Origin of the sequence: Mesorhizobium prunaredense (genome assembly GCF_900156895.1) — a bacterium.
GTDB lineage: Bacteria > Pseudomonadota > Alphaproteobacteria > Rhizobiales > Rhizobiaceae > Mesorhizobium > Mesorhizobium prunaredense.
Map to the genome: position 1 here is coordinate 1 of NZ_FTPD01000008.1, position 53,856 is coordinate 53,856.

Here is a 53,856-nt window from a genome sequence, read left to right on the forward strand (position 1 = left end):
GACTCAATTCATCCCGCTCTAGGGGCCGGCGCAATCACACCGCGTTGGTCAGTCGCACGAATTCCTCGACGCTCAAGGTTTCCGCCCGCCGCGTCGGATCGATGCCGGCGCGGCTGAGCAGGGCTTCGCCGCCGAGGCTCTTGACGCTCTGCCGCAGCATTTTGCGGCGCTGGCCGAAGGCCGCTTCGGTAACGCGGCCGAGCTTCTTGACCTCGGCGGGCAGGGGATTTGCCCGCGGCACCAGATGCACCACCGACGACACCACTTTGGGCGGCGGCGTGAAGGCTTGCGGCGGCACGTCGAAAACGATTTTTGCCTCCGTTCGCCAGCCTGCCAGCACGCCCAGCCGGCCATAGCCATCGCTGCCGGGGCGGGCGACGATGCGCTCGGCCACCTCGCGCTGGAACATAAGCGTCATCGATGCGTAAAAGGGCGGCCACTCGGCGGCGGTCAGCCAGCGTATCAAAAGTTCGGTGCCGATATTGTAGGGCAGGTTGGCAACGATCCTCACAGGTCCATTGCCCCCATGTGCGCCTTCGGCAAGCGCTGCAAAATCCGTCTTCAACGCGTCGCCGGCAATGATTTCCAAACGGCCCGGATAGTGATCTGATACCTCCGCGAGCGCTGCCAGGCAGCGCTCGTCGCGCTCGATGGCGATGATCCGAGCTGCGCCGTGCGACAGCAGCGCCCGAGTCAGGCCACCCGGACCCGGACCGACTTCGATTACCGTGGCGTCCGTCAGGTCGCCGGCGGCACGCGCAACCTTGCCGGTAAGGTTGAGGTCGAGCAGGAAATTCTGGCCGAGCGCCTTTTTCGCCTGCAACCCGTGGCGTTCGATCACCGCGCGTAACGGCGGCAGCCCGTCGGTGCTCATGCGACCGCTCTCATGCAAAGCCTCATGCGGCAGCAGCCTTCGCCCCGATGTCGGCAAGCCTGCGGGCGAGCCTGAGCGCCGCGATCAGGCTGTCGGCCCGGGCTATGCCCTTGCCGGCGATATCGAAAGCGGTGCCGTGATCGGGTGAAGTGCGGATGAAGGGTAGGCCGAGCGTAACGTTGACCGCCTCGTCGAACGCCAGCGCCTTAGCCGGGATCAGCGCCTGATCGTGATACATGCACAGCGCCACATCGTAGCCGGCTCGGGCGCGGGCGTGGAACAGCGTGTCGGCCGGCAGCGGCCCGAAAGCGTCGATGCCCTCCGCCCTCAGCCTTTCGATCGCCGGGCGGATGATGCGCTCGTCCTCGGCGCCCATCGCGCCGCCTTCGCCGGCATGCGGGTTGAGGCCGGCAACGGCAAGCCGCGGCTTGGCAATGCCGAAACGATATTCGAGGTCGGCGGCGGTGATGCGGGCGGTCGCGACGATCAAATCCGTCGTCAGCGCTTCCGGCACATCGCGCAGCGCAATGTGGATGGTGACCGGAACCGTGCGCAACTCGGGACCGGCAAGCATCATCACCGGCATTGCTTGTGTGCCGGTGTGGAGCGTCGCCAGATGCGCCAGATACTCAGTGTGACCGGGAAAACGGAAGCCGGCATCGTAGAGCGGCTTCTTGGCGATCGGGCACGTAACGACCGCCGCTGCGCGACCGCCAAGGCAGTCGTCAACAGCACGGTCGATGGCCTCGACGATGCCGGCGGCGTTGGCCGGGTCCGCCCGGCCGGGGTCGTCGACGAAGCGGGCGGCAAGCGGCATGACGGGCAGGGCGCGCTCAAAGACGCGCTGCGCTTCGGCTGGCACTGTCTCCGTGATTGGCACATCGGCGCCGAGCAGGCGCGCCCGTGCGGCAATCAGCGCCGGATCGGCTATAAGATAGAAAGGCGGCACACCGGCGCTGTCGCGCGCCTGCCAGGCGGCAATGGCGATTTCCGGCCCAACGCCGGATGGATCACCGGCGCTCAGCGCCAGTGCTGCCTCTGGCGGCTTCAGCGCTCGACGATGCGGGCTTTCTTCCGCAACTCCTCGACATATTTCGTGGAGAGCTCGTCGGCGTCCTTGCCACTCGTGCCTTCGCTCTGGAACACCATCTGGGCGGCCTTGTCGTCGGACACTTCGCGCGACGAGCAGATGCCGATGAACTCGACACCGCGGTCTGTTTCGCGCGTGGGGGTGGCGCCGCCGACCTTGGTGACCTTGATCTGGTCGGCCCAGTCCGGCGGCAATTGCGGCGCCAGTATCCGGCCGAGATCGCGCACCGTGACGTCGATCAGGCCCTTGGCAAATTCGCGCGAGGTGTTGCAGCCGTTGAAGCGGGCGCGCATGGCGTCGGCCTCGCGCTTGCGCTTGGACAGCGTCGCGCTGCGCTCGGCCGCCGGCACGACGAAAATGACCTGCTGCAGCATGTACTCCATGGCGGTCGGCTTGGCGCCGCCTTTGTCGAGCATGCGCCTGACAGCGTCCTGCTCGCTCAACGCGCCGCCGCTCTCTGAGCGATTGCGCGCGGTCAGCGCCTGGTTCCATGCCATCTGGGAGCGGATGAACTCCTTGAAATGCTCCTTGCCGACGCCGGACTGCGCCATGACGCCATCGAGTTGCTTGAGCTGCATCTTGTTGGTGGTGGCAAAGCGCTGGTAGGCGGCGTCGACCTGGGCGTCGCTGATGCGGATGCCGAGACGCTTGGCTTCGGCGACGCGCAGCGTCTGCTCGATCATTTCCTCGGCGGCATTGCCCTTCTTGCGCTGCAGGCGCAGGAAGGCAGCCCGATGCTGGATGTCGCCAGTGGTGATCGGTACGTTGTTGACGACGTATTTGATCTGGCTGGCGAAAGCCGGCGGCGTCATCATGGTCATCGAGGCTGAGGTCGCCGCCACCAGCAGCGCGAACCCTGCCGAAAAGAGGTATTTCCTCATCGAAAGCATCCCAATCCTATCTCGGTTCCGGCCCAATTTTATCGCATTCTGAGGGAACTGGAACTCGTGCCTGCCCTATGCGGCGAAACGATGTCGTTAGCTGCGATGTGCGTCCACTTTGACGCACGACGCACGCTCAAACAGTTTGAATTTTTCGGGCTGGTGCGTTGGCCGGCCGCCCGTTCCGCCCGCCCGTTATTGGCCAGTGGTCTGCTACTGGACAGTGTTGAGGGAGCTCTGCGTCGAGCCGAAATCGCCGAGCGTGCGAAACGACAGGTTGAAACCGATATTCTGCGTCACTTCCCTAGTGCTCAGGTCGCGGGATTCCGAGAACGTCATCAAGTAGGTGAAGCATGAATCACTGTAGGCAAAGCCGACCCCGTCCTTGACCAGGACGCTTTGCTCGAGATCGTAGGTGCCGGTACCGAAGACTCGCCAGTTCTCGGCAAGTTGCGCCGAGGCGCCGAGCGTGACCTCGTTACGATCGGTCGTAAAGCCATAGAGCGGCTGAGCCTGGATGAAGGCGTATTTGGCGCTGAACGAAATCGGCAGGCCGGAATAGGCTGCCTTCACCTCGGCGCGGCGAATCTCGAAGCTCTGCTCGTCGAAACGGCCGCTGACCGAGCCGGAAAGCCCGCTGGGGCTGTTGAAGCCGACAAGGCCGACATAATCGGAGGTCTCGGTCTCCAGGCCCGATTCGGCGCCGACGTTGACCAGGTCCGGCGCAGCGAAGGAGTTCTGGCCGTCAAGCTGGTAGGATTGGCCGAACAGCGCGTTGGTGCTCCAGCCATTGTCATAGGCGCCGGAATAGCGCAGCCCGACATTGGCGCGCGTGCCGCCTTCCAAGCGGTCGTAACCGGAGAATTTGTCGCGCTCGAACAATGTCGTGGCGTCAAAGACGAAGCTCTGCGCGTCCTCGTTGGGGACAGCGAGGCCGCCGACATATTGCTCGTTCGGACGCACGAACACCTGCGCCATCGGCTCGAAGATGTGGCTGGTACTGGTCGACGAGAACAGCACCGGCCAACGCATTTCCAGCCCGGCGGTCGCCATGAAGCGGGCGAGCGACGATCGCATATCGTCGTCGACGCCGAGGTTGGACGCCATCTGATTGATGGCATTGAGCGATCCCGAAGAGGCATTGAGATAGCCTGCGTCGCCGCGCAGCGCCAGCAGCGGCGTCAGCAGCAGCCCACCATCGGTGGTGAAGGTGCGCTTCCATTCCGCTTCGGCGGTGAGACGGCCCGACTGGCCCTCGATGCCGCGGACTCTGTTGACGGACGCATTGTTGTTCGGATCGGCAAGGACCGTATCCAGCTTGTCGCGGCTGATGGTCTGGGCGTTGACATTGAACGACAACTGCCCGCCGCCCACCGCCATGTCGGGGATGTAGGCGTAATCGAGCGAGGGCAGCACCCAGGGCTGCTTGCCGGCAAGTGCGGTCGGATCGTCAGGGAGTGTCTCTTCCTGGACCTCGAAGCGCATGGCGCGCACGTCGAAATAGTTGCGGCCGTTCAGGCCGGTCAGGTAGATCGAGGAGCGATGCACGCTGTCGTTGAAGTTCTCGATGGCGTAGGTGCGTGAGAAGTTCTTGTCGGTCTGCAACAGGACATCCCAGCCGAAGTCCCAGCGCGAATTGATAGCGAACTGGCCCTTGGTGCCCATCATGCCACGAAACTTGTTCGGGTCGCCGGCCGGACCGGAATCGACGTTGTGCCCGTCGCTGTTGATGAACTCGTCGGGATCTACTTGCCGGATGCCGGCGATCTTCAGGCTGTACTGGCCGTTGTTGAAGCGCTGGCGCCACTCGGCTTCGCCGAGGAAGCCCTGCTTGGTATAGCCGCTGCCGGTGACGGTGAGATCGTAAGTTGGTGAGAGCGCGAAATAATAGGGAACTTTGACGCCGATGCCGAGATCGCTCTCGTAGGTGATGCCGGGGATCAGGAAGCCGCTCTTGCGCTTGACGGTCGGGTCGGCAATCTCGAAGGCCGGCAGATAGGCGAGCGGAAAGCCGAAGAACTCGAAATTCGAATTCTCGAAGCGAACCGTCTTCTTTTCGCCGTTCCAGATGATCTTTCTGGCCTTGATGCGCCAGGTAGGCGCTTTGTCCGGCTGGTCCTCGCACGGCTCGCACGCCGTGTAGACGCCGTTGTGGAACGTCGTCAGCACGCCGCCCATGCGTTCCGCGCTTTCGGCGGCGAAATAGGCCTTGTCGACGGTTTCGACACGCAGCGCGTTGACGAAGCCGTCGGCGAAATCGTCGGTGATATCGACATGCTGCGAATAGATCTTGGTGCCGTCGCTGTTGATGACCTCGACATTGCCGCTGGCGACGAGCCGCTTGGTGTTGCGATTGTATTCCACCCGCTGGGCGACGAGGCGGTTGCCGCCATAATCGATCTGCACGCCGCCGACGGCCGTTACGGTCTGGTTGTCATTGTCATAGACCAGCGTATCCGCCGCCAGCAGCATTTGCGAACCGGCGGGAACGTCGGCTGCCATGCCGCTGATATCCTGGGCAAAAGCCGGGATACTCGGAACGACGCAAGCGAGCAGGCACGCCAAGGCGCTCGCCCCATAGAGGCGCGCCGAATCGGCCTGCCTATGGATGCGCAAAACCGCCCCCCTCACTAGCCGTCTTCCTTGTACAGCAAGAAAGTCACCCCGAAGAACATAGCCACGACAACCGGAACCCATGCAGCCACGACTGTGGGTACGAATCCCGCCACGCCGAATGCCTTGACCAGCACTGTCACGACATAAAGCAGAAACCCGGCCAGGACGCCACCCAGAATCATCGTCGCTGATTGTCCCATCCTCGCAAATCGCATCGACACCGTTGCGGCGATCAAAGTCATGGCGACGAGAAGGAATGGCAGCGCTACTAATGAATCAAACTGCATGGCAAAGGCATTTGCCTTGAGGCCGAAGGAGCGGGCAACCTCGATCTTGCCGGGCAGATCGTAGAACGGGATGGTTTCCGGGCGCGCCAGCCGCTCTTGCACGAACTCGGGCTTGAGATCGGTCGGTATGCGGTCGGTTGCTACCGATTGGATGTTGCCGTCCCGGAACACCTTGACGTTCTGCAGTTCCCAGTAGCCATCCCGCAAATAGGCGTGCGCTGCGTCCTTGCGTTCGACGATGTCGCCTTGCGGGTTGAGGACGAAGAAGGCGGCGTCGGCCATCTCCAGGCCCTGATTGAGGATGGCGCGCGCGCCGATGATGGTATCGCCGGAACTGGTTTTCTGCCGGATCCAGGGCTCGGCGTCAGCCGAGACAGTGTTCGACTTGCCGGAGCGGAGCTGGGTTTCCATTTTTTCGGACCAGGAAAACGCATACGCTGCCATCGGATTGATGACGCCGACCGACAACACCCCGAACAGCAGCGCCCCGATGCAGCACGGCAGCAGAAATTGCCATGCGGATACGCCGGCGGAACGCGCGATGACCAGTTCATACCTGCGATTGAGCGAGACCAGCGTCGCCATTGCCGAGAACAGGCCGACGAACGGCACCGTCTGCAGCATGATCATCGGCATTCGCAACCCTGAAATGGCAAACGCCGTGCCGTAGGTAAAACCCGGCAAGCCGGTCGTGCGGCCGGAAAGCTCGGTGAAGTCGATCAGGAACACAAGCGCCAGGAGGCCGACGAAGAACCAGATGGTGATCGTCACGTAGCGGAAGAAGAAGTATCTGCCCAGAGTCCAGCCCATTAGCGTGTCCAGCCCATCAGCCGGCCCCTTGGCCAGAAGCGCCGCGCCTGGCGAAGCGGAGCTTCAGGGCGCTCCAGCCGTCACCGAAGCGGCCGGCGAAATTCGTCATCCAGTCGGCCCAGGCGACCGGCAGCTCCATGGTCCGGTTGGAGACGATGAACCATGTCGCGACTGCGGACGCCACGATAGGAACGCCGTAGACCATATAGGCGTATTGCGGAATGTTGTCGGCCTTCCCAGCGGCAAAGAAACCGAGCCAGCGCACGAAAAGGGCAATCGCGATAGACGTGATCAGCGGATGAATGCGCGCCTCGCGATGGGAGCGCGCGTCTCCCGCGACCGCAAGTGCGATCAGCGCGAAAACGAGTGAATAGGACCATTCGGAGAAACGCTGGTGGACCTCGGCCAGGTACTTGTTCGGCCTTTTCTGGAACATCTTGTCGTTCGCACTGGGATTGAGCAGGTACTGTGTCGTCCGGTCCTTCGGCAAGAGCAATACCTCCGATGAGGCCGACATGAAGGCCGACAGGTCGAAGGCATAGGAGGTGAACCGGATGACCGAAAGATCGCCGGCCAGCGTTTTGCGATGGATGACGCCGTCGTTCATCATCAGCACCCTCTCGTCGCCGCTTTCGATGATGGCGCCGCTCTTGGCGTAGTAGATGAGGTTGACGCCTTCTTCGCGTGAATCGGCGACAAAAATACCGCCAAGGCGGTTGTCCGGAAGCCGCTCGCCGATCTGCAGGAACAGGCCGTCGTCGATCTTGCGGAAGGTGCCTTCCTGGATGATGAGCGACAGAAGATCGGCGCGCGACGACGCCACCAGCTCGCGGTTTTTCTGTCGTGCATAGGGGTCGACGCCGTTGTCGACGGCGAACGAAAATACACTGGCCGCCAGCGCCAAGAGCATGATCGGCCTGACGATGGTCCAGCGCGAAGCGCCTGCGGCGTTCAAGACGGCAAGCTCAGAATCGGAATTCATCGCGCTCAGTGTCTGCGCGACCGCGACCACCAGGGCGAAGGGCACGACGATCGGGACGATCGACGGAATGATCAGCGCAGCGACCTCGAAGAAGGTCAGCGCCGACTGCCCGCTGTCGGTCACGAGATCGATGCGGGCGAGCACCTGCGTCGTCCACACGATCGCCAGCGTCCAGATGAGCGCTGCGAGGAAGACCGCCAACGCACGACGCATGATGTAGCGTTCAACGACCTTCATGAAGGCTTTTCTCGATTTTGCCGAACGGCATCATGCCTCCAGACAAGGTAGTCGCCCGGCGACGCCTGCACAACCGGTCCGCTGGCGGTTCGATCTGGTTCCCGTCCCACATCGTTGTTTCCGGTGGCCGGAGTGTCGGCGGCATTGGATAAGAAAGGGCGAACATCAATGGTTAACAACTGGTTGCGGCAGTAAAGCGGGGCCGTGCCGCGACGAATCGCCATCGATTCCATCTGCCATATGGGATCGGATTCCGGCAAAGTCTTGCCAAATGCCGGAAAACGACCAAATGTCGCGCCGGTCACTGACATGGCCGCCGTGGCTGCGACAGGTACAGGCATGAAAGCGGAAGTGACAGAATTGCGCAGCCAAACCGGCCAGGAATCGGTTTTTCACGCCGCGATCGTGGCGGGCGTGCCGAGGCTTGTCCTGGAAAAACCGGCTTGCCGAACCGTGGTATCGGCGGCACCAGCGCCTGCATCTCAACTCGCATCGCGATCTCTCGACACCGCCTGGCGTCGACTATCCCGCAGGCACTCCCGAGACCGAATTGCCCGGCCTGTGGTTTACCGGCATGCGCCCAAGCATTCGCGGTTGCTTCGCCAAAGCCAGAATTCAGGCCAACACAATCACGCAGCAGATCGCCAGGCAGGGGCGATGATTGAAAATGGGGGTGGTGCTTCCGGTCGGAAACAGCCAAATATCTAGTTTCGTCAAGGCACTCTCCCGAAAACCCAACGCCCTTCCCGAAAGCAGGACATGATGACTTCGAGACCTTCGATCGCCTTTGCCAGGTTCGCAGTGCCCAAAAAAGGCAGCGTCTTCGTGCTGGCGGCCAACGATGGCGGTCTCGGCGACGCGGCAAAGGCTTGCGATCCGGCAAAGACCCTGGAGCGGGCGTTTCCGGTGGCCGACTTTTCCGGCAAGTTCGCCGGCCTGGTCGAAGTGCTGGCGCCCGAGGGCACGTCGCTCGACCGGCTGGTGGCGGTCGGCGCCGGCAAGGTCTCGGGGCTCGACGACTATGCCTGGCTCAAGCTTGGCGGCACCATCGCTGCATCCTTGCGCAAGGCGACGGAGGTGGCGGTCATGCTCGATTTGCCGGGTGCTGACGTCGGCGGCAGGCAAGCGGCAAAGCTTGCCGCGGGCATTCTTCTGCGCAGCTATGCTTTCGACAAGTACAAGACGAAAAAGGACAATGGCGACGGCCAGCGCGACGGCAACAAGGCCGAGCCCAAAAAGCCGGTTAAGGTGACCATCCACACCGCCGATCCGGCGGCGGCGAAAAAGGCCTTCGCCGACGAGGTGGCGGTGATCGACGGCGTGCTCCTGGCGCGCGATCTGGTCAACGAACCGGCCAATATACTGGGGCCGGTGGAATTCGCCGCCCGCGTCAACGAACTGGAGGCGCTCGGCGTCGCGGTCGAGATCCTGGTCGAGAAGGACATGAAGAAGCTCGGCATGGGCGCGCTACTCGGCGTCGCGCAAGGCTCGCCGCGTGGGGCGCGCCTGGCCGTCATGCGATGGAACGGCGGCAAGGCCAAGGACAGCCCGATTGCTTTCGTCGGCAAAGGCGTCACTTTCGACACCGGCGGCAACTCGATAAAGACGGCCTCCGGCATGGAGGACATGAAGGGCGACATGGGCGGCGCGGCCGCGGTGACCGGGCTGATGCACGCGCTGGCCGCGCGCAAGGCCAAGGCCAATGTCGTCGGCATCATCGGGCTGGTGGAAAATGCCGTCGACGGCCATGCGCAGCGCCCCGGCGACATCGTCACTTCGATGTCGGGCCAGACCATCGAGGTGCTCAACACCGACGCCGAAGGCCGCCTCGTCCTGGCCGATGCGCTGTGGTACTGCAGCGATCGCTTCCAGCCGAAATTCATGGTCAATCTGGCGACGCTGACCGGCGCCACCATGGTCGCGCTCGGCCAGCACTATGCCGGGCTGTTCTCCAACAATGACGAATTGGCGAACCGGCTGACGAGCGCCGGGCAGGCGACGCAGGAACGAGTGTGGCGGATGCCGCTCGGCACCGAATACGACAAGCTGATCGATTCGAAAAATGCCGACATGAAGAATATCGGCGGCCGCTATGGCGGCGCCATCATCGCGGCGCAGTTCCTGCAGCGCTTCGTTAGGGATACACCCTGGGCGCATCTCGACATCGCCGGCACCGCAATGGGCGCGCCGTCCAGCGAGATCAACCAGTCATGGGCCTCCGGCTTCGGCGTCAGGCTGCTCGACCGGCTGGTGCGCGACAACTACGAGGAGTGAGGCCTTTCAAGGCGCGATCATGGCCGACGTCCTGTTCTACCACCTGACCGAATCGACTCTGGAGGATGCGTTGCCCGGCCTGCTTGAGCGCAGTGTCGATCGCGGTTGGCGTGCCGTGGTACAGACCGGCTCCGAAGAACGGCGCGACGCGCTGGACCAGCATCTTTGGACCTTCAGGGACGATTCCTTCCTGGCGCATGCGACGGACCGCGAATCCTATCTGGCCGAGCAGCCGATCCTTTTGACAACCGGCCATGACAATCCGAACGAGGCGCAGATACGTTTCCTGGTTGACGGCGCGGTGCCGCCGAAGCTCACCGGCTATGAGCGCGCCGTGTTCCTGTTCGACGGCCACGATGCGGCCCAGGTCGAGGCGGCGCGCACGCACTGGAAGACTATGAAGGAAGCCGGCCACGCAGTCACCTATTGGCAGCAGACGTCAGACCGGCGCTGGGAACGCAAGGCGTAATAACGACTGCCGCTTGGCGATCCGCAACCTGGGATTGCTACAACTGAAGTCGTTCAGCCAAGTCAATGAAGTCGCTGGCCACCAAGTCCCAGGCTTGATCAGGGTGCAGATCCGTGGTCTGCGCAACCCCGTGCTCGGTCGGACGCTGGACAAAGGCTGTTCGCAATCCGCATGCCCGAGCCGCTGCAAGGTCGCCATTGTGGGCGGCCACAAGACAGATCTCATCCGGCTTCATTGCCAGGACGTCAGCGGTGCGAAGATAGGCTTCCGGCGCAGGCTTGTAGGCTTGCACGACTTCGGCGCCGAGGATCGCATCCCAGGGGATGCGACTACGCTTCGCCATGTTGAGCATGAGGACGATGTTGCCGTTCGAGAGCGGCGCGATGATATAGCGGGCCTTGAGCCGTGCAAGGCCGGTCACCACGTCCGGCCATGGCTCCAATCGGTGCCATGCCAGGTTCAGTTCGTCCAGCTCGGACGCTGGCACCGAAGCCGGGTCGATCCCGAATTCTGGCAAAACGGCTTCTAGATTCTCCCGATGCAGCACGTCGAGCCGTGTAAAGGGCCGCCGGCCGCTGCGCACCTCCTCCATTGCTGGGGAGTAACGGCGACGCCACGCATCCGCGAAAGCGGTAGGAATAGCGGATCCTGCTCCATGCCGCTTCAGGAACGGCTCAGCTTCGCGCGCCACGCCGCTGCGCCAATCGACGACAGTGCCGAACACGTCGAATAACAGCGCACGTACACCATCCAACAGCATCCCAATCGGCTCCTTGATCCGCACACTATTTTTCCTTCGTCGCCTGCCTCGTTTTCCCTGTTTCACGGCCTTGCCAATTTGCTCGGCGATGCGGTCGGACTTACGCGCGATGACGGCTGTGCAAAATAGACAAAGGGCACTGTTACCGAAATTCCAGTGGGTTGGGCGCTGGCAACAACCCGGTAGCGGCATGAGCGGAAGGGTGGCGGGCGCCACCATCGCGCCGACCCTCTTTCATTCGTTTGCCTTGAGCCAGATCTTTTGCGGGCCGTGACTCTTGAAGGGGTATTGTGGATCACTCGGATCGTAAACGAGTAATGGCCCGCTGGCGTCAAGGGGCGGGCACCAACGAAAACTGAACCCGTCGCTTCTCAACGAGAGTTCAAAATCGCAGCCTCCAAATGCGAGGCCGATCCGGCGTCCCATTACCTTTTGATCACGCTGAAAGTACGCCCAGATCATCTTCTGGGCTCGGTCGCTGGGCATCGCCGCGTCCGTGAACTCCAAATACATCGTCCAGGCCTTCGGTTTGACAAGGAGGCTCCCAATCGCATCCTCTCCAGGAGAATTATCGGCTCCGAAAGCGGAAACGGAGAGTAGGACGATTGCCAAGGCGGATCGGATTGCCCGCATCATGCAGACCCCGTTAAGCACCATCTGTGCCTTGTTGTAGCGCAGTCAAAGAGGCAAATCTGCAAAATGTCCGATTATGGCATGATCTCGGAAATGCCGGTTGTCCGGTTTTGCAGTTGATGGCGTCGAATGACGGATCGCGGTAGGGACGCCCATTGCTGAGCGTCCCTACCGCGATCCGCAATTCGTAATTCAGCGAAGCTGCGAAAGGCGACCGGCACCACTATTCCAGAATGACGACGGCCTCCACCTCGAAGAGCATGGGGTCAATTGCAAGCTTGGGAACGGGAATCAGGGTCTGCGCCGGCAGCGCTTCACCGAACATTTTTTTGACGTTCTTGGTCAACACCTCAAGCTTGGACATATCGTGATCGACCACAAAGACCGTGAGCTTGGCGACCTGATCCGGCCTCGCACCGAGCGCATCGAGGGCGGTGCGCAAATTTGTGTAGGCCTGCTCAACCTGGACAGCGAAGTCGGGCGACAAGGCTCCCGTGCTGTCTTGCCCGCCCTGTCCGGAGATGTAGGCCACCCGGGCTCCGCGCGGCGTGATCACCGCCGTGCTGTAGCCATTCGGCGACGGGTCGTAGAGGTTTTGTGGATTGACGATGGTCAGCTTGAGATCCTTCTCATTGGCTGTCGTGGCAGTGGGAACTCCGATGGTCATGATGATTAGCCCTTCGATAAGCAGATGCTTGATTGCGCGTGACATGATTTTCTCGCGTGACATGATTTTCTCTTGGCTCTGCGAGGACGTGCCCTCGCAGCCGGCATGTGAACTTTAACCCATTCGCGATTGAGTCAATGTATGGTACGCCGTACGAGGCAATCCTTCAAGATCGACATTCATCGCGTTGCCGGTCAAAATCGACGTTCTCGACAGCGAGGAAGACGGATGGCAGCCAAACGTAGCGGCACCCGGGGCAAACGGCCTCAGCGGATGTGTGAGGGGCTCCAGCCCGTGCATGAGCCACGCAGTGAACCGCCGCTCTCTCGGGACCGTATCGTGGCGACCGCGGTGGAACTGCTTGACGCTCAAGGAGTCGACGGATTGACGATGCGTCGACTGGCCGATCGCCTCGGCTCGGGCGTCATGAGCCTATATTGGCACGTCGACAACAAAGAGGATGTCTTTGATCTGGCGCTCGACTCGGTGCTCGAATATCGCGGACCGTCGCAAACAGCTCAAGACTGGCGCGGAGAAGTCGTTCATATGCTCGAAGACTGGCGCGCCAGCATGCTGCGCCACCCTTGGTCGGCATCGCTGTTGCCGCGCCGGGCGCTCGGCCCGAACATCCTCGGTCGCTTGGAACTGCTGAGCAAGACCTTGTCCAGAGCCGGTGTTGCGGACGCAGATGTGAACGTTGCGATATGGTCGCTCTGGAACTATGTGATGGGCGCCACCATAACCCGGGCGAGCTTCGACCTCTCGGACGACGACAGGGCCGCTGCGCAGCAGCGCCTTACGCGTCTCAGCGAACGCTACCCGACAATAGAACGCTCTCGTCTGCTGTTGGACAATGACTGGGACGGCGCTTTCCGGAAAGGCCTCGGCTTCCTGCTCGATGGCCTCTCTCCAGATGAGGCTGAACGGTAGGCTTTGGCTGAAAGCGACTGTAGCAACATCGCCGATTAAAATCACAGTTTTGCAGCTGATTTTGCAAGGTCGCAGAAGACGCGGCAACGCCCAAGGTTCCGCAATGGGTGTGAGCCGAAATGCAGACTGAGACACTGCCAGGCCACTTGACGAAAGGCCGGCGGCGCGCAAAACTGCTAAGATGTCAGACCAATTTGGGGCGTAGATGCCATGCGTATGCGCGGCGAACTGCCCGGGGCACCTGCCACGCGTGTGGCAATCGCCACGCTCCCGCCGTTGGACCGCGGCAAGCAGGTTATGGAAGCGCTGGCAGACTATGTCGAGCGCGCTGCGCTGAAGAGCGGTGACCGGCTTCCGACCGAACGCGAATTGATGGCCGCGCTTTCCGTGGGACGTTCGACGATTCGCGAGGCGATGGGGCGTTTCGAAGCGCTCGGCGTCACCGAGACCCGCAAAGGCAGCGGCACCTATCTGCTCAAGCCGATATCCGCCGGCACGATCCATTTGCCGCTGTCGCTCAATACGGCTGAGCTGCGCGACGGTCTCTTGCACACCCTCGAGGTGCGCCGCGGCATCGAGGCCGAGGCAAGCATGGTTGCGGCGCAGCGGCGGACAGTCGACGATCTGCGGACGATTGAGGAAAAACTCATCGAGATGGAGCGCGTCCATCTCGCCACCGGCACGTCGGGACCGGAAGACCTGGCCTTTCACCTGGCGGTCTACGATGCCACGCACAATCCGCTTTTCCGACAGCTCCTGGGGCAGATGCGCGAAGCGTTCGAGCGCTTCTGGGACCATCCTTTCGACCGGCAGGATTTCGCGCGGCGATCGTTCCCGTATCACCGTGAGCTGTTCGATGCGATCGTCGCCGGGGACGCGGAGCTGGCGCGCGGAAAAACGCTGAAGATCCTCGAGATCGTGGAAGAGGATATCGAGGAAATGTCGAAATGAATGGCCCGGATTTTTTCGACCAGGCCTCGCTGATCGCCGCCCATGACGAGGGCAACGCCTTCGATGCCGTCGTCCCGCCGATCGTGCAGACCTCGCTCTTCACCTTCTCGAATTATGACGAGATGCTCGAGACATACCGCGGCGAAAAAGTGCGGCCGACCTACACGCGCGGGCTGAACCCGACCGTGCGCATGTTCGAGGAAATGCTGGCAAAGCTGGAGGGCGCCGAGGACGCGATCGGTTTTGCAAGCGGCATGTCCGCCATCTCATCGGCAGTGCTGAGCTTCGTCGAACCGGGCGACCGCATTGTCGCGGTCAGGCATATCTACCCGGACGCGTTCAGACTGTTCGGGACGTTGCTCGCGCGCATGCGCATCGAGGTGACCTATGTCGACGGGCGCGACGAGGCGGCTGTCGCGAGCGCCCTGCCTGGCGCCAGGCTGTTCTATATGGAAAGCCCGACCAGCTGGGTCATGGAAACGCATGACATCGGTGCGCTCGCAGCGCTGGCAAAGTCCCGCGGCATCCCGACCATCATCGATAACAGCTGGGCCAGCCCGGTCTTTCAGCGGCCGCTGTCGCTCGGTGTCGACGTTGTGGTCCACTCCGCATCCAAGTACCTGGGCGGCCACAGCGATGTGGTGGCCGGCGTCGTCGCGGGCTCGAAGGAATTGATCGGCCGCATCCGCGGCGAAGCCTATCCATATCTCGGCGGCAAGCTGTCGCCATTCGATGCCTGGCTCTTGATTCGCGGCTTGCGCACGCTGCCGATCCGGATGCGCGCTCATCAGGCCTCCTGCCTCGAAATCGCACGGCGCCTGCGGGATCATCCAATCGTCGAGAGGGTCTGCCATCCAGGGTTGGCCAACCTGCTTCCCGCGGGGCTCACCGGCACGTCGGGCCTGTTCTCATTTGTCTTCCGCGACGGCATCGACATCCGCACCTTTGCCGACCGCCTCAAGCTGTTCAAGCTGGGCGTGTCGTGGGGCGGCCACGAGAGCCTCATCGTTCCCGGCGAGGTCGTCCTGCAGCAGAAGGCCCAACCCAATTCCGCGATGGCGTTCGGCGTCCATCCGCGGTCCGTGCGTCTCCATGTCGGCCTCGAGGGAACCGAGGCGCTGTGGAGTGACCTGGAAACGGCGATCGACGCCGCTTCCGAAGAAAAGACCTGAAGCAACCAGACAAGAAGGGAACGGAAAATGAAGAAGCTTCTTATCGCCGCATTCGCCACCGTACTGATGTCGGGTGCTGCACTCGCCGACACGACGCTGAAGCTCGTGGAGGTGATCACCAGCCCCGAGCGCACCGAAACCCTGAAGTCGATCGTCGCCAAATTCGAGGCGGCCAACCCGGGCACGAAGGTCGAGGTGATCTCGCTGCCCTGGGGCGAGGCGTTCCAGAAATTCGCGACCATGGTGTCCGCCGGCGAAATCCCCGACGTCATGGAGATGCCGGACACCTGGCTGTCGCTCTATGCCAACAACGGCCTTCTCGAAAGCCTCGAACCCTATCTTGCCAAATGGGAGCACACCTCGGGCATCACCGATCGCGCGCTCGAACTCGGCCGCGACGTGAACAACACCGCCTACATGCTGCCCTACGGCTTCTATCTCCGGGCGATGTTCTACAACAAGAAGCTGTTCAAGGAGGCTGGTGTCACCGAGCCGCCCAAGACGATGGACGAGTTCGTGGCAGCGTCGGAGAAAGTATCCAAGCTTCCGGGCAAATATGGCTACTGCCTGCGCGGCGGACCGGGTGGCCTCAACGGCTGGATCATGTTCGGCGCAACCATGGCCGGCTCGAACAAGTTCTTCAATGAGGACGGCACCTCGACCATGAACGGCGAGGGCTGGGTCAAGGGACTGACCTGGGTCGTCGATCTCTACAAGAAGGGATTGGCGCCGAAGGACAGCGTCAACTGGGGTTTTAACGAAATCGTCGCCGGATTCTACACCGGCACCTGCGCAATGCTTGATCAGGATCCAGACGCGCTGATCGCAATAGCCGAGCGGATGAAGCCGGAAGACTACGGCGTCACGACCATGCCGAAGGGGCCGAGCGGCAAGACGTTCCCGACCATCGGCTATGCCGGTTGGTCGATGATGGCGGCCAGCCAGAACAAGGACCTTTCCTGGAAGCTGATAGAAACGCTCGAAGGGCCCGAGGGCAATGTCGAGTGGAACAAACGCACCGGAGCGCTGCCGGTCCACAAGTCGGCCGAAAAGGATCCCTTCTACGCAAGCGAGCAGTTCAAGGGCTGGTTCGCTGAACTCGAGGACAAGGATGCAGTGCCAACGGTCATGCCGACCTATCTCGAGGAGTTTGCATTCTTCAAGGACTCGATGGTCATCAAGACCAGTCAACAGGCACTGCTTGGCGATATCACGCCAGAGGAAATGGCCAACCAGTGGGCCGACTATCTGACCAAGGCGCAGCAGAAATACCTGGCCAAGAAATAAACGGCGGACCTCGAGCATCGGAGCCGCCCATCGCGGGTGGCTCCGATAGCTCTCATCCATGGTCGATTGGAAGGATGGTCGATTGGACGGATGGCCAATTGGAGCGAAAGCGTTAGCTGATGGTTTTTGACGCCACCGCCGGGTTCCCGGAATCGCGCCGCCGGTCGCTGGTCGACCGGGTCACGCGTCAGGCCGAGCCATATCTTTACACCGCCCCGGCGCTGATTCTGATCGTCACCATCATGCTGGCGCCGCTGGTGCTAGGCCTGTCCTACGCCTTCCGCGACGTGCACTTGCTCAATCCCTTCTCTGGCGGCTATGTCGGGCTCGATCATTTTCGCACCCTTTATGACGACGACAATTTTTACCGGGCGTTACGCAACACGCTGTGGTGGACCGGCGCGTCCGTCTTGCTGCAATTCGTGTTCGGCCTGATCCTGGCGCTGTTGCTCGACCGGCCGTTCGCCGGCCGCGCCATAGCGCAGGCGTTGGTGTTCCTGCCCTGGGCGGTGCCGACTTTCCTCACCGGGCTCAACTGGGCGTGGCTGTTCAACCCCGTCATCGGACCGCTGCCGCATTGGCTTTATGCGCTCGGCCTCATGAATGAGCCGGCCAACATCCTTTCCAATCCGCAGCTTGCCATGTGGGGACCGATCATCGCCAACGTCTGGTGGGGCATTCCCTTCTTCGCCATCACGCTGCTGGCCGCGCTCCAGGCCATCCCGCGCGACCTCTACGAGGCGGCGGCGATCGACGGCGCCGGGGCATTCAGGCGGTTCACGTCGATCACGTTGCCATTCCTTGCGCCGACCATTGCGATCACCGTGCTGTTGCGCACCGTCTGGATCTCGAACTTCGCCGACCTGATCATCGTCATGACCAGCGGCGGGCCTGCCGACCGCACGCAGATCGTCGCGAGCTACATCTTCACGCAAGCCTTCAGGGCCCTGGATTTCGGCTATGCCTCGGCCATTGCGCTGGTGCTGCTCGTCCTGTTGCTCGCCTATTCGATGCTGATCGTCATGCTGCGGCAAGTCCTGATGGATCGGGCCTGATCGGGATGACCAGATGAACAGTTACTCGACCTTCGGCACCGCGCTGCACCGCCTGGCGATCCTTTGCTACGTCCTCTTTGCACTGTTCCCGCTGTTCTGGCTGTTGAAAGTATCGGTCACGCCGAACGACCTGCTCTATTCCGAGGGCGTGCGCATGTGGCCGTCGCGGATGAGCTTTGAACATTTCCGCTTCGTGCTGGCCCACAGTGCGTTCCCGGTCTTCTTCAGGAACAGCATGATCGTTGCCGGCGCGACCGCCGTGATCGTGACCTTGCTTGCGTCTCTCTCCGGCTATGCGCTGTCGCGCTTCACCTTCCGCGGCAAATACTGGCTGGTCGCGCTGATGCTGCTCACCCAGATGTTTCCATTGGTGATGCTGGTCGCGCCGATCTTCAAGATGCTCTCGCCGCTCGGGCTGACCAACAGCCTGACCGGGCTGGTGGTCGTCTACACCGCCTTCAACATCCCCTTCGCGACGTTCCTGATGCAGTCGTTTTTCGACGGCATTCCCAAGGAGTTGGAGGAGGCGGCCAAGATCGATGGCGCCACGCAGTTCATGGCGTTTCGCCAGATCGTCCTGCCGCTGACGCTGCCCGGCATTGCGGCGACGCTGGGCTTTGTATTCACCGCCGCATGGAGCGAACTGCTGTTCGCGCTGATGCTGATTTCAGGCAACAGCGCCGCCACGTTTCCGGTCGGTCTGCTCACCTTCGTGTCGAAGTTTTCGGTCGATTTCGGGCAGATGATGGCGGCCGGCGTGCTGGCGCTGATCCCGGCCTGCCTCTTCTTCCTGTTCATCCAGCGCTATCTGGTCCAGGGCCTGACGGCCGGCGCGGTCAAGGGCTGAGTGAGGTTCCATGGCATCGATCGACATCCGCAACGTCCGCAAGAATTTCGGCATCGTCTCCGTGCTGCACGGCGTCGACCTGTCGATAGAGAACGGCGAGTTCGTGGTGCTGGTGGGGCCGTCGGGCTGCGGCAAGAGCACGCTGCTGCGCATGATCGCCGGGCTCGAGGAGGTGACCGAAGGTGAGATCCGGATCGACGGCATGCGCGTCAACGAGCGGGCGCCCAAGGACCGCGACATCGCCATGGTGTTCCAGTCCTACGCGCTCTATCCGCACATGAATGTCGCCGAGAACATGAGCTACGGCCTGCGCATCCGCAAGGCTGCCCGCGAGAAGATCACGGCCGCCGTCAGCAATGCAGCCAGGAAGCTTGAGCTGCAGCCGCTGCTTGCGCGGCGGCCGAAGGCACTGTCGGGCGGTCAGCGCCAGCGCGTGGCGATGGGCCGCGCGATCGTGCGACAGCCCAAGGCATTCCTGTTCGACGAGCCGCTGTCCAATCTCGATGCGCGCTTGCGCGAGCAGATGCGGGCAGAGATCAAGAAGCTGCACCGCGATCTCGGCGCGACCTCGATCTATGTCACCCACGACCAGATCGAGGCGATGACACTGGCCGACCGGATCGTCGCCATGCATGAGGGCGTGGTGCAGCAGGTCGGTAGTCCGCTGGAGCTTTACGACCGCCCTGCCAACCTGTTCGTCGCTGGATTCATCGGATCGCCGGCGATGAATTTTCTGTCGGCGTGCTATGAGATCGGCGCAGGCACGGCCGGCGCACGATTGCCCGATGGAACGCTGATTGCGCTTTCGTCAGCCTATCAACTCGAGCAAGGCGCGTCGGTGACGCTCGGCATCCGGCCGGAGCATGTCGAGATGTCGCCGGCATCGGAGAGCAGCCTGAGGGCGACGGTCGACTTGATCGAGCCGACCGGCTTCGGCATCATCCTGCATCTCGGCCTGCATGGCCTGCCATTCAACGTCTTCACGCTGGACAGGGCGGCGCTGACGGCTGGCCCGACGGTGACGGTGGCTTTCCCGCCGCAACATCTGCATTTGTTCGACGAGACTGGAATGCGCGCATTGGAAACGAGCCTCCAGAAGGGGAAAGGCTGATCCTCCTCATCGGGCGTTCAGATCATTCGGATTCTCCCAAAACCGGTTCCCACCTTTGGGTCCGATGCTATTGTCTATCTTGGCACCGCCGAATTCGATACGACATTTGATCTCGGCCTCGACATGGCTCTGGGACGAGATGGAACGCGCCCGCGGCGGCGCTAATGCTAATATCCGGGCAAGGTAGTCGAGCGCATGCGCTTTCTGTTTCTTCTGATCCTGCTCGCCGGCATCGGCATCGGCGTCGTCTATCCCTGGGCGATTACCAATTTCTCCGGCCATGAGATCGGGACCTGGCGGGTCTACGAACAGGGCCGGTTCATGCCGGCGACGGTGCCGCTGGCCGCTCGCGACGCGCCGGTGCGGGTGCTGGTCGACCTCACCGCGAGAACCGAACGCATCGTCGTCTCGCAACAGCGCACCGTGCTGACGCTGACCGCCGCCACCGGCGGCAGGACGGTGCTCGCCTCGACGCTGCAATTCAACCATTCGGAAAATCCGCGTCAGGTCAGCCCGCAACTGCCGGACAAGATCTTTCGCGACGAAGCCGGCCTGATCGCGAAGGTCAGCCCCGGCCCGTACCTCTTCACCATCGGCCCGGGCGACGCCGAAGGCATCGAGATGCGGGCGGTGGACCTCGTGCTGCGTTCCAGCGTCGGCGAGATCGATCGCCGGGCGCGGCCGGTCGGCTTTTCGCTGATAGCGGCCGGCCTGATCGGGCTGCTGTTGGCGTTGCGTTTCGGCGGCCGCCGGCCGCAAAATCCGAACTCGCAGCCGCCACCGCCACGCTGGGGCAGGGGCTCGAACTAGATCGTGAATTACCGCCACGCCTATCACGCCGGAAACTTCGCCGATGTCGTCAAGCATGTCGTGCTGAGCCGGCTCGTCGAATATCTGAAGCAGAAGGACAAGGCCTTTCGCGTCATCGACACCCATGCCGGCATCGGCCGCTACGACCTGTCGTCGACAGAAGCGCAAAAGACCGGCGAATGGCAAGGCGGCATCGGCCGGCTTGTCGATGCCGCGCTTGACGCACCGGCGGCAGCGCTGCTCGCGCCTTATCTGGAAGCCGTCCGTTCGCTCAATCCTGAAGGCGGCGTGAAGAAATATCCAGGCTCGCCGCTGGTCGCGCGTCATCTCATGCGCGGGCAGGACCGGCTGTCGGCGATCGAGTTGCATCGCCAGGACGCCGCGAAGCTGAGGGCGCTGTTCCAAGGCGATTTCCAGACCCGGGTGATCGAGCTCGACGGCTGGCTGGCGCTCGGCGCGCATCTGCCGCCGAAGGAAAAGCGCGGCCTCGTGCTGGTCGATCCGCCCTTCGAGGAGGAGGGCGAATTCGACCGCCTCGTCGATGGGCTGCGGAAAGCCCACAAGCGCTGGCCCGGCGGCGTCTATGCGTTGTGGTATCCGGTCAAGGACCGCAAGGCGGTCGCCGCCTTCCGCAAGGCGCTGGTGCAGTCAGGTGTCCCGAAGCTGCTCGACATCGGCTTCGAGATCAGGCCGCCATCGGCCGAGCCCAGCCTTGACGGCAGCGGCATGGTGGTGGTCAACCCGCCGTTCACGCTGGAAGCCGAATTGCGCACGCTGCTGCCGGCTCTGCACAAATTGCTTGTCGTTGAAAAACCGGCGCACTGGACGCTGGACTGGCTGGCGGCGTAGGGCGGCAGAGCTATCCGCGCGCCTGCCCTGGTTGAAGGCGATTTCAAACTAGGAAACCATTGTCGCTACAACCGCTTGACCGCGCGCAAGCGAATCCGCACAGTGTGCGCAGTCGACCATAAGAGGCTGCCATGACTCGCTTCGCCCAATCCGCCCTTGCCGCACTGATCGCGCTTTGCACACCGCTCGGCACGTCACTCGCTGTCACCCAGGCAGCAAAGGCGGCCGACCTTGCCGTCTATACCGAAGAAGACAGCGGCGTTTGCGGTGAGGCCTGGGTGCTGAACAAGATCACCAGCCGCTTCTCCTACCAGGTGCACCACGTGCCGAATCTGCCCAACGTCGAGATTGTCGATTTCCAGGGCATCCATCAGCATCGCTATCTGCCAGCCAACGAAACCTGGCCGATCGGCCGCCGCTATTGCGGCGCCACCGTCAGCCTGTCCGATGGCCACGCCCGCACCGTCTGGTATCTGATCGAGGAAGGGCAGGGCTTTGCCTCGATCGGCGATAATGTCGAATTCTGCGTCGCGGGCTTCGACCGCTGGATGGTCTACAACGGCCGCTGCCGCGTCCTGCGCTGATTGCGTTTGCCGGGCTGCTCCGCCTCATCGAGGATGGCGCGAAGGAACGCGGCGTGACCGCGAAAGGCGCGCCGTCCGGCTGACGTCGCCTTGACCCGCGTCTGCGGTCGACGTCCGACAAACAGCTTTTCGACATCGACATAGCCCGCCGTGGCAAGTGTATCGATATGCGCGCCGAGATTGCCGTCGGTCGCATTGACGATGGCCCTCAATCGGGTGAATTCCAGCGCTTCGCGCCGTTCCAGAGAATTCAGCGCCGCCATGATCCTGAGCCGCACGCTCTGGTGGATGATTTCGTCGGCAGCCATTATCGGGCCTGCTGTGGTGTCCGGCGTTAAGTCTCACTGATCTGGGACAGCGCCGCCCGACATTGCGCGAATGACATGCGCTCTTCCCTAGATTCAGAATACTCTGCTGAATAGAGTAATCTGTCAACCACGGACAAGTCACGGCGGAATGGGCCGCGCTTTGCTTTTGCAGCTTGTGTAGATCGCCTGGTAGAACAAGAAGATGAGGCCGATGAAGCAGCCCGTCATGGTGTTGGCGGTCGATGATCAGCGAACAAAAAAGGCTTGCTGACCTTCAGCGCTTTTGTAGTGGGATTGGTTCCGGCAAAGCGCGCAGAATGTCTGTCGTAAACCGTCGGCAAAGATCGAAGAGCAGCAACGGCATTTTGGGAAATCGGCACGAGCGTGTGTCGCCTGTAACCAAAACTTAAACTGCAGAAATCATGCTGATGCTTCGCTGGCTAGACAAGCGCGAGTCAGATATGCATTACGCGCCGGGTCATTAACGGCCGTCGGCACAACTAAGGGGCATGATATGGCTAAACAGTCATCCAAAGCGCCGGCATCCAAGTCACCGGCAAAGCAGGCACCGGCAAAGAAAGCACCAGTAAAAGCAGTGGCGGCAAAGGCTGCAGCCGCTGTGAAGAAAGCAGCACCTGCTGCCAAGCCGAAGGCCGCCGCGGCCAAGGCAAAAGCAGCGCCGGCCAAGAAGCCGGCCGCGAAGGCCGCGGCAAAACCGGCAGTGAAGAAAGCAGCACCTGCCAAGGCTGCGCCCGCCAAGGCAAAAGCAGCGCCGGCCAAGAAGCCGGCTGCAAAGGCCGCGGCTAAGCCGGCAGCGAAGAAAGCAGCACCTGCCAAGACTGCGCCTGCCAAGACTGCACCGGCCAAGAAGGCTGCACCGGCAAAGAAAGCGGCTGCAGCGAAGTCTTCGGTAGCGGTGAAGAAAGCAGCGCCTGCGGCCAAGCCAAAGGCGAAGGCCGCGACCGCGAAGGCCAAGAAGTAATCGCGTTTCTTCGCTCGCGGAGGACAGTGCTGAGGACGGTTGAGGGCGGGTGCCGGACAGGCGCCTCGCTCGCAGGGTCAGTGCTCGGGCAGCAACAGAGGCGGAGGGAAGACAGCTTTTCGCAGCTCCTAGGACTTCGCCCTACGGCGAAGTCCAGTGGGGCATTTCTCTGTGCCCGGAGAGAAATTCTTGGTGCAAGACTGAGTTGGCTCGGTTTCGGATCCGTCTGACATGTTCAGATGCTCTTAGGCTGGAACTGTACCGCTCATTTGCCTGGGGATCTTGAAGAGGACGGTCGTTCGCCGTGGCGCCCGGTTTTTCCGCCTGTGGGCTGTTGATCATGCCGGGATGTCCGGCCAACAGTGTCGCGGAAATGGATCATACGCAAATTCAAAGTGCTACAGTGTCATTTGCGTGTCCATGCTCTGTACTCGGCAAACAGGAACCCGATCATGCCCAGACTGCTCTACGCGTCCACGTCACCCTATAGTTCCAAAGTGCGCATGGCCGCGCTTTATGCCGGCATCGCCGTCGATCTCGTGCCGATCAAAACCGAAGACAAACCGGCTGAGCTGATCGACGCCAATCCGCTCGGCAAGATCCCGGTGCTGGTGCTCGACGACGGCCGCACGATCCACGATAGCCGCGCCATTACCCAGCATCTCAACCGCATGTCGAAGAACGCGCTGTTTCCGCGCAATCCCGACAAGCGCCTCGAGGCGGAAGTGCTTGAGGCACTGGCCGACGGCATCTGCGACTGCGCGCTGTCGATGGTCTATGAGCGGCGCACGCGCCCCGAAGACATGGTCTACCAGCCGTGGCTCGACCGCCAGTGGGCGAAGATCAACAGCGCGCTCGATCTGCTCAACGCCAATCCGCCAAAGCTGCCAAAGAAGATCACCGCCGGCCAGCTGGCGCTGCGCGCCTGCCTTGGCTATCTCTCACTGCGCTTTGCCGGAAAATGGGAAAAGGGCCGCAGCAGGCTGGTCCGCTGGGCAACGCGATTTGACGAGAAATTTCCGGAGCTGAAACCCTGCGTCCCGGCGTGAGCGGCAGCCAGAGAAGGGATCATAAAAAAAGCCGGGCGCGAGGCCCGGCTTTTTCGTGTCGTGGCTTGGACGATTTTAGAACTTCATACCGACGCCAAAGGTGACGCGGTTGTCGGTCGACTTGACCTTGCCGATACCGTCAAAGTCCTTGTCACCGAAGTCGGTGTAGCGATACTCGACACGGCCGAACACATTGTCGGTGATCTTGATGTCGGTACCGACGCCGGCCGTCCAGCCGAGCATGGTTTGTTCGTCGCTGGCGCCGGCCGCTTCGATCTCCTGGTTCTTGAGCGCGCCACCGGCGGTGCCGTAGAGCAGGATTTCCGGGGTGACGGCGTAGCCGAGGCGGGCGCGCAGGGAGCCTTCGAAGCCGCCCTTGGCCTCGACGCCACCATCGTCGCCCTCGATGCCGCTATAGCCGATATCGGCTTCAGCACCGTAGACGAAGTTCTCTTGCTGCCACTGATAGCCGCCGAAGACGCCGCCGACAAAACCATCGGTGTCGACGTCAGTGCCGAAATCATCGGCATCAGCGTGACCGCTGAAGCCGTAGCCGACGCTCACACCGGCATAGGGACCGGCCCAGGAAGCGACCGGAAGTTCCGCGATCGGGGCAGGAGCCGGCGGCTCTTCCGAGATGACGTCAGCAGCATAGGCGGTTCCGCCGAGGGCGAAGAGCCCGAACGCCACCGCCAGCGGTCGCGCAAATTTAAGATTGGCTTGCATTGTTCTTTACTCCTTAAGCCACAGGCACAGGCTTGCTTTTCACAAGCGCCCTCAACCCGCCGGGGGGATAAACGGGTCTGGCGCTCAACGGTTCCGAATGTCGTGTCCAAATACGGCTGAAGCGAACCTGAACTTGGGTCATTACCTGGCACGAATAAGGCCGAACTTTGACGTTGCATCTGCGCAACAGATGGTGTCAGGAGGCTTTGCCGTGCCGCGCTGAACACGGCTTGGAGCAAGGGGTCCGGAGCCCTATATTGCGGTCTCACGGCCGAGTCCAGGCCACAGCCGAAAGACCGATCCGGCCGCTTTGCCACAATGCTGCCCAAGGTCCGAACGGCATTTAACGCTTGGCCGGCCATAGTTCGCCGGCTGGCTGAAATCGAAGCCCATTGAGGATTGACAGGATGAGCAAGGCCGCTGGAACGGCGCTGGTGACGGGCGGGAGCAAGCGGATCGGCAAGGCGATTGTCGAGGATCTTGCCGCGAACGGTTTTGCCGTCGCCATCCATTGCAACCGTTCGCGGGCCGAGGCGGAAGCATTGGCCGCGCGGATCAACGGCGGTCATTTTGGCCTGGGTGGCCGCGCCGCTGTGGTCGCCGCCGACCTGACCGACATGGCCGCGGTCGAGGACCTCGTTGGCCGCGCCGAAGCCGCGCTCGGGCCTGTCACACTGCTGGTCAACAATGCGTCGCTGTTCGTGGACGATACGGTTCAGGACGTCGACTGGCTTGCCTGGGACCGTCACTTCGCCATCCACGTGAAGGCGCCTGCATTTTTGGCGCAACAATTCGCCCGCGCGCTGCCGGAAGGCGAGGATGGGCTGATCGTCAATATGATCGACCAGCGCGTCTGGCGCCCGACGCCACGCTATTTCTCCTATGCGCTGTCGAAATCGACATTGTGGACGCAGACGCAGATGATGGCGCAGGCGCTGGCCCCCCGCATTCGCGTCAATGCCATCGGTCCCGGCCCGACGCTGAAGAGCGCGCGTCAGCAAGACAGCGACTTTGCCGCGCAGGTCGACGGCCTGATCCTGAAGCGCGGCCCGGAATTGCCTGAATTCGGCGCCACCATCCGCTATCTCTGGGGCGCAAGCTCGGTCACCGGCCAGATGATCGCGCTCGACGGCGGCCAGCACCTTGCATGGCAGACGCCCGATGTGACAGGCATTGTCGAATGAGTCCCATGGACCAGAAACACAAACGCGGCGGCGCCGCCGACGACCTGCCCCCCGATGTCGACCTCGAGGACGAGGTGGCGGAGGAGATCGTCGAACCGTCAAAGCTCGGTTCCGATGGCCCTGATGTCGCCTTCACGGCCATCGATTGGACGCCGCATGCCGGCGATGCCGACGGCATGGTCGGCGCCGAAGTCATCCAGACGCTGGTCAAACAGCTGCCCAACGCGCCCGGCGTCTACCGCATGATGAATGCCGCAGGCGACGTGCTCTATGTCGGCAAGGCACGCAGCCTGAAGAAGCGGGTGACCAATTACGCGCAAGGCCGCTTCCACACCAGCCGCATCGGCCGCATGGTGCGCGAGACGGCGACGATGGAGTTCGTCGTCACCCGCACCGAGATCGAAGCGCTGCTGCTGGAAGCAAACCTTATCAAGCGCTTGCGGCCGCGTTTCAATGTGCTGATGCGGGACGACAAGTCGTTCCCCTATATCCTTCTGACCGGCGATCATGTCTCGCCCGGCATCTACAAGCATCGCGGCGCGCGCTCGCGCAAGGGCGACTATTTCGGCCCCTTCGCCTCGGCCGGCGCCGTCGGCCGCACCATCAACTCGCTGCAGCGCGCCTTCCTGCTCAGGAGTTGCACCAACTCCTTCTACGAGAACCGCACCCGGCCGTGCCTGCTGTTCCAGATCAAGCGCTGCGCCGGCCCATGCACCGGCGAAATCTCGCATAGTGACTATGCCAGCCTGGTCGCCGAGGCGAAGGACTTCCTGTCCGGCCGCAGCCAGAAGGTGAAGACCGACATCTCCGCCGCCATGCAACAGGCCGCGGAGAATCTCGATTTCGAGCGCGCCGCCATCTATCGCGACCGGCTGGCGGCGTTGTCGCATGTGCAGAGCCATCAGGGCATCAACCCGCAGACCGTCGACGAGGCCGATGTCTTCGCCATCCATCAGGAAGGCGGCCAGGTCTGCATCCAGGTGTTCTTCTTCCGCACCGGCCAGAACTGGGGCAACCGCGCCTATTTCCCCAAGGCCGATCCGGCGCTGGAGGCGGCCGAGGTGCTGGGCTCGTTCCTGGCGCAATTCTATGACGACAAGCCGACGCCACGCACCATCCTGTTGTCGCATGGCGTCGAGGACCAGGAACTGCTGGCTGAGGCGCTCTCCACCCGCGCCGGTCGCAAGGTGGCGATCTCGGTGCCGCAGCGCGGCGAGAAGAAGGACCTGACCGACAACGCCCTGCAGAATGCCCGGGAGGCGCTCGGCCGCCGGCTGGCCGAGACCTCGACGCAAGGGCGGTTGCTCACCGGTTTCGCCGAGACTTTCGGCCTGAAGAAACCGCCGGTGCGCATCGAGGTTTACGACAACTCCCATATCATGGGCACCAACGCCGTCGGCGCCATGGTGGTCGCCGGGCCGGAAGGCTTCGTGAAGAACCAGTACCGGAAGTTCAACATCCGCTCGACCGAGATCACGCCGGGAGACGATTTCGGCATGATGCGCGAGGTGATGGAGCGGCGTTTCTCCCGGCTGCTGAAGGAACATGGCGATGTGCCGCGGAGCGAACAGGCGGCGGACGACATCCTGGCTGAACAGGGCGACGATTTCGAGGATGCGGGCGGCTTCCCTGCCTGGCCAGACGTCATCCTCATCGATGGCGGCCAGGGCCAGATGACGGCGGTGCGACAAATCCTCGCCGACCTCGGCATCGAGGACCGCGTCCAGGCCATCGGCATCGCCAAGGGCCAGGACCGTGACGCCGGCCGCGAACGCTTCTTCGTCAGGGGCAAGCCACCGTTTTCGCTCCCCGTGCGCGACCCCGTGCTCTATTTCGTTCAGCGGCTGCGCGACGAGGTCCACCGCTTCGCCATCGGCTCGCACCGCGCCCGCCGCAAGAAGGAGATGGTCAAGAGCCCGCTTGACGAGATCAGCGGCATCGGTCCCGGTCGCAAGCGCGCGCTGCTCATGCATTTCGGCACTGCCAAGGCGGTCAGCCGCGCCGCGATCGAGGATCTGGTCAAGGTCGATGGCATTTCCGAGCAGGTAGCCAAGCTGGTCTACAACCATTTCCACGAGAGCTGATGATTCGGCTATTTTCGGCTGGTCCATCGATTATCACCTGTTGACCCCCCACATTCGCTTCTGATTTGAGTAGGCAGGCAGAAAGAGTTCCAAAGATATGGCCCAGCGCGCATTCAACCTGCCCAACATGCTCACTTACCTCCGCATCCTCGCGGTGCCGCTGGTTGTGCTGTGTTTTTTTCTCGAAGGGCATCTGAAGTCGAGCGACTTCGCCCGCTGGTCGGCGCTGATCATTTTCCTGCTCGCCTCGATCACCGATTATTTCGACGGCTATCTGGCGCGCGCCTGGCAGCAGACCTCGAATATCGGCAAGATGCTCGATCCGATCGCCGACAAGTTGCTGGTCGCCACGTGCCTGCTGCTGCTGGCGGCCGATACCGATAGGCATGCCGGCATCGCCGGCTGGTCGCTGTGGGCAGCAATCATCATCCTGTGCCGCGAGATACTCGTCTCCGGCCTGCGCGAATATCTGGCGGCGCTGAAGGTCTCGGTTCCGGTGACGCAGTTGGCGAAGTGGAAGACCACCATCCAGATGATCGCCATCGCCTTCCTGCTCGCCGGACCTGCCGGCGACAAGATCTTCCCGCTGACCACGCAGATCGGGCTTGTGCTGTTGTGGATCGCCGCGCTGGTGACGCTTTACACCGGCTACGACTATTTCCGCGCCGGCCTCAAGCACATCATGGACGAGTAGCATGTCGACGAGGCTGATTTATTTCGCCTGGGTGCGCGAGCGGATCGGCAAGCCAGAAGAGGACGTCGAATTGCCCGCCGGCATCGAGACGGTGGCCGACCTGCTGCGCTGGCTGAAATCGCGCGGCGAGGAGTACGAGCACGCGCTGCAATATCCTGACGTGATCCGCGTCGCCATCAACCAGGAACATGTCGAGCACGGCGAGAAGCTATCAGGCGCGCGCGAGATCGCGCTATTCCCGCCGATGACGGGCGGCTGAAATGCCCGGCCCGGTGGTGCCGACGGTGCGCATCCAGGCGGAGGATTTCGATGTCGCCGCCGAGATCGCCAGGATGACGCAAGGCCGCGCCGACATCGGCGCCGTGGTGACTTTCTCGGGCCTCTGCCGCGATGAAGCGGGCAGGCTCGCGGCACTCGAGCTCGAGCATTATCCCGGCATGGCCGAGGCCGAGATCGGCCGCATCGCCGCCGACGCGGTTCGCCGCTGGCCGCTGCAGGGGCTCACCGCCATCCATCGCCACGGCAGGATCGTGCCCGGTGAGAACATCGTGCTGGTGGTCGCTGCCTCCGCCCACCGGCAGGCGGCGTTCGAGGCGGCGAACTTCCTGATGGATTATCTCAAATCGCGCGCGCCGTTCTGGAAGAAGGAACACCACACCGACGGCTCCGAAGGCGGCTGGGTCGACGCCAAGGAGGCCGACGACGAGGCCGCAAGCCGCTGGAAGCAGGCCGTGCCGAAAGGAAATTGATGCTTCGCGTCACCGCCAGGCGGAAACCCGTCAGCCCTTGTCAGTGCCGATCCAGTGATCGAGCGCAATCCGGCCGGATCCCCACGCCATGATGCCGAGTGCCATCGCCGCCCAGGTGATGTGCAGCGGCCAGCCGTCCGGCACGGTGAGTTGTATGACCAGCGTCATCACGAGCAGGCCGAATGCCGCCAGTCGTGTCGCCAGGCCGAGAACGAGAAGAATTGGCAGCAGGATTTCCGCCGACCCTGAGACGAATGCCACCAGCCCAGGTGCAGGAAAATCGTAAGGGCCGCCGGGCAGATGCAGCTTGAGCTCCGAGCTGAAAAGCAGCACGGCCACCTCGTTCAACTGCAAAAAACCGTCCCATTTGTTAATGCCGGACCGCCAGAACGGGACAGCGAGCGCGCAGCGCAGGACGAGTTGCGTCAGCGACGGTGTGGCCCTCGTGCGCAGCGCGGCATTCACCCTCTCCACGAGGGTGGCAGCCCCTTGCGGCTCGGTGCTGGCGTCCCATCCATGGTTCGTCATGCTCACCCTCCCTAGTGTGCCGCTGTGATGGCGCCTGCTTGCAGCAGGCCGGCAATGTTGGCGGCAAGGTCGAATTCGGCAGTTTCCGCAAATGCTGCCGCGGCCGCCGCGCCGAGCGGCTCGCCCGCCATGAGACGATCCAGAAAAGCTGCGCCGCCGGGCGGCAGATGGCGAACAAAGACTTCGAGCCCGGGCCGCGTGACCAGCGCATCTTCAGGGCCGTCCGCCTCGATCCGCCCGACAGGGCGGTCGCGCCGGTTCGCCGCAAAGATCGTCACGACCGGATAGCGCGAGCGAATGGCGCGCGTTGCCGGGTGCGGCACGAACACGGTATCGGCTAGCCGTTCGGGCGGGATAGCCGCCAGTGCCACGGAAGCCAGCGGTTCCGCGTCGGCGGCATGATAGGCGTCGAGCCAGGCCCGCTCCAAGCGCGCCACGTCAGCCAGCCATGGCATCGGCCGCGCATAGTCGTAGCGCTCGATGAAGTCGGGAAAGTCGCGGCCGTATTCGAACAGAAGCGGCGAGGTGGGTGGCGTTTCGCGGACATGGAAGCGCGCCATCGCCCGAAAGAAGTCCGGGCCGGTGATGCGCAGCGTCGCTGGAAAGCTGGCGGCCAGCGCATCGATCAGGCTGACCGTGACGTTGTTGCGGTAGACGGCGTATCGTTTGACCGCTGCCTTCCCGTTCGGCCCCGAGACGGCGTCAGGCGGGGCACGGCCAGGATCGAGCAAACCGGCGGTGAATGCCTCGGCATAGTCGAACCGGTGGCTAAGGTCGCCCGACTGGAGCTCATCCTGCGGCATGGGCTTTTCCGAGCAGATGGTGGCTGTCGGCGTGATGGTCGAGGATCGCTTGGGCGGCGGCGGCCTCCGCCTTGAGCACCGGCCACTCGGGAATGGCGCTGTCCCACTCGATCAGCGTCGGCAGCGGTCCGCATCGGCCGATGACGATATCGAAGAGCTTCCAGACCGCGTCGGCGACCGGACCATCATGGCTGTCGATGAGCAGCAGGTCGCCCTCGTCATCCGCCTGCTCGGCGTGCCCGGCCAGATGGATTTCGCCGACATGCGCGAGCGGGAAATCCGCGAGGTAGGAAAGCGCTGAATAGCCGTGGTTGGTGGCCGAAACGAAGACATTGTTGACGTCGAGCAGCAGGCCGCAACCGGTGCGCTGCACCAGCGCGCCGATGAAATCTGTCTCGCTCATCGTCGATTCAGCGAAAAGGACGTAGGTCGAGGGGTTCTCGATCAGGATCGGGCGGCCGATCGTCTCCTGCATTTCATCGATGTGATTCGCCACGCGCGAAACCGTTGCCGGCGTATAGGGCAGGGGAAGCAGGTCGTTGTAAAAGGTGGTGTCGTGGGTCGACCAGGCGAGATGCTCGGAAACGAGCGCCGGCTCATAGCGGTCGACGAGCGCCTTGAAACGGCCGAGATGCACTTTGTCGAGTGGTCGCGGTCCGCCGATCGACATACACACCCCGTGCAGCGAAACGGGAAAATCGCGGCGAATCCTGGCCAGCGCATCGTGCGGCGGGCCGCCCGCGCCCATGTAGTTTTCGGCGTGGACCTCGAAGAAGCCGTCCTTTGGGCCGTCGCCGAGGATCACGGGTAGATGTTCATGCTTGAAACTGGTGCCGGCAAGACCGGCGATCGGGTGTGCCGGAAAGCGCGAGGTTTTCGATATGCGGAATGACGGGGCCAGTCCGTTCATCTTCATCTCCGCTTTCCGGGCAGCTTGCATTGCTTAGGACGGGATGTCGCGGCTCAGCGCCGTGGGCGAGCCCTTGCGGTCGCCGGGCAGGTCCATCGTTGTGCAGGTGCCGCCGTCGACGAACTTCCAGGCGTTGCCTTGGTAATCGACCGTCGAGGTGCCTTGGCAGGTGGTGCCAGGTCCTGCCGCGCAGTCGTTCTGCCCCTTTAGGGCGACGCCAAAGCACTTCTCCTTGCCGGCATCCATCGCCGCCTTGGCTTCTGCCTCGGACAGCGGCGCGGCCGTCGCAAAAGAAGCAAGAGCCGTGGCAACGGCGCCGGCCAGGAAGGCCGCGCTCACGGTTGATCTTGTTGACATGATTTCACCTCCGATTGGGTTGTTGCGCGCGCCGTTCCTCAAGCGCGCATTGGTCAGTTCGGTCCGGAGGTTCCCTGCGTTACATCTTTTTGGAACACGACTTCGTGATCGCCTGGGGACTTGGCATGAGCAATATTTCGCCTGTCACGCCAAGGAGGCCGACCCACAGGGCAACGAGCCGCCGGAAGGCACCGCCGTGTGAACAGCCCGTGTGGGGCGCCACGGAACCACCGCAATCCTGCGAGACCTTCCGACCAGTTTGGCGCATTATGGGGAGCAGGATCATGCTGGGCAGGATCGCCGAGTTCTTCATCTTCGGTGTCGTGCCGCTGGTCGGTATAATGGTGGTGCCTGAGTTGTCCGTCGCTGCCGAGAAGACCCTGAAGGGCGAGGTGATGTATCGCGAGCGCATCGCTCTGCCGCCCAAAGCCGAGCTTTCCGTGCAGCTTGCCGATGTCTCGCTGGCCGACGCGGCGGCCGCTGTCATCGGTGAGCGCAAGGTGGCGCCGGCCGGCCAGGTGCCGATCAAGTTCGAGATCAGCTTTGATCCCCAGATGATCCGGCCTCATATGACCTATGCGCTGCAGGCGCGCATCACCGTCGACGACAGGCTGTTGTTCATCTCCGATATGCGCCACCAGGTCGATCCACTGAGCGACGCGCCGCAGACCATCATGCTGAAGATGGTGACGTCGAGCGAGCAGCCGGCGTCGGCCCCGGTTGTCGGGCAGAGCTGGCTGATCGAGTATATCGACGGCATTGGTGTGATCGCCGAGCCGCAGGCGACGTTCAGGATCGACGAGGCCGGCAAGGCCGGCGGCAGCGGGCCTTGCAACGTCTACTTCGCCACCGCCAAAGTCGATGGTTCGACGATTGCCATCAGTGACATCGGTTCGACCTTCAAGGCCTGCGCGCCCGACACTATGGCCGAGGAAAAGGCGCTGTTCGAGGCGCTGGCCAAGGCGGCATCGTATCACGTCGACGCCGGCAAGCTCATCATCGTCGACAAAGACGACCGCGTCATCCTGCGCTTCAACGCCGCGAGCTGATAACCGGTTTCGGTTTTTGAGCATCATGCGCAGTTGGCGGGTGTCGGCGACCCGGCGTCCGAGCCGGATCGCCGCAACGAAAAAGGCCGGCATTGCGCCGGCCTTTTTGCATGTGACGTGGTGATGGACTTATCGGCTCAGCCGACGATCTCGGTGTCCGAGAACCAGTATTTGATCTCCTGCGCGGCGGTCTCCGGCGCGTCGGAGCCGTGCACGGAATTCTCGCCGATCGACAGCGCGTGCAGCTTGCGGATGGTGCCTTCGGCGGCGTTGGCCGGGTTGGTGGCGCCCATCACGTCGCGGTTTTTGGCAATGGCGTTCTCGCCTTCCAGCACCTGCACGACCGTTGGGCCCGACGACATCGACTCGACCAGCTCGCCGAAGAACGGACGATCCTTGTGCACGGCATAAAAACCTTCCGCCTCGCGGCGGCTCATCCACACCCGGCGCGAGGCGACGACGCGCAGGCCGGCTTCTTCGAGCATTTGGGTGATGGCGCCGGTGAGATTGCGCCGGGTTGCGTCCGGCTTGATCATGGAAAAAGTGCGTTCGAGCGCCATGGGGTCGTCCTTGTGATGGAGAGTGGAATTCACGGTGGCGGGCTCTATACAAGCCGCCCGCCGGCTTGCCAAGGGGCTGGCGCTAATGCATGTCGCGCAAAAGTGCGCAGCGGTTTTGCGATAACGACATGCATAAAAACAAGAACTTAAGCGCGTCTCCGACGCGCTTTAGCCGCCGCATAGCGTGTCGCCGTCAGCCAAGTCATAACTTCATCTCGATCGTCAGCTTGGCCGTGTCGCCAGCCCGAAGGCCTTCGCGGACCCGTACCGCCGTCTTGATCGGCAACAGCAGGCTGCCGGATTTCTTGTCGGGAAACAGCGATGTTCGCCATCTGGTCTGGCCGATGACGGCTTCCACGCCAAGCGAGCCCCAGGGCCGTGCCATCCCCGCCATTGCCGTCTTGATCCGTGCCCCAAGCTCCGGCGGCAGCGTCACGAAATGCCAGCCGCCTTTGCCTGGATAGACCCAGATCTCGGCCTGCACGTCGTAGCGAAACATTTTTGCCTTCCTCAGATCACGGCCGTCACGGCTGGCTTTGCCATGGTGTCTTGTCGGCAACGCCGGCGATCGGCGAAATCATCCATGATATCCATTCTTCCCTGCAAAAGAGGATGGCAGCGTTGCCGTTGCACTACCGCCTTATCACCATTGAAGCGCGCCGGACTTCCCAGCCTTCTCGCTCCAGTTCCGGCACGCTGTGGTTCTCGCAGGGGTAGCCGACGCAGAAGTAACCGATCAGCGTCCACTCCGGCGGCGCCTCCAGGATCGTCGCCATTTCGGCCGGGTCGAGGATCGAGACCCAGCCCATGCCTATTCCTTCGGCGCGCGCCGCCAGCCAAAACGTGTGGATCGCCATCACCGCCGAATATTCGATGGTCGCGGGCATGGTCAGGCGGCCGAGCCCATGTCCCTGTTCCGTCCCGCGGTCGGCGAAGACCGCGAATTGACAAGGCGCTTCGTTCAGGCCGGCAAGCTTCAGGCGCGCATAGAGCGCGGCGCGTTCGCCGCCGAACGATGCGAGCGCCTCCGCATTGCAGCGCTCGAAGCATGTCTTGACGGCGGCGCGGCATTCCGCGCTCTCGACCATGACGAAACGCCAAGGCTGGCTCAGCCCGACCGAGGGCGCAATGCTGGAGAGGCCAAGCAGCCGCTCCAGCGCGCCTTCGGGGAGCGGCGTCGGCCTGAATCGCCTGACATCCCGCCGCCACAGGAAGAGGTTGACCAGATCGGCGCGAAAATCGTCCGGGAATTCCGGGTCTGACGTCATGGTGTTCGTACTGTCATTGCGAAGGGAGTAGGGGAGTAGGGCAGTAGGGCAGTAGGGCAGTAGGGCAGTAGGGCAGTAGGGAGTAAGGAAGTAGCGGCGGTGCGAATACCTACTCCCCTACTGCCCTACTCCCTTACTCCCCTATGCCGGCGGCAGCCGCCGGCACCTTGCGGCCGAGCCCATCATGCAGGTCGAGGCAGCGCTCGAACCACTTCGCCACCACATCGCTGTCGTCGAGCAACCGGTAGGGTGAGGCGATGCGCGCCCATTGCAGCGCGCCGAAGACGATGTAGTCGGCAAACAGCGGTGATTGACCGCCGATGAACGGCTGATAGGCAAGCATCGAGCGCAATGGTTCCAGCGAGGCACGGAAGGCACCAAGGCCGGCGTCCCGCACCGCCACCACCTCTTCCAGTCTCTGGCCGAAGCGCTGCTCGCGGTTTTGGCGGAAATAGGCGGCGTTCGCCTCGTCCTGCATGGCGTGCAGGTCCATGATCGCCGCAGTGGTGACATAGGGGTGGATGGTCAGTTGCGACCAGCGTTCGACGAAGCGCGCCATCGCCTTGCCGCCGTCGCCGCAAAACAATGTCGGTCGCTCTGGGTAGGCCTCGTCAAGATAGAGCGCGATGGCGAAAGAATCGGCGACCACCTTCTCGCCGTCGCGGATCACCGGAACGAGTTTTGAAACGCCGTCTTCAATGGTGGGCACGTCGAGAAAGCGTGTCGGCACGGTTGAGATATCGAGGCCCTTGTGGGCAAGCGCCATCGTCGCCTTCCAGCAATGCGGGCTGAACGGACGGGCGCCATCGCGTCCGACGAGATCATAGAGCAGAATGGTCATTGGCGGCAGCTTCCTTGCGGTCTACTAGAGCGACGTTCCGGGCCTTGCGGTAAGCACCCGAAACGGGGTCTCGCGGGCCGGAGAAAACGATGAAACAGCACTTCATGATGTTTGCGGCCTACAATCAATGGGCCAATAGCCGCATCTACGATGCCGCCGCCGATCTCGACGAGGAAGAATTTCACCGCAACGTCGGGGTCTTCTTCGGCTCGATGATGGGCACGCTCAACCATGTTCTGACTGCCGATCGCATCTGGATGAGGCGCTTTACCGGCGAGGGCGACGCGCCGGCCAGGCTCGACACCATCCTGCACCGCGCCCAGCCGGGCTTGCGGCTGGCGCGCGAGGCCGAAGACAAAAGGATCATCGACTGGGTTGGGGCGTTAAGCGACAAGGCTTTGTCCGGCCGCTTCTCCTACATGACCGTCTCCGACATGCGCACCGTCTCGCAGCGGCTGGCGCCGGCGCTTGATCATTTCTTCAACCACCAGACCCATCACCGCGGCCAGGCGCACGCGATCCTGACCGTTCTCGGCCGGCCTTCGGTGCCGCTCGACCTGACGCTGTTCCAGCGTAGTGAAGAGGGCCGCGCCTACGCATGATTTGGGATCATCCGGATCGAATTGACAGGAAACCCGTCGAAGACGAACAGCATCTTCGACGGGCCACAGTCGCCAAAGAGGCCTGGCCAGTCAGGCGGCGTATCCGCCCTGGCCGCGGGCGATCGGCTTGACCGAGACTGCCGGCTGTGCCGAAGGCCAGAGAATGCCTGCCGCCGCCGCGAAGCTGATCAAGGCATCGCGCGCCGCTTCGGGCGAGATCTCGCCGGCGCGTGCCGCCTCGCAGGCCTTCACCGCCGCGCCATAGCTCAAGCGTCGCCGCGATGGCGGGAACTCGGTCAGGAACTCATGCATGTCGAACAGCGAAGCGATCATGCGCTTATGGCCGGCGCCGACGGTTACGGCGACCGGGGTGAAAAATGTCTTATCGTGCATTCTTGCCTCTTGAATTGGGCGGAGGTGACGGGCGGACGCCGCTCTCCGACCGGGGGTCGGACGCCCAGAAACGCGGATTGCGGCATCAGGTTCCATGTTGCCGAAATTTGGTTTTCGCCACCAAGCTCCGTGGCATAAGCGTCGTGCCGAAGAGCGGCCTATTTCCACATGTCGCGCATGCGGGCGCCAAGGTCGACGCGCACTTGCGGCTGGCGGCGCGGATCATCCTTGGCCTGGACACTCGCCCACGATGTCTGCTCGAAGGCGCCGAGGATCGAGGCCGGGATGAAGCGGGTGCGCGAGGCGTAAACATGGCGATCGCCGCGCGCCGCCTGGCCGTGGACGAAAAAGCGCTGCGGCATGACCAGGTGCAGGCCGTCCTTGGCGCGCGTCATCGCCACGTAGAGCAGGCGGCGCTCCTCGTCGATATCCTCCTTCGAGCCGACGGCGAGATCGATCGGGATGCAGCCGTCGACGGTGTTGAGCACGAAGACGTTCTTCCATTCCTGGCCCTTGGCCGAATGGATGGTCGACAGGATCAGATAGTCCTCGTCGCGATGCGGCGGCCCAGCCTCGTCGCTGGTCGCATCCGGCGGATCGAGGGTCAGCTCGGTGAGGAAACGCTCGCGCGAGGCATAGCCCGAGGCGATCTGTTCGAGCTGCAGAATATCGGCCCGGCGCGTCGTTGCGTCCTCGTGGATGCGGTCGAGATGCGGCTCATACCAGAGCCTGACCTGTTCGAGGTCAACAGGCCATTTTCCCGACCCGGCGCGAAGCTGCGAGAACAGCGCGACGAAACCCGGCCAGTCGTCGGCGGCGCGTTGCGGCGGGCGGTAGCGCGCCAGCCCCATCGCTTCGTCGAGCGACGTCGCCATGGTGTCGACGATCTGCGAAGCCGCCGAAGGGCCGATGCCGGGCAAAAGCTGCAGCACGCGAAAGCCGGCGACGCGGTCGCGCGGGTTCTCGGCGAAGCGCAGCACCGCCAGCACGTCCTTGACATGGGCGGCGTCGAGGAACTTCAGCCCGCCGAACTTGACGAACGGGATGTTGCGGCGCGTCAGCTCGATCTCCAGCGGCCCGCTGTGGTGCGAGGCGCGAAACAGCACGGCCTGCGCCTTAAGCGCCGTGCCGGCCTCGCGCTCGGTCAGAATCGCCTGACAGACGTAACTCGCCTGCTCGGCCTCGTCGCGGACGCTGACCAGCTTCGGCTTTTCGGTCGATTTGCGCTCCGACCAGAGGTTCTTGGTAAAGCGCTCCGAGGCCTCGCCGATCACCGCGTTGGCGGCGGCCAGGATGGTCTCGGTCGAGCGGTAGTTGCGCTCCAGCATGACGATCTCGGCCGGCCGGGCGAACTGTTTTGGAAAGTCGAGGATGTTGCGCACTTCCGCGGCGCGAAACGAATAGATCGACTGCGCATCGTCGCCGACCACCGTCAGCCCGGATCCGTCCGGCTTGAGCGCCGCGAGGATCGAGGCCTGCAGCCGGTTGGTGTCCTGGTATTCGTCGACCAGCACATGGTCGAAACGCCCACCCAGATGCGCCGATATTTCCGGCTCGCCGGCCATCTGCGCCCAGTAGAGCAGCAGGTCGTCGTAATCGAGCACGTTCTGCGCCTGCTTGGCCTCGACATATCGGGCGAACAGCGCCTTGAGCTGTTCTGCCCACCCCGCGCACCAGGGAAACACCGAACCGAGAACCTCGCCTAGCGGCGCCTGCGCGTTGACGGCACGCGAATAGATCGCCAGGCAGGTGCCCTTGGTCGGAAAACGGCCCTCGGTTTTCGAGAAGCCGAGTTCGTGCCGGGCGAGGTTCATCAGGTCGGCCGAATCCTCGCGGTCGTGGATGGTGAAGGCCGGATCGAGGCCGATCTCCAATGCGTAGTCGCGCAGCAGCCTGGCGCCGATGCCGTGAAACGTGCCGGCCCAGCTCAGTGCATCAGTGATGACGGAAGCGTCGCGGCCGAGCACCTCGCCGGCGATGCGCTCGACCCGCTTGGCCATTTCCGATGCGGCGCGACGCGAAAACGTCATCAAAAGGATGCGCCTGGGGTCGGCGCCCCTGACGATCAGATGCGCGACGCGATGCGCCAGCGTGCTGGTCTTGCCGGAGCCGGCCCCGGCGATCACCAGCAGCGGCCCGGCGACCTTGCCGTCGCCATGCTCGACGGCAACGCACTGCTCGGCATTCAGCTTCGCGAGATAGGCAGGCCGGAAGGTCGAATCACGGGCAGCGAGGTTCATTGCCCATCAAGCATCGTTTCTGCTTTGTTCGCAACAGCGATGCAGCGTTTCCTCGCCCCCGCGGAGCGGGGGAGAGGTGGCCGCGAAGCGGCCGGAGAGGGGGCCTTTTCGTAAGTACCCAGCTGAAAAAATGTTATTCGATCGCTCGGCTGGGTAAAGGGACGGCGCAAGTCCCCCTCTCCGTCTCGGCTCTGCCGAGCCACCTCTCCCCCATGAAGAATGGGGGCGAGGAACCCAGGTCCTGGGAGATTTGCGCCTCCTCTCCGTGGGCGAGTAAACGCCGGCGGATGGATCTAGCGCTGCGGCTCCACGCCCATCGCCGCTGACTGCCGCGGCAGCGACTTGTCGTCATCGGGAGGCGGCAGCAACAGCGGATCGAAGTCGTCGGGCACCTCGTCGACGATTTCCCTGACTATGCGGTAGGCCACATAGACGGCGGCCCCGGCTATGAGCAGACGGATCATGATTTTCTCCATTGGTGTGGACCAACCGAGGAGCCCGCGTTTTGTTCCCCGCTCTCTCGTTTTGTTCCCCGCGTTCCAAGCGCCTCGAGCTCTGCCTGACGCGTGCAACCAAATCGGCACCGTCTCGTTTGCCCGGTGACAGGAGGTTGCGATGAACAGGCTCTCAATTTTACTGGCCCCGACCCGGCTCGTTTTGGCCGCAGCGCTGGCTGTCGCGGCCTGCGACAACAACATTCCACCGACAAAGGCTCCCGGCGCCGATCAAAGCCCGCAGGTCGACCCTGCGCCCGGCTCGACACCAGCCGACGATCAACCCGGCTCGCCGCCGGCGCAGTGATGGAGGCCTGTAGGAAAGATGGCCGGCGCCGCTTGGGAGGGGAGCGATGACGCCGGCCAGGCGGGTATCAAGTCCGCCGCACACCTAGACATAGCTGAGTCTTGCCTTTGCGTCATGACGCGATAGCGGAAGACGACCGCTTTGCACCGGCAATTAACTGACAAATGCGCGGTTTTCGGCTGCGAGAAGCCGATGCTCGCCAGGCGCCACGCCATCGCAGCCGGTTGCCGGCCCAGCCCGAGCTGGTCCTTTGATCCGTTGAGGCCGGCGATCGGATCAATCGTCTTCTTTCTGCGCCCGCCGCACCGGGCAACCTGTCGCTCTCGGCCATTTTCATGCCTTATGCGGCCAACCGCTGCTCGAGGTCTTGCGAAGCGCTGACGTCCCGTGCAAAAGCGCGGCCATGCTGATCATCAACGACCTTTCGCTCCGCATGGCCGGACGCCTGCTTCTTGACCATTCCTCGCTGACCTTGCCGGCCGGCAGCAAGGCAGGGCTTGTCGGCCGCAACGGCACCGGCAAGACCACTTTGTTCAAGGCGATCACCGGCGACCTCGCCTCCGAGACCGGCTCGATCGGCCTGCCGAAGAACACGCGCATCGGCCAGGTGGCGCAGGAGGCTCCCGGCACCGAGGAGCCGCTGATCGAGATTGTGCTCAAGGCCGACCTTGAACGCTCTGCATTGCTCGACGAGGAAAAGACGGCGACCGATCCGCACCGCATCGCCGACATCCACATGCGGCTGGCCGATATCGACGCTCATTCGGCCGAGTCGCGAGCCGCCACCATCCTCGCCGGCCTCGGCTTCGACGACGATGCCCAGCGGCGGCCGGCCTCGTCGTTCTCCGGCGGCTGGCGCATGCGCGTCGCACTCGCCGCGGTGCTGTTTGCCGAGCCCGATCTGCTGCTGCTCGACGAGCCGACCAACTATCTCGACCTCGAAGGCACGCTGTGGCTGGAAAACTACGTGTCGAAATATCCGCACACCGTGCTTTTGATCTCGCATGACCGCGACCTGCTCAACCGCGCCGTCAACTCGATCGTCCATCTCGACCAGAAGAAACTGACCTTCTGGCGCGGCGGCTACGACCAGTTCGAGCGCCAATTCACCGAACAGCGCGAATTGCAGGAGAAGGGCAGGGTCAAGCAGGAAGCCGCGCGGAAGCACATGGAATCCTTCGTCGAGCGCTTCCGGGCCAAGGCTTCCAAGGCGAGACAGGCGCAGTCGCGCATCAAGGCGCTGGAGAAGATGAAGCCGATCGCCGCGATTGTGAACGACAACGTGCGGCCGTTCTCCTTTCCCGAGCCGGTGAAGACGGTGGCCTCGCCGATCATTGCGCTCAACAACGTCAATGTCGGCTATGTCGAGGGTGAGCCGATCCTGAAGAAGATGACGCTGCGCATCGATGCCGACGACCGTATCGCGCTGCTCGGCGCCAACGGCAACGGCAAGTCGACCTTCGCCAAATTGCTGTCCGGCCGCCTGAAGCAGGAGAGCGGGGCCATGACGGTGGCGCCCGGCCTGAAGGTGGCGATCTTCGCCCAGCATCAGCTCGACGATCTCAGGCCGAGTGAAAACGCCTATGAGCATGTCCGCCGGCTGATGCCGGAAGCACCGGAATCGAAGGTGCGCGGCCGCGTCGCCCAGTTCGGACTGACCACCGAAAAGATGAACACCGCCGCCAAGGACCTGTCGGGCGGCGAGAAGGCGCGGCTGTTGATGGGCCTGTCGGCGTTCGAGGGGCCAAACCTGTTCATCCTCGACGAACCGACCAACCATCTCGATATCGACAGCCGTGAATCGCTGATCCATGCGTTGAACGAGTTTCCCGGCGCCGTCATCCTGATCTCGCACGACCGCCACCTGCTCGAGGCGACGGCCGACCGGCTGTGGCTGGTCAAGGACGGGACGGTCAATCCTTTTGACGGCGACCTCGACGATTACAAGACGCTGGTCACCGGCGTGGCCGGCGACCGCCGCGGCAAGCGCGAGGCCGAAAAGGCCTCGAAGGCCGACCGCCGCCGTGACGCGGCAGCGCGGCGCGCCGCCTTCGAGCCGCTGGCCAAGGAGATCCGCGCCACCGAAGCGCTGATGGACCGCATCCGCAAGCGTATCGACTTGATCGAGGACGAACTCGCCAATCCGGCGGTCTATGAAAAGGACCCGTCGACGGCGACGCGGCTGGCCAAGGAGCGCTCGCAACTGGCCCAGACACTCGCCGCCCATGAGGAAAAATGGCTGTCGATGTCGGCGGAATACGAGGAAGGCACGGCGGAGTAGCGCCATCTGGCCCTACACGCCACCGCCATAAACGGCTAGCTTGGCCCCATGAATCAACACGCCAAGCTCAGGATCGGCCATTCGGCCTGTCCGCATGATTGCCCGTCGACCTGCGCGCTCGAGGTCGAACTGCTCGACAGCAAGCGCATCGGCCGCGTCCATGGCGCCAAGGCCAACAGCTACACGGCTGGCGTCATCTGCGCCAAGGTCGCCCGTTATGCCGACCGCGTCCATCATCCCGACCGCTTGCTGAAGCCGCTGATCCGTGCCGGCGCCAAGGGTGAAGGCCTTTGGAAGGAAGCGAGCTGGGAGGCCGCACTCGACCTGGTCGCCGAAAAATTCATCGCGGCCGAGGCAAAATACGGCTCGGAGACGGTCTGGCCCTATTACTATGCCGGCACGATGGGGCTGGTGCAGCGCGACGGTATCGAGCGGTTGCGCCACGCGAAAAGGTACTCCGGCTTCTTCGGTTCGATCTGCACCAATCTGGCCTGGACCGGCTGGATGATGGGCGCCGGCGCGCTGCGCGGTCCCGACCCGCGCGAGATGGCCAAGTCCGACTGCGTGGTGATCTGGGGCACCAATGCCGTGGTCACCCAGGTCAACGTCATGACCCACGCGATCAAGGCGCGCAAGGAACGCGGCGCCAAGATCGTCGTCATCGACGTCTATGAGAACGCGACGATGAAGCAGGCCGATCTCGGCCTGGTGCTGAAGCCCGGCACCGACGGCGCGCTGGCCTGCGCGGTGATGCATGTGCTGTTCCGTGACGGCATGGCCGACCGCGCCTATCTGGAAAAATACACCGACGACCCGCACGGTCTGGAAGCGCATCTTCAGACGAGGACGCCGCAATGGGCGGCTGATATCACCGGGCTTTCCCTCGACGAGATCGAGGCCTTCGCCCGTCTCGTCGGCACGACCAGGAAAACCTATTTCCGCCTCGGCTACGGTTTTTCGCGGCAGCGCAACGGCTCGGTCAACATGCATGCCGCGGCCTCGATCGCCGCGGTCACCGGCTGCTGGCAATATGAGGGTGGCGGCGCCTTCCATTCCAATTCGGGCATCTTCAAGCTGAACCAGGAACTGCTGGAAGGCGCGCGGATGCGCGACCCGGCGATCCGCCATCTCGACCATTCGCGCATCGGCCCGGTGCTGACCGGCGCTGAGGATGCGCTCTATGGCGGCCCGCCGGTGACGGCGCTACTGATCCAGAACACCAATCCGGTCAATGTCGCGCCTGAGCAGCGGCTGGTGAAGCAGGGCTTTTTGCGCGACGACCTGTTTTCCTGCGTGCACGAACAGTTCATGACCGACACCGCAAAACTCGGAGATGTCGTGTTGCCGGCGACGATGTTTCTAGAGCATGACGATGTCTACAAGGGCGGCGGCAACCAGCACATCACGCTCGGTCCGAAGCTGATCGACCCGCCGGAAGGGCCGCGCAGCAACCACTTCGTCATCGAGGAACTCGGCAAAAGGCTCGGTGTTGGCGACAGGCCCGGCTTCGGCATGACCGAGCAGCAGCATATCGACATCATTTTGGGCAAGCGCGGCCTGGGCAGCTTTTCGAGCCTCAAGGAACAAAAGTGGCTCGATTTGCAGCCGGATTTCGAGGCGGCGCATTTTATCGACGGCTTCGGCCACGCAGACGGAAAATTCCGCTTTCGCGCCGACTGGGCCGGGCAGGCGGCGCCCAACCGGCCGCCGAAAAGCATGGGCCTGTTCGGGCCGGTGGCAAGCCTGCCGGAATTTCCCGACCACGTCGATCTGATCGAGGTGGCGGATGAGGCGCATCCGTTCCGGCTGGCCACCTCGCCGGCGCGCAATTTCCTCAACTCGACCTTTTCCGAGACGCCGGTGTCGAGGGCCAAGGAGGGCCGGCCGGAACTGCTTTTGCATCCGGACGATGCGGCAGCCTATGGTCTGGCCAATGGCGACCGCGTCGAGATCGGCAATGCGCGCGGCGAGGTCGTGCTGCACGCCAGATTGTTCGACGGCATCAAGCGCGGCGTCGTGGTGGCCGAAGGCATCTGGCCCAACAGCGCCCACGAGCGCGGCGAGGGCATCAACGTCCTGACCGGCGCCGACGCGCCGGCGCCCTATGGCGGTGCGGCGTTTCACGATAACAAGGTCTGGCTGCGCCCGGCCAAGTGAAGCGTCGGAACGATATACCCAGCCAGCCGTTTTTGCGTGGCGGTGGAGACATGGTGATGGCAGAAGCGTTGGCAGCGCCGGCCCCCGTTGGAAGAACGCTTTCGCCCGGCGAACTGGTGACCACGATGGCGCATTTCCATCGCGCCGAGATTCTGCGCATGACTGGGTGGCGAGACCGCCTGGACCGGACGAGCAATTGGGCGATAACGGTCGTCGCGGCGATGTTGTCCGTCTCGCTTTCGACGGCCAGCGCGCACCACGGCGTGCTGCTTTTTGCCATGCTGCTTGTTCTGTTGCTGCTGTGGATAGAAGCGCGGCGATATCGCTTCTTCGACGTTTACCGGGCCCGTGTGCGCCAGTTCGAACGGCACTATTTCGCGCAGATATTCTCGCCGCAGCCGGACTTCGCGTCCGATTGGCTGTTGGTCGTCGGCGAAAGTCTGCGCACTCCAAAATTCCTCATTTCGCAGCGAGCGGCGTTGGCGCGCCGTCTGCGTCGAAACTACATTCACATGCTGCTGATCCTGCTGTTGGCCTGGATCCTGAAACTGTCGACCCCCAGTCTTCTAACCGAAGGTGTCCGCATCGACTTCGTCAGTTCGGTGCGCGAGGTCGTTGCCGGCGCCGCCCTGGGGCCTATTCCCGGCTTGGTCATCGTCGTGCTGGTCGCCGCCTTCTATGTCGGCCTGCTGGTCATGGCGTTCATGACCGCTGGCGACGACGGCGAGCTCTCCTTTGGCGACGTGCACGTCTAGGGCGGCAGAGCAAACCGGTAGATCTGCGATTTCATCTGCGCAGGAACTCGAACCGGTCGGTTTTTCTTGTTGACGCATTGTGCAAGACCAAATGAACCCGGCTCAGCAAATGGCCAGGCCACGCGGCAGACGAATTCACCTAACGCATTGAGAAGAAAGTCAAAGATTGTGGCGAGGGAAGCCTTTTGGCGGATTTCAAGCACCCGCTTCAGGGCGTGCCCGGAACATCTTTGTGATTGGAAACTGCTGCATCGCCAACCCACCTCGGGGTGGTCCGAGCGACGCGAAATCCTCCCAAGGCACGCCACGAGACGGACAACAACACTGAAAGTATGAAAGTACCGGAGTACTGAAATGACCAGGATTGCTCTCACCGCTGCCGCCATCCTCATTGCCACAGGCAGCGCCTTTGCCGGCAGCGACCACTATGGTTCGGACGGCGTCAACCAGCCGGCCGCGCCTGGCAATGCGGCTGTTGGAAATGTCGACAACACATTCACGGGCTCGATCCGCAAGCTGCTCCCGACCGAGCACAACGCTGTCAACACCACTGCGACGTCCGAGTCAGGCACGGGTCAGTCTGCCGCGCCTGAATCAGGCCGGGGCAACTGGGGCCGTCGCTAAGCCCTAAAGCTTCGGAACGCAAAGAACGGCGGGCCTTGGCCCGCCGTTCTTGCTTATTAAGTCACAGCTCTCGTTTAGCGCAGATCCTTCGGCCAAACGCAGTGCGTCAGCTGCGCGTCGCCGAGGGCCAGCCGTGCCCAGTCACCGTCGAAAAGGAAGCGGGCGAGGGCTGCCGTCGGGAATTTTTCTTCAAGCTTTTTGAGTGCCGCGGCATCCGATCCGGCGCCGGCAAGCCGGCGCGCGAATTCCTCCAGGCCGGGATTATGGCCAATCACCAAAAGGCTGCTTGTTGCCGCATTTGCCTGCCGGACCTTGGCGAGAACGTCTGCCGCGCTGGCCTCGTAGAGCGCCTGGACGAATTTGGCCGGTGTTTTCGCCGGCAATTCCGCCGAGACCAGCCGCCACGTGTCGCGGCTGCGCAGCGCCGGCGACACCAGCGCCAGATCGGGCAGCCAGCCCTGCCTGGCCAGTTCGCGCCCGACCAGCGGGGCGGCCTTCAGCCCGCGCCCGGACAGCGGCCGGTCGAAGTCGATGAGGTCAGGATCGTCCCAGCTCGACTTGGCGTGACGCAGAAGAAGGAGTTGCTTCATGAGTTCAATTTAAGACCAAGGAATGTCGGGCTGAAAGTCTTTCCCATATCCGCCGCCAAGTTTTGTGCCCATGGCGGTATCAAAGGTCGCCCAAAGCGTACCAAAGATGAACAAACCTACGCGCCGTTCATCCTTATCCCACCTGACCGAAATGTCTGCTTCAGTAATGGCCCAATCGCCCGATCGAATGTGAATTGCATCGATGACAGAACCTACTCGCCCGTCCTCGATTCGATACAGATAGAAGTATGCCGTGGCATTCGTTGGATCGTCTGCCTCATCATACTCAAAGACGCCGGCCAGATCACCTTTTGCCCGGATAGCGCTGTCGAAGAGATCCATGCCTGTCTGCATCTGTCAAAACAATGTTGAGACGTCGCGTGCGCCATGCACCACGCGCACGATCTCGACGCGCTGTTCGGCCAGGCGATAAAGCACGAGGTAATTGCCGATCGTCAATGCTCGCACTTCGGCGCCGATGTCGGGTCTCCGGGGACCGGATTCCGGGAATGTCGCCAATTGCAGGATGCGCGCCGCAATGGCGTCCAGAAAGCGGTCCGCGGCAAGCGGGCTGTCAGTTGCAATGCCAAACCAGATGTCGATCAGATCGTCTTCGGCGGCCGGGCTGCGGACAACGAGGACGTCAGCCATTCCGCTGTTTTTTGCCGGCTTCGCTGAACCGGCTGTGCGCCTTCAGTTTGATGTCCTCGATGTCGAAAGATGCGAACGGGCCGCTCTCCAGCCCCTCCGTCCAGGCTTTCCGCAGCCGTTGCGCTTCCGCCTCGCGCAAGGGTTGGCGAAGGCGCCATTCGCGGAGCGCCTCGCGGATCACTTCGCTTGCCGAACCGTATTGCCCGCTGGCCACCGCGCTCTTGACCATGTCCAGCAGTTCCGGCGAAAGCGCCACGCTGACTTTTTCGACTGTCGCCATCAACTTGTCTCCTTGCCAAGATGGTAGCAATAATTGCTACCCACTTCAAGGATGAGCCTCATGGCGTGATGCGCGCCAGATGCTCGAGGTCGGTCTCCTCACGCAGCGGATCGGGCGCCATCACCACTGAGGTGCTGTTGTCGGCATCGTCGGCGAAGTGGGCAAGCACGGTGCGGCCGCCTTCCATCCGCGCCTTGCCTTCAGCGACCAGCCCGAGCGCCAGCGGATAAAGCCGGTGCTCGGCCTTCAGCACGCGCGCGGCGAGCATGTCCTCATTGTCGCCGACCATCACCGGCACGGCGGCCTGGGCGATGATCGGGCCGTCATCCATATCGAGCGTGACGAAATGCACCGTGCAGCCATGGATGCGTATGCCCGCGCGCAAGGCGCGCGCATGCGTATCCAGCCCCTTGAAGGCGGGCAGCAGGGCAGGGTGGATGTTGATCATCCGTCCCAGCCATTTCTCGACGAAGCGCGCGCCGAGAATACGCATATAACCGGCCAGCGCCACGATCTCGGCGCCGAGCGAGACAAGTGCGGCGTCGATCGCCCCGTCATGCGCTTCCTTGCTGCTATAGTCGGCCCGCGAAATCACCTTGGTGGCGATGCCGCGCGCCGCCGCGATGCCGAGACCGGCGGCATTGGCCCGGTCGGAAACGACGCCGACGATCTCGGCCGGATAGTCCGGATTGCTGGCCGCGGCGATCAGCGCCGTCATGTTGGAGCCCCGTCCCGAAATCAGCACCACGGTGCGTTTGCGCATGCTCATAGGCCGATCGTGCCGCGATAGATCACGCCCGCGTTGCGGCGCGGCACGATGCGGCCGATCGGCGTCACCGTCTCGCCGGCCTCCTGCAGCACGGCCGCGACCTGTGCCGCCTGGCCGGAGGCGACGGCGAGGATCATGCCGACGCCGCAGTTGAAGGTGCGCATCATCTCGTCGGGCGCCACGCCGCCGGTCTTGGCCAGCCATGAGAACACCGCCGGCACCTCGATGGCGTCGAGGTCGAGCTCGGCCGAAAAATCCTTCGGCAGGACGCGCGGGATGTTTTCCGGGAAACCGCCGCCGGTGATATGGGCCAGCGCCTTGATGCCATGCGTGTTACGGATCGCCTTGAGGATCGACTTGACGTAGATGCGGGTCGGCTCGAGCAGCGCCTCGGCCAAAGTGGCTTCATCGTTGAAGGGCGCTGGATCGGTCCACGCAAGGCCGCTGGTGGCGACGATGCGGCGGACCAGCGAAAAGCCATTTGAATGCACGCCCGACGAAGCCAGCCCCAACAGCACGTCGCCCTCGACGATGTCGTCGGTCGGCAGCAACTGGCCGCGTTCGGCCGCGCCTACGGCAAAGCCGGCGAGGTCGTAGTCGTTGCCGTGATACATGCCGGGCATTTCCGCCGTCTCGCCGCCGATCAGCGCGCATCCGGCCTGCCGGCAGCCCTCGGCGATGCCGCCGACGATCGCCGCACCCTGGTCGGGATCGAGCTTGCCGGTGGCGAAATAGTCGAGGAAGAACAATGGCTCGGCACCCTGCACGACGATGTCGTTGACGCACATGGCGACGAGATCGATGCCGATCGTGTCGTGCTTGCCGGCATCGATGGCGATCTTCAGCTTGGTGCCGACGCCGTCATTGGCGGCGACCAGCACCGGGTCGGTGAAGCCGGCGGCCTTGAGGTCGAACAGACCGCCGAAGCCGCCGATCTCGCCATCGGCGCCCGGCCGGCGCGTCGCGCGCACCAGCGGCTTGATCTTCTCGACCATGAGGTTGCCGGCATCGATGTCGACACCCGCCTCGGCATAGGTGAGCCCGTTCTTGCGCTTGCTCATCACTCTTTCCTGCTTTCCGGGGCTCTTCGCATGAACGGCTGCGCCTCGCAAGGATAACGGCTGGCTCAGGCACTTTCGGCATCACAAAATCGTGGACAGAGGCCTCAGGCAAATCTCCAACATTGGCGATGGCGAAGGCCTTGAAGACAGCCGATCTCTTCGAACGAGCGGAGATTGGCGGCTTCTGCGTCGCTCTCACTTGCCGTAGCCTCTCATCTCTATCATGTATCAGCAAAACAGAAGCGACGGGACATGCGTTTGACCATCCCCAACATGATCACGATCATGCGTTTCGTGCTGGTGCCGGGCGTGGTGCTGGCCATGCTGCAGGCGCGCTGGGACTGGGCTTTCGCCGGCTTCCTGATCGCCGGCATTTCCGACGGCGTCGACGGCTTCATTGCCCGCCATTTCAATCAGTTTTCGCAGCTTGGCGCCTATCTCGATCCGATGGCCGACAAATTGCTGCTGGTCTCGGTGTTCGTGGTGCTGGGCTTCATCGGTGAGTTGCCGCTGTGGCTGGTCGTCACCATGGTGTCGCGCGATGCGCTGATCGTCTGCGCCGTCGTTCTGTCCACCGTCATGGCCCATCCGGTCGAGATGAAACCGCTGTTCGTGTCGAAGGCCAACACCGCCATCCAGATCGGGCTGGCGGCGGTGGTGCTGGGCGAACTGGCCCTCGCCATCGACCTCGACCCGCTCAGGCCGGTGCTCATATTGCTGTCCGGGGTCTTGACCGTGGCTTCGGCCGCGGCCTATCTCGTGGCTTGGCTGAGGCATATGAGCGGCTATGGCGAAGGCTCCAAACCGGATACCTGACCAGAACATCGACGCGGCAGCCGAGGCTGCGGCTGCCGATGCTGCCGCGTCTGGCGTGTTTCGCCGCCAAATCCGCTTCTGGCTGATCAGTGCCATCATCCTCGCGATCTTTCTCTATGTCTTCAGCGGCATCCTGCTGCCGTTCGTCGCCGGCATGGTGCTCGCCTACTTTCTCGACCCGGTCGCCGATCGGCTGCAGCGGCTCGGCCTGTCCAGGCTGATGGCGACGATTGTCATCCTGTTTGCCTTCATCGTCGTTCTGGTGCTGGCCTTCGTCATCCTCATTCCGGTGCTGGCTTCGCAGATGGCCGATTTCGCCAGCAAGCTGCCGGAATACCTGACCCGGCTGCAGAGCCTGATCACCAGCTTCGATCCGAGATGGCTGGAAGAGCAATTCGGCGTCGACGCCAATGGCCTGCGCGAAGGGTTGAATTCGCTGCTGACCTCCGGCTTCGGCCTGCTGACCACCGTGTTCACCTCGATCTGGAGCTCCGGCGTGGCGCTGGTCTCGGTGGTCAGCCTGTTCGTCGTCACGCCCGTCGTTGCCTTCTACATGTTGCTCGACTGGGATCGCATGGTGGCGATTGTCGACAGCTGGGTGCCGCGCGATTATGTCCAGACCGTCAGGGCAATCGCCAACGACATCAACACCGCCACCGCCGGCTTTGTGCGCGGCCAGGGCACGCTGTGCCTGGTACTGGGCGCCATGTATGCCACCGGCCTGACCTTGACCGGCCTGAATTTCGGCATCCTCATCGGCCTGTTCGCCGGGCTGATCTCCTTCATCCCCTATGTCGGCTCGCTGACCGGGCTGGTGCTGGCCGTCGGCGTCGCCTTCGTCCAGTTCTGGCCGGACTGGACCATGGTCGCGGCGGTGGCCGGCGTGTTCTTCGTCGGCCAGTTCATCGAGGGCAACATCCTGCAGCCGAGGCTGGTGGGCAAAAGCGTCGGCCTGCATCCGGTGTGGCTGATGTTTTCGCTGTTTGCCTTCGGCGCGCTGTTCGGCTTCGTCGGCCTGCTGATCGCCGTGCCGGCCTCGGCCGCCGTTGCCGTCCTGGCGCGCTTTGCCATCGCCCGCTATCTCGAGTCGCCGCTCTACAAGGGCCACAACACCGAACCTGTCCCGCCGCTGCCGGCGCGTCGCCGCGGGAGCGGTGGACCGCGCAGTTGAGCCAGATGCCGGACAACAACAAGATCGACCCGCCGCGCCAGTTGCCGCTCGATCTCGGCCACGGCACCGGCTATTCGCGCGACGAGCTCGTCGTCTCCGGCACCAACAGCCAGGCGGTGGCGCTGGTCGATCGCTGGCCGGACTGGCCGTCGCCGGTGGTCGTGCTCGCCGGCCCCGCAGGATCTGGAAAAACCCATCTGGCGTCGATCTGGCGCGCCCGCGCCGGCGCAGTGAAGGTCGACGCCGGGCGGATCGGCGACTGCATGGCGAGCCTCGGCGCGCGGCCGGCCCTGATCGACGATGTCGACGCCGGTCCGGTCGATGAAGAGGGGCTGTTCCATCTGATCAACACGGTGCGCGCGGCCGGCTCGACCTTGCTCTTGACGGCGCGGCGCTTTCCGTCCGCCTGGGGTGTCAGCCTCCCCGACCTCGCATCGCGACTGAAGGCGGCGGCGATGGTCGAGATCCACGAGCCAGACGATCTCTTGCTGGCCGGTGTCATCACCAAGCTGTTCGCCGACCGCCAGGTCGAGGTCGAGCCGCATGTCGTGCAATATCTGGTGCGCCGCATCGAACGCTCGCTGGCCACCGCGATGCGCGTGGTCGAGCGGCTCGACCGAACGGCACTGGAGCGCAAGACGCCGATCACAAGGGCGCTCGCCGCAGAAACCGTCAGCGCCATGGATGAGGGGCAGGGCGAGTTCGAGATTTAAAAAATCGCGATCAAGTGGAATGAGCCATTTCCGAGCAATCATATTCCCAATTCTGGTAGATCGGTGTATGATTTAATCATACACACCTGAGGCAAGAAAGACGGTTCGATGCGTACCACTCAACCCCTGACCATCACCTTGCCGCTCGATATGGCGCAGATGGTCAAGGACAAGGTTTCATCGGGCGAATACGCCAGCGAAAGCGAGGTCATCCGCGATGGCCTCCGCACGCTCGCCCAGCGTGATGCGGCTGTAGAGCGTTGGTTGCGTGAGGAAGTCGTGCCGACGATGAAGGCTGTTGAAGCAGACCCATCGCAACTGATGACCCTGGAAGAGGCCAAGAAGCGCCTGCACGCCCATGTCGATGCCATCGTGGCTAAAGCTTCCCGCGGATGACGCACCAGGTCGTGTTCAGCGCGGCCGCCGAGAAGGACGTGGCCGAGCTGCTGGCCTACCTTGTGCCCGAGGCTGGAGAAAGAACTGCACGGGCTTGGGTCGACCGACTGATTGTCTACTGTGAGGGGTTTGCCACATTCCCTGAGCGCGGCACACGCCGGGATGACATAGCCCCGGGGCTTCGTACAATTGGTTATCGGCGGCGGGCGACGATAGCCTTTCGCGGGGATGGTAACGTAGTGGTCATCTTGCGCATGCTCCATGGCGGCCGCGCCTTGGAGGCGGTCGAGGACATAGACGACGAATAGATTTTCGGCCGTGATTCATTGACGGCCGGTGTCCCATTTCGGGAAACGTCGGCTGGCATCTGATTTGCACCTGCAAGCTTGCCGGCTAACCCGGTCCTGATTGCGTATCAAATCAGGTTGTAGGCTCGCCGGGAGATGAGGCGGTTGGGGTTCTCTTCCCGGCGAGCTTGCCTTCAACAAGGGGTCGCTGGTTGCGTATTTTGCTGCTCCGGTCGAGCGGTCCCAGTCGGTCCGGTCGAGACTCGTCACAACCGCAACTGCCATAACTCAGCTCCTTTCGCCCGCCACCGCAGTTCGTTCCGCGCCAAAGCGCCTGCGGTAATCGCCCGGCGCCAGGCCGGTTATCCTGGCGAACACCTTGCGGAAGGAGCCGGGATCGTCATAGCCGACATCCCAGGCGATCTGGTCGATGGATCGGGTCGTCGCTTGCAGCATCTCACGCGCCTTGCCGACGCGCAGGTGCTGGCAATACTCGGTCGGCTTGAGGCCGGTGGCGTTGCGAAAGCGGCGCAAAAAAGTCCGCTCCTCCAAGGCTGCATGCTCCGCCATGGTGGCGAGCGTCACATCGCGCGCGCCTCTGGCCTGGAGCCAGTGCTGCACCTTGAGGATCGCCTCGTCGCCATGGTTCAGCCTGGGAGCAAAGGGGCTGTAGAAGCGTTGCTCGCGTCCCGGCGGGTCGACCAGCATGAAACGGGCGGTGTCCATCATCACGGTCGGCCCAAGCACCCTGTCGACGAGTTTCAGGCCGAGGTCGGTCCAGGCCATATAGCCGCCGGCGGTGATGATGTCGCCGTCGTCGATGACCAGCTTGTCGGCATCCAGTGCGATGTCGGGGAAGCGCATCGCCAGCGCGTTGCGATAGGCCCAGTGCGTGGTCGCCGCACGACCCGACAGCAGGCCGGTCTCGGCAAGCACGAAGGCGCCGGCGCAGACCGAGCCGAGCGTCGCGCCGGCAGCATGGCGGGCCCTGAGCCAGTCGG

General features: G+C 63.0%; 61 protein-coding genes (1 of these 61 only partly in view). 31 read left to right on the forward strand and 30 right to left on the reverse strand.

All coding sequences use genetic code 11. The annotated features are described in order from the left end of the window. Nucleotides 1–34: 34 nt before the first annotated feature. The 7 genes from rsmA to BQ8794_RS08270 all read right to left on the reverse strand — a co-directional run bounded on the left by rsmA (nucleotide 35) and on the right by BQ8794_RS08270 (nucleotide 8,088). Nucleotides 35–874 carry a 16S rRNA (adenine(1518)-N(6)/adenine(1519)-N(6))-dimethyltransferase RsmA gene (gene rsmA, locus BQ8794_RS08240; protein ID WP_077375450.1) on the reverse strand — a complete coding sequence of 280 codons (840 nt, stop codon included), beginning with the start codon at nucleotides 872–874 and terminating at the stop codon, nucleotides 35–37. A gap of 22 nt (nucleotides 875–896) precedes the next feature. Beyond that, nucleotides 897–1,925, reverse strand: a complete 1,029-nt coding sequence (gene pdxA / locus BQ8794_RS08245) for a 4-hydroxythreonine-4-phosphate dehydrogenase PdxA (protein WP_077375689.1) — start codon at nucleotides 1,923–1,925, stop codon at nucleotides 897–899. Continuing rightward, nucleotides 1,922–2,854 (reverse strand): peptidylprolyl isomerase, encoded by a 933-nt coding sequence (locus BQ8794_RS08250; protein ID WP_167378674.1) that lies wholly within the window; start codon nucleotides 2,852–2,854, stop codon nucleotides 1,922–1,924. The genes pdxA and BQ8794_RS08250 overlap by 4 nt, the downstream gene beginning before the upstream one ends. A gap of 204 nt (nucleotides 2,855–3,058) precedes the next feature. Further along, nucleotides 3,059–5,347 (reverse strand): LPS-assembly protein LptD, encoded by a 2,289-nt coding sequence (locus BQ8794_RS08255; protein WP_425293527.1) that lies wholly within the window; start codon nucleotides 5,345–5,347, stop codon nucleotides 3,059–3,061. Nucleotides 5,348–5,475: 128 nt separating this feature from the next. Then, nucleotides 5,476–6,558 (reverse strand): LPS export ABC transporter permease LptG, encoded by a 1,083-nt coding sequence (lptG, locus tag BQ8794_RS08260; protein ID WP_077375456.1) that lies wholly within the window; start codon nucleotides 6,556–6,558, stop codon nucleotides 5,476–5,478. Between the two features lie 16 nt (nucleotides 6,559–6,574). Further along, nucleotides 6,575–7,777: an LPS export ABC transporter permease LptF gene (lptF, locus tag BQ8794_RS08265; RefSeq protein WP_077375459.1), complete on the reverse strand. Its 1,203-nt coding sequence runs from the start codon at nucleotides 7,775–7,777 to the stop codon at nucleotides 6,575–6,577. Then, nucleotides 7,774–8,088, reverse strand: a complete 315-nt coding sequence (locus BQ8794_RS08270; RefSeq protein WP_143744492.1) for a hypothetical protein — start codon at nucleotides 8,086–8,088, stop codon at nucleotides 7,774–7,776. The genes lptF and BQ8794_RS08270 overlap by 4 nt, the downstream gene beginning before the upstream one ends. 113 nt (nucleotides 8,089–8,201) lie before the next feature. Here BQ8794_RS08270 and BQ8794_RS36295 point away from each other — a divergent pair, with 113 nt between their 5' ends. The 3 genes from BQ8794_RS36295 to BQ8794_RS08285 all read left to right on the forward strand — a co-directional run bounded on the left by BQ8794_RS36295 (nucleotide 8,202) and on the right by BQ8794_RS08285 (nucleotide 10,520). Then, nucleotides 8,202–8,438, forward strand: coding sequence for a hypothetical protein (locus BQ8794_RS36295; RefSeq protein WP_077375464.1), 237 nt, complete (start codon nucleotides 8,202–8,204; stop codon nucleotides 8,436–8,438). A gap of 101 nt (nucleotides 8,439–8,539) precedes the next feature. Beyond that, nucleotides 8,540–10,051, forward strand: coding sequence for a leucyl aminopeptidase (locus tag BQ8794_RS08280; protein WP_077375695.1), 1,512 nt, complete (start codon nucleotides 8,540–8,542; stop codon nucleotides 10,049–10,051). Between the two features lie 19 nt (nucleotides 10,052–10,070). Continuing rightward, on the forward strand, nucleotides 10,071–10,520 hold the full coding sequence (locus tag BQ8794_RS08285; protein ID WP_077375467.1) for a DNA polymerase III subunit chi: 450 nt from the start codon (nucleotides 10,071–10,073) through the stop codon (nucleotides 10,518–10,520). A gap of 37 nt (nucleotides 10,521–10,557) precedes the next feature. Here BQ8794_RS08285 and BQ8794_RS08290 read toward each other — a convergent pair whose 3' ends face one another. Next, on the reverse strand, nucleotides 10,558–11,499 hold the full coding sequence (locus BQ8794_RS08290; protein WP_342187796.1) for a haloacid dehalogenase type II: 942 nt from the start codon (nucleotides 11,497–11,499) through the stop codon (nucleotides 10,558–10,560). A gap of 637 nt (nucleotides 11,500–12,136) precedes the next feature. Beyond that, nucleotides 12,137–12,625: a RidA family protein gene (locus BQ8794_RS08300; RefSeq protein ID WP_143744495.1), complete on the reverse strand. Its 489-nt coding sequence runs from the start codon at nucleotides 12,623–12,625 to the stop codon at nucleotides 12,137–12,139. 183 nt (nucleotides 12,626–12,808) lie between these two features. Between BQ8794_RS08300 and BQ8794_RS08305 the strand changes: the two genes are divergently transcribed. The 10 genes from BQ8794_RS08305 to BQ8794_RS08350 all read left to right on the forward strand — a co-directional run bounded on the left by BQ8794_RS08305 (nucleotide 12,809) and on the right by BQ8794_RS08350 (nucleotide 22,176). Then, complete coding sequence (locus tag BQ8794_RS08305) at nucleotides 12,809–13,510, forward strand: TetR/AcrR family transcriptional regulator (RefSeq protein ID WP_077375475.1); 702 nt, start codon at nucleotides 12,809–12,811, stop codon at nucleotides 13,508–13,510. 216 nt (nucleotides 13,511–13,726) lie between these two features. Next, complete coding sequence (locus BQ8794_RS08310) at nucleotides 13,727–14,461, forward strand: FadR/GntR family transcriptional regulator (protein WP_077375478.1); 735 nt, start codon at nucleotides 13,727–13,729, stop codon at nucleotides 14,459–14,461. Next, nucleotides 14,458–15,633, forward strand: coding sequence for a PLP-dependent transferase (locus tag BQ8794_RS08315; protein WP_077375481.1), 1,176 nt, complete (start codon nucleotides 14,458–14,460; stop codon nucleotides 15,631–15,633). The genes BQ8794_RS08310 and BQ8794_RS08315 overlap by 4 nt, the downstream gene beginning before the upstream one ends. A 27-nt stretch (nucleotides 15,634–15,660) precedes the next feature. Further along, a complete protein-coding gene (locus BQ8794_RS08320; RefSeq protein ID WP_077375484.1) occupies nucleotides 15,661–16,920 on the forward strand; it encodes an ABC transporter substrate-binding protein in 1,260 nt (419 codons plus the stop codon). Between the two features lie 119 nt (nucleotides 16,921–17,039). Then, nucleotides 17,040–17,975, forward strand: a complete 936-nt coding sequence (locus tag BQ8794_RS08325; protein WP_077375487.1) for a carbohydrate ABC transporter permease — start codon at nucleotides 17,040–17,042, stop codon at nucleotides 17,973–17,975. Between the two features lie 13 nt (nucleotides 17,976–17,988). Beyond that, a complete protein-coding gene (locus BQ8794_RS08330) occupies nucleotides 17,989–18,822 on the forward strand; it encodes a carbohydrate ABC transporter permease (protein ID WP_077375490.1) in 834 nt (277 codons plus the stop codon). A gap of 10 nt (nucleotides 18,823–18,832) precedes the next feature. Next, on the forward strand, nucleotides 18,833–19,933 hold the full coding sequence (locus BQ8794_RS08335; RefSeq protein ID WP_077375493.1) for an ABC transporter ATP-binding protein: 1,101 nt from the start codon (nucleotides 18,833–18,835) through the stop codon (nucleotides 19,931–19,933). Nucleotides 19,934–20,128: 195 nt separating this feature from the next. Beyond that, the gene (locus BQ8794_RS08340; RefSeq protein WP_077375496.1) at nucleotides 20,129–20,743 is read left to right on the forward strand and encodes a hypothetical protein; all 615 of its coding nucleotides are present in this window, start codon (nucleotides 20,129–20,131) and stop codon (nucleotides 20,741–20,743) included. Nucleotides 20,744–20,746: 3 nt separating this feature from the next. Continuing rightward, nucleotides 20,747–21,592 carry a 23S rRNA (adenine(2030)-N(6))-methyltransferase RlmJ gene (locus tag BQ8794_RS08345; RefSeq protein WP_077375499.1) on the forward strand — a complete coding sequence of 282 codons (846 nt, stop codon included), beginning with the start codon at nucleotides 20,747–20,749 and terminating at the stop codon, nucleotides 21,590–21,592. Between the two features lie 131 nt (nucleotides 21,593–21,723). Then, nucleotides 21,724–22,176 (forward strand): hypothetical protein, encoded by a 453-nt coding sequence (locus BQ8794_RS08350; protein ID WP_077375502.1) that lies wholly within the window; start codon nucleotides 21,724–21,726, stop codon nucleotides 22,174–22,176. Here the strand turns inward: BQ8794_RS08350 and BQ8794_RS08355 are convergent. Together BQ8794_RS08355 and BQ8794_RS36025 are read right to left on the reverse strand one after the other, a co-directional pair. Continuing rightward, complete coding sequence (locus BQ8794_RS08355) at nucleotides 22,146–22,484, reverse strand: transcriptional regulator (protein WP_077375504.1); 339 nt, start codon at nucleotides 22,482–22,484, stop codon at nucleotides 22,146–22,148. The two genes, BQ8794_RS08350 and BQ8794_RS08355, sit on opposite strands and share 31 nt — an antisense overlap. 420 nt (nucleotides 22,485–22,904) lie before the next feature. Further along, nucleotides 22,905–23,459 carry a hypothetical protein gene (locus tag BQ8794_RS36025; RefSeq protein ID WP_210189823.1) on the reverse strand — a complete coding sequence of 185 codons (555 nt, stop codon included), beginning with the start codon at nucleotides 23,457–23,459 and terminating at the stop codon, nucleotides 22,905–22,907. A 459-nt stretch (nucleotides 23,460–23,918) separates the two neighbouring features. On the opposite strand from BQ8794_RS36025, the gene BQ8794_RS08365 reads away from it, so the two are divergent. After that, a complete protein-coding gene (locus tag BQ8794_RS08365; protein ID WP_077375701.1) occupies nucleotides 23,919–24,515 on the forward strand; it encodes a glutathione S-transferase family protein in 597 nt (198 codons plus the stop codon). 75 nt (nucleotides 24,516–24,590) lie between these two features. Here BQ8794_RS08365 and BQ8794_RS08370 read toward each other — a convergent pair whose 3' ends face one another. Further along, nucleotides 24,591–25,241, reverse strand: a complete 651-nt coding sequence (locus BQ8794_RS08370; RefSeq protein ID WP_077375507.1) for an outer membrane protein — start codon at nucleotides 25,239–25,241, stop codon at nucleotides 24,591–24,593. A 407-nt stretch (nucleotides 25,242–25,648) separates the two neighbouring features. Between BQ8794_RS08370 and BQ8794_RS08375 the strand changes: the two genes are divergently transcribed. The 5 genes from BQ8794_RS08375 (at nucleotide 25,649) to BQ8794_RS08395 (ending at nucleotide 29,952) form a co-directional block, all read left to right on the forward strand. Beyond that, nucleotides 25,649–26,425, forward strand: coding sequence for an SDR family oxidoreductase (locus BQ8794_RS08375; protein ID WP_077375510.1), 777 nt, complete (start codon nucleotides 25,649–25,651; stop codon nucleotides 26,423–26,425). Then, nucleotides 26,422–28,509, forward strand: coding sequence for an excinuclease ABC subunit UvrC (gene uvrC / locus BQ8794_RS08380; protein WP_077375513.1), 2,088 nt, complete (start codon nucleotides 26,422–26,424; stop codon nucleotides 28,507–28,509). Before BQ8794_RS08375 ends, uvrC begins: the two co-directional genes overlap by 4 nt. Nucleotides 28,510–28,606: 97 nt before the next feature. Next, nucleotides 28,607–29,203, forward strand: coding sequence for a CDP-diacylglycerol--glycerol-3-phosphate 3-phosphatidyltransferase (pgsA, locus tag BQ8794_RS08385; RefSeq protein ID WP_077375516.1), 597 nt, complete (start codon nucleotides 28,607–28,609; stop codon nucleotides 29,201–29,203). A 1-nt stretch (nucleotide 29,204) separates the two neighbouring features. After that, nucleotides 29,205–29,462, forward strand: coding sequence for a molybdopterin converting factor subunit 1 (moaD, locus tag BQ8794_RS08390; RefSeq protein WP_077375518.1), 258 nt, complete (start codon nucleotides 29,205–29,207; stop codon nucleotides 29,460–29,462). 1 nt (nucleotide 29,463) lies between these two features. Further along, on the forward strand, nucleotides 29,464–29,952 hold the full coding sequence (locus BQ8794_RS08395; protein ID WP_077375521.1) for a molybdenum cofactor biosynthesis protein MoaE: 489 nt from the start codon (nucleotides 29,464–29,466) through the stop codon (nucleotides 29,950–29,952). Nucleotides 29,953–29,982: 30 nt separating this feature from the next. Here the strand turns inward: BQ8794_RS08395 and BQ8794_RS08400 are convergent, their stop codons facing one another. From BQ8794_RS08400 to BQ8794_RS08415, 4 genes are read right to left on the reverse strand one after another with little or no spacing between them, the layout of a single operon-like run. Further along, nucleotides 29,983–30,480, reverse strand: a complete 498-nt coding sequence (locus BQ8794_RS08400; RefSeq protein ID WP_077375525.1) for a DoxX family protein — start codon at nucleotides 30,478–30,480, stop codon at nucleotides 29,983–29,985. Between the two features lie 11 nt (nucleotides 30,481–30,491). After that, the gene (locus BQ8794_RS08405) at nucleotides 30,492–31,283 is read right to left on the reverse strand and encodes an HvfC/BufC N-terminal domain-containing protein (protein WP_077375528.1); all 792 of its coding nucleotides are present in this window, start codon (nucleotides 31,281–31,283) and stop codon (nucleotides 30,492–30,494) included. After that, nucleotides 31,270–32,199 (reverse strand): MNIO family bufferin maturase, encoded by a 930-nt coding sequence (bufB, locus tag BQ8794_RS08410; protein WP_077375531.1) that lies wholly within the window; start codon nucleotides 32,197–32,199, stop codon nucleotides 31,270–31,272. Before bufB ends, BQ8794_RS08405 begins: the two co-directional genes overlap by 14 nt. A 27-nt stretch (nucleotides 32,200–32,226) precedes the next feature. Continuing rightward, nucleotides 32,227–32,550 (reverse strand): BufA1 family periplasmic bufferin-type metallophore, encoded by a 324-nt coding sequence (locus BQ8794_RS08415; RefSeq protein ID WP_077375535.1) that lies wholly within the window; start codon nucleotides 32,548–32,550, stop codon nucleotides 32,227–32,229. Between the two features lie 284 nt (nucleotides 32,551–32,834). Here BQ8794_RS08415 and BQ8794_RS08425 point away from each other — a divergent pair, with 284 nt between their 5' ends. Continuing rightward, on the forward strand, nucleotides 32,835–33,599 hold the full coding sequence (locus BQ8794_RS08425; RefSeq protein WP_077375541.1) for a YbaY family lipoprotein: 765 nt from the start codon (nucleotides 32,835–32,837) through the stop codon (nucleotides 33,597–33,599). A 137-nt stretch (nucleotides 33,600–33,736) separates the two neighbouring features. Here BQ8794_RS08425 and ndk read toward each other — a convergent pair whose 3' ends face one another. From ndk to BQ8794_RS08445, 4 genes are all read right to left on the reverse strand, one after another. Next, nucleotides 33,737–34,159 (reverse strand): nucleoside-diphosphate kinase, encoded by a 423-nt coding sequence (gene ndk / locus BQ8794_RS08430; protein WP_077375544.1) that lies wholly within the window; start codon nucleotides 34,157–34,159, stop codon nucleotides 33,737–33,739. 202 nt (nucleotides 34,160–34,361) lie between these two features. Continuing rightward, nucleotides 34,362–34,658, reverse strand: coding sequence for a DUF1905 domain-containing protein (locus BQ8794_RS08435; protein ID WP_023800662.1), 297 nt, complete (start codon nucleotides 34,656–34,658; stop codon nucleotides 34,362–34,364). A 133-nt stretch (nucleotides 34,659–34,791) separates the two neighbouring features. After that, nucleotides 34,792–35,427 carry a 5,6-dimethylbenzimidazole synthase gene (bluB, locus tag BQ8794_RS08440; protein ID WP_077375547.1) on the reverse strand — a complete coding sequence of 212 codons (636 nt, stop codon included), beginning with the start codon at nucleotides 35,425–35,427 and terminating at the stop codon, nucleotides 34,792–34,794. Nucleotides 35,428–35,560: 133 nt separating this feature from the next. Then, nucleotides 35,561–36,268 carry a glutathione S-transferase family protein gene (locus tag BQ8794_RS08445; RefSeq protein WP_077375552.1) on the reverse strand — a complete coding sequence of 236 codons (708 nt, stop codon included), beginning with the start codon at nucleotides 36,266–36,268 and terminating at the stop codon, nucleotides 35,561–35,563. 89 nt (nucleotides 36,269–36,357) lie between these two features. Here BQ8794_RS08445 and BQ8794_RS08450 point away from each other — a divergent pair, with 89 nt between their 5' ends. Next, nucleotides 36,358–36,870 (forward strand): DinB family protein, encoded by a 513-nt coding sequence (locus BQ8794_RS08450; protein ID WP_077375555.1) that lies wholly within the window; start codon nucleotides 36,358–36,360, stop codon nucleotides 36,868–36,870. A 90-nt stretch (nucleotides 36,871–36,960) separates the two neighbouring features. On the opposite strand, the gene BQ8794_RS08455 is transcribed toward BQ8794_RS08450, so the two are convergent. The 3 genes from BQ8794_RS08455 to BQ8794_RS35540 form a co-directional block, all read right to left on the reverse strand. Continuing rightward, a complete protein-coding gene (locus BQ8794_RS08455) occupies nucleotides 36,961–37,263 on the reverse strand; it encodes a DUF982 domain-containing protein (protein WP_077375558.1) in 303 nt (100 codons plus the stop codon). A 158-nt stretch (nucleotides 37,264–37,421) separates the two neighbouring features. After that, nucleotides 37,422–39,503 (reverse strand): ATP-dependent helicase, encoded by a 2,082-nt coding sequence (locus BQ8794_RS08460; RefSeq protein ID WP_077375561.1) that lies wholly within the window; start codon nucleotides 39,501–39,503, stop codon nucleotides 37,422–37,424. Nucleotides 39,504–39,796: 293 nt separating this feature from the next. Continuing rightward, complete coding sequence (locus BQ8794_RS35540; protein WP_077375704.1) at nucleotides 39,797–39,967, reverse strand: hypothetical protein; 171 nt, start codon at nucleotides 39,965–39,967, stop codon at nucleotides 39,797–39,799. A 151-nt stretch (nucleotides 39,968–40,118) separates the two neighbouring features. Between BQ8794_RS35540 and BQ8794_RS08470 the strand changes: the two genes are divergently transcribed. The 5 genes from BQ8794_RS08470 (at nucleotide 40,119) to BQ8794_RS08490 (ending at nucleotide 46,121) form a co-directional block, all read left to right on the forward strand. After that, on the forward strand, nucleotides 40,119–40,304 hold the full coding sequence (locus tag BQ8794_RS08470) for a hypothetical protein (protein ID WP_077375564.1): 186 nt from the start codon (nucleotides 40,119–40,121) through the stop codon (nucleotides 40,302–40,304). Nucleotides 40,305–40,707: 403 nt separating this feature from the next. Then, nucleotides 40,708–42,585: an ABC-F family ATP-binding cassette domain-containing protein gene (locus BQ8794_RS08475; RefSeq protein WP_077375567.1), complete on the forward strand. Its 1,878-nt coding sequence runs from the start codon at nucleotides 40,708–40,710 to the stop codon at nucleotides 42,583–42,585. Between the two features lie 48 nt (nucleotides 42,586–42,633). Beyond that, entirely contained in the window at nucleotides 42,634–44,742 is a 2,109-nt protein-coding gene (locus BQ8794_RS08480) for a molybdopterin-containing oxidoreductase family protein (RefSeq protein ID WP_077375570.1), read from the forward strand. Nucleotides 44,743–44,798: 56 nt separating this feature from the next. Next, complete coding sequence (locus tag BQ8794_RS08485) at nucleotides 44,799–45,497, forward strand: DUF2270 domain-containing protein (RefSeq protein ID WP_077375708.1); 699 nt, start codon at nucleotides 44,799–44,801, stop codon at nucleotides 45,495–45,497. A gap of 354 nt (nucleotides 45,498–45,851) precedes the next feature. Continuing rightward, nucleotides 45,852–46,121: a DUF680 domain-containing protein gene (locus tag BQ8794_RS08490; RefSeq protein WP_077375573.1), complete on the forward strand. Its 270-nt coding sequence runs from the start codon at nucleotides 45,852–45,854 to the stop codon at nucleotides 46,119–46,121. Nucleotides 46,122–46,195: 74 nt separating this feature from the next. On the opposite strand, the gene BQ8794_RS08495 is transcribed toward BQ8794_RS08490, so the two are convergent. The 6 genes from BQ8794_RS08495 to purM form a co-directional block, all read right to left on the reverse strand. After that, nucleotides 46,196–46,711, reverse strand: a complete 516-nt coding sequence (locus BQ8794_RS08495) for a SixA phosphatase family protein (protein ID WP_077375575.1) — start codon at nucleotides 46,709–46,711, stop codon at nucleotides 46,196–46,198. Between the two features lie 9 nt (nucleotides 46,712–46,720). Beyond that, the gene (locus tag BQ8794_RS08500) at nucleotides 46,721–47,053 is read right to left on the reverse strand and encodes a hypothetical protein (protein ID WP_077375711.1); all 333 of its coding nucleotides are present in this window, start codon (nucleotides 47,051–47,053) and stop codon (nucleotides 46,721–46,723) included. 15 nt (nucleotides 47,054–47,068) lie between these two features. Then, nucleotides 47,069–47,362, reverse strand: coding sequence for a type II toxin-antitoxin system RelE/ParE family toxin (locus BQ8794_RS08505; protein WP_077375578.1), 294 nt, complete (start codon nucleotides 47,360–47,362; stop codon nucleotides 47,069–47,071). After that, nucleotides 47,355–47,618, reverse strand: a complete 264-nt coding sequence (locus tag BQ8794_RS08510) for a type II toxin-antitoxin system ParD family antitoxin (RefSeq protein WP_244554893.1) — start codon at nucleotides 47,616–47,618, stop codon at nucleotides 47,355–47,357. Before BQ8794_RS08510 ends, BQ8794_RS08505 begins: the two co-directional genes overlap by 8 nt. A gap of 82 nt (nucleotides 47,619–47,700) precedes the next feature. Continuing rightward, nucleotides 47,701–48,411 carry a phosphoribosylglycinamide formyltransferase gene (gene purN / locus BQ8794_RS08515; protein WP_077375584.1) on the reverse strand — a complete coding sequence of 237 codons (711 nt, stop codon included), beginning with the start codon at nucleotides 48,409–48,411 and terminating at the stop codon, nucleotides 47,701–47,703. Next, entirely contained in the window at nucleotides 48,408–49,472 is a 1,065-nt protein-coding gene (gene purM, locus BQ8794_RS08520; protein WP_077375587.1) for a phosphoribosylformylglycinamidine cyclo-ligase, read from the reverse strand. Before purM ends, purN begins: the two co-directional genes overlap by 4 nt. A 258-nt stretch (nucleotides 49,473–49,730) precedes the next feature. Here purM and BQ8794_RS08525 point away from each other — a divergent pair, with 258 nt between their 5' ends. The 5 genes from BQ8794_RS08525 (at nucleotide 49,731) to BQ8794_RS08545 (ending at nucleotide 52,876) form a co-directional block, all read left to right on the forward strand. After that, entirely contained in the window at nucleotides 49,731–50,288 is a 558-nt protein-coding gene (locus tag BQ8794_RS08525) for a CDP-alcohol phosphatidyltransferase family protein (RefSeq protein WP_077375714.1), read from the forward strand. Beyond that, a complete protein-coding gene (locus BQ8794_RS08530; RefSeq protein ID WP_077375590.1) occupies nucleotides 50,260–51,459 on the forward strand; it encodes an AI-2E family transporter in 1,200 nt (399 codons plus the stop codon). The genes BQ8794_RS08525 and BQ8794_RS08530 overlap by 29 nt, the downstream gene beginning before the upstream one ends. 5 nt (nucleotides 51,460–51,464) lie before the next feature. Next, nucleotides 51,465–52,172 (forward strand): DnaA regulatory inactivator HdaA, encoded by a 708-nt coding sequence (gene hdaA / locus BQ8794_RS08535; protein WP_077375593.1) that lies wholly within the window; start codon nucleotides 51,465–51,467, stop codon nucleotides 52,170–52,172. Between the two features lie 108 nt (nucleotides 52,173–52,280). After that, nucleotides 52,281–52,568, forward strand: coding sequence for a ribbon-helix-helix domain-containing protein (locus tag BQ8794_RS08540; RefSeq protein WP_077375596.1), 288 nt, complete (start codon nucleotides 52,281–52,283; stop codon nucleotides 52,566–52,568). Beyond that, on the forward strand, nucleotides 52,565–52,876 hold the full coding sequence (locus BQ8794_RS08545) for a type II toxin-antitoxin system RelE/ParE family toxin (RefSeq protein ID WP_077375598.1): 312 nt from the start codon (nucleotides 52,565–52,567) through the stop codon (nucleotides 52,874–52,876). Before BQ8794_RS08540 ends, BQ8794_RS08545 begins: the two co-directional genes overlap by 4 nt. 267 nt (nucleotides 52,877–53,143) lie before the next feature. Here the strand turns inward: BQ8794_RS08545 and BQ8794_RS08550 are convergent, their stop codons facing one another. After that, a protein-coding gene (locus tag BQ8794_RS08550; protein WP_077375601.1) for a GlxA family transcriptional regulator crosses the window boundary here: on the reverse strand, nucleotides 53,144–53,856 show its 3' portion. It continues 289 nt past the right edge of the window; 713 of the gene's 1,002 nt are visible here — the last part of the coding sequence; its start codon lies beyond the right edge, outside the window; its stop codon occupies nucleotides 53,144–53,146.

Coding starts and splice junctions, on each gene's coding strand:
- rsmA (WP_077375450.1), bottom strand. CDS start 874: ATGAGCACCGACGGGCTGCCGCCGTTACGCGCGGTGATCGAACGCCAC.
- BQ8794_RS08250 (WP_167378674.1), bottom strand. CDS start 2,854: ATGCTTTCGATGAGGAAATACCTCTTTTCGGCAGGGTTCGCGCTGCTG.
- BQ8794_RS08255 (WP_425293527.1), bottom strand. CDS start 5,347: ATGGCAGCCGACGTTCCCGCCGGTTCGCAAATGCTGCTGGCGGCGGAT.
- lptG (WP_077375456.1), bottom strand. CDS start 6,558: ATGGGCTGGACTCTGGGCAGATACTTCTTCTTCCGCTACGTGACGATC.
- lptF (WP_077375459.1), bottom strand. CDS start 7,777: ATGAAGGTCGTTGAACGCTACATCATGCGTCGTGCGTTGGCGGTCTTC.
- BQ8794_RS08270 (WP_143744492.1), bottom strand. CDS start 8,088: ATGTCAGTGACCGGCGCGACATTTGGTCGTTTTCCGGCATTTGGCAAG.
- BQ8794_RS08280 (WP_077375695.1), top strand. CDS start 8,540: ATGACTTCGAGACCTTCGATCGCCTTTGCCAGGTTCGCAGTGCCCAAA.
- BQ8794_RS08285 (WP_077375467.1), top strand. CDS start 10,071: ATGGCCGACGTCCTGTTCTACCACCTGACCGAATCGACTCTGGAGGAT.
- BQ8794_RS08290 (WP_342187796.1), bottom strand. CDS start 11,499: ATGGTGGCGCCCGCCACCCTTCCGCTCATGCCGCTACCGGGTTGTTGC.
- BQ8794_RS08300 (WP_143744495.1), bottom strand. CDS start 12,625: ATGTCACGCGCAATCAAGCATCTGCTTATCGAAGGGCTAATCATCATG.
- BQ8794_RS08305 (WP_077375475.1), top strand. CDS start 12,809: ATGGCAGCCAAACGTAGCGGCACCCGGGGCAAACGGCCTCAGCGGATG.
- BQ8794_RS08310 (WP_077375478.1), top strand. CDS start 13,727: ATGCGCGGCGAACTGCCCGGGGCACCTGCCACGCGTGTGGCAATCGCC.
- BQ8794_RS08315 (WP_077375481.1), top strand. CDS start 14,458: ATGAATGGCCCGGATTTTTTCGACCAGGCCTCGCTGATCGCCGCCCAT.
- BQ8794_RS08320 (WP_077375484.1), top strand. CDS start 15,661: ATGAAGAAGCTTCTTATCGCCGCATTCGCCACCGTACTGATGTCGGGT.
- BQ8794_RS08325 (WP_077375487.1), top strand. CDS start 17,040: ATGGTTTTTGACGCCACCGCCGGGTTCCCGGAATCGCGCCGCCGGTCG.
- BQ8794_RS08330 (WP_077375490.1), top strand. CDS start 17,989: ATGAACAGTTACTCGACCTTCGGCACCGCGCTGCACCGCCTGGCGATC.
- BQ8794_RS08335 (WP_077375493.1), top strand. CDS start 18,833: ATGGCATCGATCGACATCCGCAACGTCCGCAAGAATTTCGGCATCGTC.
- BQ8794_RS08340 (WP_077375496.1), top strand. CDS start 20,129: ATGCGCTTTCTGTTTCTTCTGATCCTGCTCGCCGGCATCGGCATCGGC.
- BQ8794_RS08350 (WP_077375502.1), top strand. CDS start 21,724: ATGACTCGCTTCGCCCAATCCGCCCTTGCCGCACTGATCGCGCTTTGC.
- BQ8794_RS08355 (WP_077375504.1), bottom strand. CDS start 22,484: ATGGCTGCCGACGAAATCATCCACCAGAGCGTGCGGCTCAGGATCATG.
- BQ8794_RS08365 (WP_077375701.1), top strand. CDS start 23,919: ATGCCCAGACTGCTCTACGCGTCCACGTCACCCTATAGTTCCAAAGTG.
- BQ8794_RS08370 (WP_077375507.1), bottom strand. CDS start 25,241: ATGCAAGCCAATCTTAAATTTGCGCGACCGCTGGCGGTGGCGTTCGGG.
- BQ8794_RS08375 (WP_077375510.1), top strand. CDS start 25,649: ATGAGCAAGGCCGCTGGAACGGCGCTGGTGACGGGCGGGAGCAAGCGG.
- uvrC (WP_077375513.1), top strand. CDS start 26,422: ATGAGTCCCATGGACCAGAAACACAAACGCGGCGGCGCCGCCGACGAC.
- pgsA (WP_077375516.1), top strand. CDS start 28,607: ATGGCCCAGCGCGCATTCAACCTGCCCAACATGCTCACTTACCTCCGC.
- moaD (WP_077375518.1), top strand. CDS start 29,205: ATGTCGACGAGGCTGATTTATTTCGCCTGGGTGCGCGAGCGGATCGGC.
- BQ8794_RS08395 (WP_077375521.1), top strand. CDS start 29,464: ATGCCCGGCCCGGTGGTGCCGACGGTGCGCATCCAGGCGGAGGATTTC.
- BQ8794_RS08400 (WP_077375525.1), bottom strand. CDS start 30,480: ATGACGAACCATGGATGGGACGCCAGCACCGAGCCGCAAGGGGCTGCC.
- BQ8794_RS08405 (WP_077375528.1), bottom strand. CDS start 31,283: ATGCCGCAGGATGAGCTCCAGTCGGGCGACCTTAGCCACCGGTTCGAC.
- bufB (WP_077375531.1), bottom strand. CDS start 32,199: ATGAAGATGAACGGACTGGCCCCGTCATTCCGCATATCGAAAACCTCG.
- BQ8794_RS08415 (WP_077375535.1), bottom strand. CDS start 32,550: ATGTCAACAAGATCAACCGTGAGCGCGGCCTTCCTGGCCGGCGCCGTT.
- BQ8794_RS08425 (WP_077375541.1), top strand. CDS start 32,835: ATGCTGGGCAGGATCGCCGAGTTCTTCATCTTCGGTGTCGTGCCGCTG.
- ndk (WP_077375544.1), bottom strand. CDS start 34,159: ATGGCGCTCGAACGCACTTTTTCCATGATCAAGCCGGACGCAACCCGG.
- BQ8794_RS08435 (WP_023800662.1), bottom strand. CDS start 34,658: ATGTTTCGCTACGACGTGCAGGCCGAGATCTGGGTCTATCCAGGCAAA.
- bluB (WP_077375547.1), bottom strand. CDS start 35,427: ATGACGTCAGACCCGGAATTCCCGGACGATTTTCGCGCCGATCTGGTC.
- BQ8794_RS08445 (WP_077375552.1), bottom strand. CDS start 36,268: ATGACCATTCTGCTCTATGATCTCGTCGGACGCGATGGCGCCCGTCCG.
- BQ8794_RS08450 (WP_077375555.1), top strand. CDS start 36,358: ATGAAACAGCACTTCATGATGTTTGCGGCCTACAATCAATGGGCCAAT.
- BQ8794_RS08455 (WP_077375558.1), bottom strand. CDS start 37,263: ATGCACGATAAGACATTTTTCACCCCGGTCGCCGTAACCGTCGGCGCC.
- BQ8794_RS08460 (WP_077375561.1), bottom strand. CDS start 39,503: ATGAACCTCGCTGCCCGTGATTCGACCTTCCGGCCTGCCTATCTCGCG.
- BQ8794_RS35540 (WP_077375704.1), bottom strand. CDS start 39,967: ATGATCCGTCTGCTCATAGCCGGGGCCGCCGTCTATGTGGCCTACCGC.
- BQ8794_RS08470 (WP_077375564.1), top strand. CDS start 40,119: ATGAACAGGCTCTCAATTTTACTGGCCCCGACCCGGCTCGTTTTGGCC.
- BQ8794_RS08475 (WP_077375567.1), top strand. CDS start 40,708: ATGCTGATCATCAACGACCTTTCGCTCCGCATGGCCGGACGCCTGCTT.
- BQ8794_RS08480 (WP_077375570.1), top strand. CDS start 42,634: ATGAATCAACACGCCAAGCTCAGGATCGGCCATTCGGCCTGTCCGCAT.
- BQ8794_RS08485 (WP_077375708.1), top strand. CDS start 44,799: ATGGCAGAAGCGTTGGCAGCGCCGGCCCCCGTTGGAAGAACGCTTTCG.
- BQ8794_RS08490 (WP_077375573.1), top strand. CDS start 45,852: ATGACCAGGATTGCTCTCACCGCTGCCGCCATCCTCATTGCCACAGGC.
- BQ8794_RS08495 (WP_077375575.1), bottom strand. CDS start 46,711: ATGAAGCAACTCCTTCTTCTGCGTCACGCCAAGTCGAGCTGGGACGAT.
- BQ8794_RS08500 (WP_077375711.1), bottom strand. CDS start 47,053: ATGGATCTCTTCGACAGCGCTATCCGGGCAAAAGGTGATCTGGCCGGC.
- BQ8794_RS08505 (WP_077375578.1), bottom strand. CDS start 47,362: ATGGCTGACGTCCTCGTTGTCCGCAGCCCGGCCGCCGAAGACGATCTG.
- purN (WP_077375584.1), bottom strand. CDS start 48,411: ATGAGCATGCGCAAACGCACCGTGGTGCTGATTTCGGGACGGGGCTCC.
- purM (WP_077375587.1), bottom strand. CDS start 49,472: ATGAGCAAGCGCAAGAACGGGCTCACCTATGCCGAGGCGGGTGTCGAC.
- BQ8794_RS08530 (WP_077375590.1), top strand. CDS start 50,260: ATGGCGAAGGCTCCAAACCGGATACCTGACCAGAACATCGACGCGGCA.
- hdaA (WP_077375593.1), top strand. CDS start 51,465: ATGCCGGACAACAACAAGATCGACCCGCCGCGCCAGTTGCCGCTCGAT.
- BQ8794_RS08540 (WP_077375596.1), top strand. CDS start 52,281: ATGCGTACCACTCAACCCCTGACCATCACCTTGCCGCTCGATATGGCG.
- BQ8794_RS08545 (WP_077375598.1), top strand. CDS start 52,565: ATGACGCACCAGGTCGTGTTCAGCGCGGCCGCCGAGAAGGACGTGGCC.